47 protein-coding genes and 1 pseudogene (1 of these 48 running past the window's edge) are annotated in these 57,671 nt (G+C 73.4%); 38 read left to right on the top strand and 10 right to left on the bottom strand.

Features of this window, described 5'->3' with window-relative positions:
• Together ACFYMP_RS27095 and ACFYMP_RS27090 are read right to left on the bottom strand one after the other, a co-directional pair.
• Positions 1-983 carry the 5' portion of an amidase gene (locus ACFYMP_RS27095; protein WP_388862406.1) on the bottom strand. Its footprint begins 517 nt before the window's first position, so only the first 983 of its 1,500 coding nucleotides appear in the window; its start codon is at positions 981-983; its stop codon lies beyond the left edge, outside the window.
• A gap of 40 nt (positions 984-1,023) precedes the next feature.
• Positions 1,024-2,358, bottom strand: coding sequence for a purine-cytosine permease family protein (locus ACFYMP_RS27090; protein WP_388862404.1), 1,335 nt, complete (start codon positions 2,356-2,358; stop codon positions 1,024-1,026).
• Between the two features lie 270 nt (positions 2,359-2,628).
• Here ACFYMP_RS27090 and ACFYMP_RS27085 point away from each other — a divergent pair, with 270 nt between their 5' ends.
• The 13 genes from ACFYMP_RS27085 to ACFYMP_RS27025 all read left to right on the top strand — a co-directional run bounded on the left by ACFYMP_RS27085 (position 2,629) and on the right by ACFYMP_RS27025 (position 15,928).
• A complete protein-coding gene (locus ACFYMP_RS27085) occupies positions 2,629-3,327 on the top strand; it encodes a GntR family transcriptional regulator (RefSeq protein WP_388862402.1) in 699 nt (232 codons plus the stop codon).
• A 170-nt stretch (positions 3,328-3,497) separates the two neighbouring features.
• Positions 3,498-3,965 carry an RrF2 family transcriptional regulator gene (locus ACFYMP_RS27080; protein ID WP_388862401.1) on the top strand — a complete coding sequence of 156 codons (468 nt, stop codon included), beginning with the start codon at positions 3,498-3,500 and terminating at the stop codon, positions 3,963-3,965.
• A complete protein-coding gene (locus ACFYMP_RS27075; RefSeq protein ID WP_388862399.1) occupies positions 3,962-4,939 on the top strand; it encodes a DsbA family protein in 978 nt (325 codons plus the stop codon). The genes ACFYMP_RS27080 and ACFYMP_RS27075 overlap by 4 nt, the downstream gene beginning before the upstream one ends.
• A gap of 561 nt (positions 4,940-5,500) precedes the next feature.
• Entirely contained in the window at positions 5,501-7,051 is a 1,551-nt protein-coding gene (locus ACFYMP_RS27070; RefSeq protein WP_388862398.1) for an ABC transporter substrate-binding protein, read from the top strand.
• On the top strand, positions 7,048-8,121 hold the full coding sequence (locus ACFYMP_RS27065; protein WP_388862396.1) for an ABC transporter permease: 1,074 nt from the start codon (positions 7,048-7,050) through the stop codon (positions 8,119-8,121). The genes ACFYMP_RS27070 and ACFYMP_RS27065 overlap by 4 nt, the downstream gene beginning before the upstream one ends.
• A complete protein-coding gene (locus tag ACFYMP_RS27060; RefSeq protein ID WP_388862394.1) occupies positions 8,118-9,200 on the top strand; it encodes an ABC transporter permease in 1,083 nt (360 codons plus the stop codon). The genes ACFYMP_RS27065 and ACFYMP_RS27060 overlap by 4 nt, the downstream gene beginning before the upstream one ends.
• Positions 9,187-10,314 (top strand): ABC transporter ATP-binding protein, encoded by a 1,128-nt coding sequence (locus ACFYMP_RS27055; RefSeq protein ID WP_388862392.1) that lies wholly within the window; start codon positions 9,187-9,189, stop codon positions 10,312-10,314. Before ACFYMP_RS27060 ends, ACFYMP_RS27055 begins: the two co-directional genes overlap by 14 nt.
• Positions 10,311-11,402 carry an ABC transporter ATP-binding protein gene (locus tag ACFYMP_RS27050; protein WP_388862390.1) on the top strand — a complete coding sequence of 364 codons (1,092 nt, stop codon included), beginning with the start codon at positions 10,311-10,313 and terminating at the stop codon, positions 11,400-11,402. Before ACFYMP_RS27055 ends, ACFYMP_RS27050 begins: the two co-directional genes overlap by 4 nt.
• Positions 11,403-11,445: 43 nt before the next feature.
• Positions 11,446-12,654, top strand: a complete 1,209-nt coding sequence (locus ACFYMP_RS27045; RefSeq protein ID WP_388862388.1) for an acyl-CoA dehydrogenase family protein — start codon at positions 11,446-11,448, stop codon at positions 12,652-12,654.
• Between the two features lie 66 nt (positions 12,655-12,720).
• Positions 12,721-13,884, top strand: coding sequence for an LLM class flavin-dependent oxidoreductase (locus tag ACFYMP_RS27040; RefSeq protein WP_388862386.1), 1,164 nt, complete (start codon positions 12,721-12,723; stop codon positions 13,882-13,884).
• Positions 13,881-14,615, top strand: a complete 735-nt coding sequence (locus ACFYMP_RS27035) for an alpha/beta hydrolase (RefSeq protein ID WP_388862384.1) — start codon at positions 13,881-13,883, stop codon at positions 14,613-14,615. The genes ACFYMP_RS27040 and ACFYMP_RS27035 overlap by 4 nt, the downstream gene beginning before the upstream one ends.
• Before the next feature lie 36 nt (positions 14,616-14,651).
• Positions 14,652-15,230 (top strand): flavin reductase family protein, encoded by a 579-nt coding sequence (locus ACFYMP_RS27030; protein WP_388862382.1) that lies wholly within the window; start codon positions 14,652-14,654, stop codon positions 15,228-15,230.
• Between the two features lie 323 nt (positions 15,231-15,553).
• Entirely contained in the window at positions 15,554-15,928 is a 375-nt protein-coding gene (locus tag ACFYMP_RS27025; protein WP_388862491.1) for a VOC family protein, read from the top strand.
• Between the two features lie 21 nt (positions 15,929-15,949).
• Here ACFYMP_RS27025 and ACFYMP_RS27020 read toward each other — a convergent pair whose 3' ends face one another.
• The 3 genes from ACFYMP_RS27020 to ACFYMP_RS27010 form a co-directional block, all read right to left on the bottom strand.
• A complete protein-coding gene (locus ACFYMP_RS27020) occupies positions 15,950-17,293 on the bottom strand; it encodes a hypothetical protein (protein ID WP_388862380.1) in 1,344 nt (447 codons plus the stop codon).
• Positions 17,294-17,555: 262 nt separating this feature from the next.
• Positions 17,556-19,001 (bottom strand): glyceraldehyde-3-phosphate dehydrogenase, encoded by a 1,446-nt coding sequence (locus ACFYMP_RS27015; RefSeq protein ID WP_388862378.1) that lies wholly within the window; start codon positions 18,999-19,001, stop codon positions 17,556-17,558.
• A 166-nt stretch (positions 19,002-19,167) separates the two neighbouring features.
• On the bottom strand, positions 19,168-20,412 hold the full coding sequence (locus tag ACFYMP_RS27010) for an MFS transporter (RefSeq protein ID WP_388862376.1): 1,245 nt from the start codon (positions 20,410-20,412) through the stop codon (positions 19,168-19,170).
• Between the two features lie 169 nt (positions 20,413-20,581).
• On the opposite strand from ACFYMP_RS27010, the gene ACFYMP_RS27005 reads away from it, so the two are divergent.
• The 9 genes from ACFYMP_RS27005 (at position 20,582) to ACFYMP_RS26965 (ending at position 32,005) form a co-directional block, all read left to right on the top strand.
• On the top strand, positions 20,582-24,016 hold the full coding sequence (locus tag ACFYMP_RS27005) for a BTAD domain-containing putative transcriptional regulator (RefSeq protein ID WP_388862374.1): 3,435 nt from the start codon (positions 20,582-20,584) through the stop codon (positions 24,014-24,016).
• Positions 24,017-24,125: 109 nt separating this feature from the next.
• Positions 24,126-24,266, top strand: a complete 141-nt coding sequence (locus ACFYMP_RS27000; RefSeq protein ID WP_388862372.1) for a hypothetical protein — start codon at positions 24,126-24,128, stop codon at positions 24,264-24,266.
• Between the two features lie 307 nt (positions 24,267-24,573).
• Positions 24,574-25,560: an amino acid ABC transporter permease gene (locus ACFYMP_RS26995; RefSeq protein WP_388862370.1), complete on the top strand. Its 987-nt coding sequence runs from the start codon at positions 24,574-24,576 to the stop codon at positions 25,558-25,560.
• Complete coding sequence (locus tag ACFYMP_RS26990; protein ID WP_388862368.1) at positions 25,557-26,330, top strand: amino acid ABC transporter ATP-binding protein; 774 nt, start codon at positions 25,557-25,559, stop codon at positions 26,328-26,330. Before ACFYMP_RS26995 ends, ACFYMP_RS26990 begins: the two co-directional genes overlap by 4 nt.
• Before the next feature lie 60 nt (positions 26,331-26,390).
• Positions 26,391-27,425 (top strand): ABC transporter substrate-binding protein, encoded by a 1,035-nt coding sequence (locus ACFYMP_RS26985; RefSeq protein ID WP_388862366.1) that lies wholly within the window; start codon positions 26,391-26,393, stop codon positions 27,423-27,425.
• Between the two features lie 67 nt (positions 27,426-27,492).
• Positions 27,493-28,227, top strand: a complete 735-nt coding sequence (locus ACFYMP_RS26980) for a GNAT family N-acetyltransferase (RefSeq protein WP_388862364.1) — start codon at positions 27,493-27,495, stop codon at positions 28,225-28,227.
• Between the two features lie 64 nt (positions 28,228-28,291).
• Entirely contained in the window at positions 28,292-29,494 is a 1,203-nt protein-coding gene (locus ACFYMP_RS26975; protein WP_388862362.1) for an LLM class flavin-dependent oxidoreductase, read from the top strand.
• A 16-nt stretch (positions 29,495-29,510) separates the two neighbouring features.
• Positions 29,511-30,869, top strand: a complete 1,359-nt coding sequence (locus ACFYMP_RS26970) for an NtaA/DmoA family FMN-dependent monooxygenase (protein WP_388862360.1) — start codon at positions 29,511-29,513, stop codon at positions 30,867-30,869.
• 11 nt (positions 30,870-30,880) lie between these two features.
• The gene (locus tag ACFYMP_RS26965; protein ID WP_388862358.1) at positions 30,881-32,005 is read left to right on the top strand and encodes an LLM class flavin-dependent oxidoreductase; all 1,125 of its coding nucleotides are present in this window, start codon (positions 30,881-30,883) and stop codon (positions 32,003-32,005) included.
• A 92-nt stretch (positions 32,006-32,097) separates the two neighbouring features.
• Here ACFYMP_RS26965 and ACFYMP_RS26960 read toward each other — a convergent pair whose 3' ends face one another.
• Positions 32,098-33,441 (bottom strand): MFS transporter, encoded by a 1,344-nt coding sequence (locus ACFYMP_RS26960; protein WP_388862356.1) that lies wholly within the window; start codon positions 33,439-33,441, stop codon positions 32,098-32,100.
• 179 nt (positions 33,442-33,620) lie between these two features.
• Between ACFYMP_RS26960 and ACFYMP_RS26955 the strand changes: the two genes are divergently transcribed.
• Positions 33,621-35,075 (top strand): aromatic amino acid ammonia-lyase, encoded by a 1,455-nt coding sequence (locus ACFYMP_RS26955; RefSeq protein ID WP_388862354.1) that lies wholly within the window; start codon positions 33,621-33,623, stop codon positions 35,073-35,075.
• Between the two features lie 153 nt (positions 35,076-35,228).
• Entirely contained in the window at positions 35,229-37,400 is a 2,172-nt protein-coding gene (locus tag ACFYMP_RS26950) for a discoidin domain-containing protein (RefSeq protein WP_388862352.1), read from the top strand.
• 147 nt (positions 37,401-37,547) lie between these two features.
• Here ACFYMP_RS26950 and ACFYMP_RS26945 read toward each other — a convergent pair whose 3' ends face one another.
• Together ACFYMP_RS26945 and ACFYMP_RS26940 are read right to left on the bottom strand one after the other, a co-directional pair.
• Entirely contained in the window at positions 37,548-38,630 is a 1,083-nt protein-coding gene (locus ACFYMP_RS26945) for a MerR family transcriptional regulator (protein WP_388862350.1), read from the bottom strand.
• 149 nt (positions 38,631-38,779) lie between these two features.
• Complete coding sequence (locus ACFYMP_RS26940; RefSeq protein ID WP_388862348.1) at positions 38,780-39,145, bottom strand: YybH family protein; 366 nt, start codon at positions 39,143-39,145, stop codon at positions 38,780-38,782.
• A gap of 119 nt (positions 39,146-39,264) precedes the next feature.
• Here ACFYMP_RS26940 and ACFYMP_RS26935 point away from each other — a divergent pair, with 119 nt between their 5' ends.
• The 10 genes from ACFYMP_RS26935 (at position 39,265) to panD (ending at position 50,728) form a co-directional block, all read left to right on the top strand.
• Positions 39,265-40,188 (top strand): LysR family transcriptional regulator, encoded by a 924-nt coding sequence (locus ACFYMP_RS26935; RefSeq protein WP_388862346.1) that lies wholly within the window; start codon positions 39,265-39,267, stop codon positions 40,186-40,188.
• A 138-nt stretch (positions 40,189-40,326) separates the two neighbouring features.
• Entirely contained in the window at positions 40,327-40,743 is a 417-nt protein-coding gene (locus ACFYMP_RS26930) for a hypothetical protein (protein WP_388862344.1), read from the top strand.
• 149 nt (positions 40,744-40,892) lie between these two features.
• Complete coding sequence (locus ACFYMP_RS26925; protein WP_388862342.1) at positions 40,893-41,687, top strand: TIGR03084 family metal-binding protein; 795 nt, start codon at positions 40,893-40,895, stop codon at positions 41,685-41,687.
• Positions 41,684-43,522 (top strand): acyclic terpene utilization AtuA family protein, encoded by a 1,839-nt coding sequence (locus tag ACFYMP_RS26920; protein WP_388862340.1) that lies wholly within the window; start codon positions 41,684-41,686, stop codon positions 43,520-43,522. The genes ACFYMP_RS26925 and ACFYMP_RS26920 overlap by 4 nt, the downstream gene beginning before the upstream one ends.
• Positions 43,519-45,117: an acyl-CoA carboxylase subunit beta gene (locus ACFYMP_RS26915; RefSeq protein WP_388862338.1), complete on the top strand. Its 1,599-nt coding sequence runs from the start codon at positions 43,519-43,521 to the stop codon at positions 45,115-45,117. The genes ACFYMP_RS26920 and ACFYMP_RS26915 overlap by 4 nt, the downstream gene beginning before the upstream one ends.
• A gap of 8 nt (positions 45,118-45,125) precedes the next feature.
• A complete protein-coding gene (locus tag ACFYMP_RS26910; protein WP_388862489.1) occupies positions 45,126-47,123 on the top strand; it encodes an acetyl/propionyl/methylcrotonyl-CoA carboxylase subunit alpha in 1,998 nt (665 codons plus the stop codon).
• A 61-nt stretch (positions 47,124-47,184) separates the two neighbouring features.
• Positions 47,185-48,345, top strand: a complete 1,161-nt coding sequence (locus ACFYMP_RS26905) for an acyl-CoA dehydrogenase family protein (protein ID WP_388862336.1) — start codon at positions 47,185-47,187, stop codon at positions 48,343-48,345.
• 170 nt (positions 48,346-48,515) lie between these two features.
• Entirely contained in the window at positions 48,516-49,274 is a 759-nt protein-coding gene (locus ACFYMP_RS26900; protein ID WP_388862334.1) for an enoyl-CoA hydratase family protein, read from the top strand.
• Complete coding sequence (locus ACFYMP_RS26895; protein ID WP_388862332.1) at positions 49,262-49,849, top strand: TetR/AcrR family transcriptional regulator; 588 nt, start codon at positions 49,262-49,264, stop codon at positions 49,847-49,849. Before ACFYMP_RS26900 ends, ACFYMP_RS26895 begins: the two co-directional genes overlap by 13 nt.
• 453 nt (positions 49,850-50,302) lie before the next feature.
• On the top strand, positions 50,303-50,728 hold the full coding sequence (gene panD, locus ACFYMP_RS26890; RefSeq protein WP_388862330.1) for an aspartate 1-decarboxylase: 426 nt from the start codon (positions 50,303-50,305) through the stop codon (positions 50,726-50,728).
• Between the two features lie 49 nt (positions 50,729-50,777).
• On the opposite strand, the gene ACFYMP_RS26885 is transcribed toward panD, so the two are convergent.
• A complete protein-coding gene (locus ACFYMP_RS26885) occupies positions 50,778-51,233 on the bottom strand; it encodes a hypothetical protein (protein ID WP_388862328.1) in 456 nt (151 codons plus the stop codon).
• 104 nt (positions 51,234-51,337) lie between these two features.
• Positions 51,338-53,077, bottom strand: a complete 1,740-nt coding sequence (locus tag ACFYMP_RS26880; protein ID WP_388862326.1) for a beta-galactosidase family protein — start codon at positions 53,075-53,077, stop codon at positions 51,338-51,340.
• Between the two features lie 345 nt (positions 53,078-53,422).
• On the opposite strand from ACFYMP_RS26880, the gene ACFYMP_RS26875 reads away from it, so the two are divergent.
• The 4 genes and pseudogenes from ACFYMP_RS26875 (at position 53,423) to ACFYMP_RS26860 (ending at position 57,508) form a co-directional block, all read left to right on the top strand.
• A complete protein-coding gene (locus ACFYMP_RS26875; protein WP_388862324.1) occupies positions 53,423-54,640 on the top strand; it encodes a sialidase family protein in 1,218 nt (405 codons plus the stop codon).
• 223 nt (positions 54,641-54,863) lie between these two features.
• Entirely contained in the window at positions 54,864-56,426 is a 1,563-nt protein-coding gene (locus tag ACFYMP_RS26870) for a hypothetical protein (RefSeq protein ID WP_388862322.1), read from the top strand.
• A 21-nt stretch (positions 56,427-56,447) separates the two neighbouring features.
• A pseudogene (locus tag ACFYMP_RS26865) lies at positions 56,448-56,753 on the top strand (NPCBM/NEW2 domain-containing protein); the annotation flags it as partial.
• 146 nt (positions 56,754-56,899) lie between these two features.
• A complete protein-coding gene (locus tag ACFYMP_RS26860) occupies positions 56,900-57,508 on the top strand; it encodes a DUF998 domain-containing protein (RefSeq protein WP_388862320.1) in 609 nt (202 codons plus the stop codon).
• Positions 57,509-57,671: the final 163 nt, after the last annotated feature.

The raw sequence follows: 57,671 nt of genomic DNA, 5'->3' as shown, positions 1-57,671 counted from the left end.
TCCTCCCAGCCGGGGTCGGTCTCCTCCACCTCGCAGCCCAGCTCCCGCGCGAAGACCGCCGCGGCACGGGCCGCCACGCGGCGCACCTCCGGGTCCACGGCGAGGTACCCGAGATCGGCGCTGAAGGCGACACGCAGCCCCGCCACCCCGGTGTCCGCCCCCGCGCGCGCCGCGGCGCGCCAGTCGACGTCGGAGCAGGGGATGGAGTGCCGGTCACGCGGGTCGGGACCGGCCAGGACCGACAGGGCGAGGGCCGCGTCCTCCACGGTGCGGCTGAGCGGGCCGATGTGCTCCAGCGTCTCCCAGCCCGAAACCCCCGGCAGGCGCTCGTCCCGGCACCCCGGGTAGACCGGGACCCTGCCCATCGACGCCTTGAACCCGACGAGTCCGCACAGCGCGGCGGGCACCCGTACGGAACCGCCCCCGTCACTGCCCAGGGCCAGCGGCCCCACGCCCGCGGCCACCGCGGCGGCGCTGCCGGCGCTCGAACCCCCGGGCGTCAGCGCCGGGTTCCAGGGGTTGCGGGTGGTGGGGAAGAGCGGGTTGTGTCCCGTCGCGCTGTAGCCGAACTCGCTCGCGTTGGTCTTGCCGAGCACGATGGCGTCCGCCGCCCGCATCCGCTCGACGACGATGTCGTCCTCCTCGGGGACGAAGTCCCGGTAGACGACCGAGCCCGAGGTGGTGCGCAGTCCGCGCGTCGAGATCAGGTCCTTCACCCCGAAGGGCACCCCGGCGAGCGGCCCCGGGCGGTGCCCCCGCGCGATGCGGCCGGCCAGCTCGCGGGCCGTCGCCACCGCCTGTTCGGCGTCGGGGGTGCAGAAGGCGTGCAGGACCGGATCGGTCCCGGCCATCCGCTCGACCACCGCCTCCACCACCTCGACCGGGGACAGCTCGCGCGCCCCCACCTTGCGGCCCACCTCGGCCGCGGGCAGGGCGCACAGGGCGTCTCGGTCCTCACTGTTCACGTCGTCTCCAGTCGTCATCGGGACAGCGCGCTCCCGGCCGGTCCGGGGCGCTCGGGGCTCAGGCGAGCGGGGCGCCCGCCGAAGCCCGCGCCACACCCGCCTCACGGACGGGCGCCGGGCGGCGGTCGACCGTCACGAGGACCGCCGCCGCCACGATGATGCCCACGACGGCGTCGACCGCGCCCGGGAGCAGGTAGTGGGCGAGCCCCGCCGCCGTCGCCCCGGCCGCCCAGGCCACGAACGCCGAAGTACGGAAACCGGTGGGCACCGCCCGCGCGGACCGCCTGCGGCGTATCTGGTCCACGACGAGGACCGCCCCGATCGGCGGCACGAACACGCCCAGCAGGTTCAGCCAGTCGAGGAAGGCGTCCCACACCCCGGTGAGCGCGGCGAGCAGCCCGAGCAGACCGAGGACGACGGCGAGCGGACGCATCCGGACCCGGGTCAGGGAGGACCACCCCACCGCCGCGTTGTACAGGCAGTGGGTCGCGACCGAGCCGAGGTTGGCGAGGACGAACAGGACCGCGACGCCCGTCAGGAGCGGACCGTGGCCCGTCAGCAGCCCGAGGAACCCGCCGCCGTCCACCGCGGGGTTCACCGCACCGCCGACGGCCACGACGAGACCGCCCACGCCGAAGGCGATGCCGTTGGCGAACGGGAAGGCGCACACCGTCGCGAAGACCGCCGACCTGCCGTCCTTGGCCCAGCGTGTGAAGTCCGCCGTCATCGTGCCCGAGTCGGCGAAGCCCGCGACGACGATGCTCACCGCCGCGCCGAAGGACAGGGCGTGCCCCCCACCCGAGTACGCCAGGGCGGAGCCCACGGAGGTGTCCCCGTCACGCAGGCCGAAGCCGAGCGCGACGACCGCGAGCACCACGAACAGGGGCGCCGCGACCAGGCCGAGCAGGGACAGCGCGCGGATGCCCACGACCGTGACGGCCGTGTACAGCACCCCGCCCACCAGGGCCCCGACCCACGGCGACCAGCCGAGCGTCTGTTGGAGAGTCGTGCCCGTCAGCCCGATCTGGAAGGAGAACCAGCCGATGACCACGGTGGACAGGAAGGCGGCGGCGGGCACCCGGCCGCGCGCGCCGAAGGCCCCGGCCGCCTGAAGGGAGAAGTTCTCCCCGGTGCGGGCGGCCGCGTGACTGAGCACCCCCACATAGGCGAGCAGGACCAGATTGCCCACCAGGATCGCGCCCAGCCCGCGCGGCAGCCCCAGGTTGTAGACGATGACCCCGCCGAACACCGCGTTCCCCAGGTTCATGGGGAAGCCGAACCAGACGGCCGACACCGACAGCAGTCCGCGCCGTGCGACGGCCGGGACCGGAGTGTCCTCGTACTCCTCGGACCGCGCCTGTTCCTTAGCCGGCCCATCGGCGCTCGCTGCCATGCCGCGTCCTCCTTGCTAGGTATACCAAGACGGAAATGGACCGTAGGTTCCCTGTGTTTCGCAGGAAGGCGCCCAGGGTTACGCATGCGATACGCGGCTGTGGCGGGGACTCGCGCGGGAACCCCCCGGCCCGGCTCGCCCCGACGGTGCGGTGGGCGTCCTGCGGTATACCGGACATCGCGCACGGGGGAGCGGGTGGCTCCGGCGGAGCACGTATCCTCGCCGCATACGCAGGGGTGGGCGCCCGAGCCTCCCCGTACGAGGGCAGAAATGGGTGGTGGGGGAGTGGGCGGGACACCCGACGCGTCGCTCGCCGGCCGGGCGCGCGAGGAACTGCGCCGGCGGGTGGTCGACCGGCGTTATCCGCCGGGCACCCGGCTCGTGGAACGCGAGGTCGCCGCGGAACTGCGGATGTCCCGGGTCCCCGTGCGGGAGGCGCTGCGCTCCCTGGCCGCCGACGGCCTCCTCGACACGCTGCCGCGCGGCGGCACCCGGGTGCGCAGTCTCGGCCGCGCCGACATCGTGCACCTCTACGAGGTGTGGGAGCCGCTCGCCGTCCAGGTGTCGCGGCTCGCCGCCCGCAACGTGCGGCGGGACCCGGAGGAATGCGCCTCCGGGCTGGCCTTCCTCACCCGCGCCCTCGACGAGGCGGAGGCGGCGGCCGCGGCCGGCGACGGAGGGAGCGAGGTCGCGGCCAACACGCGCTTCCACGACGGCGTCGTCGCCCTCGCGGGCAACCCGCTGCTCAGCCGCACCATGGAACAGCTGGGCTGGCAACTGCAGTTCGTCTTCGGGCGGCTGCACGATCCGGCCCACATGCGGGCCCAGCACGCCGTGATGTACCGGCACGTCGCGGAGGGCGACGAGACGGCCGCCGCCGCGGCGACCCTCCTCCACGTCCGCGACAGCCGCGGCGCGGCTCTGCGCTCCCTGTTCCCGGCGGCCGCACCGACCCGGCCGGGCGCTTGATCCGGCACGCGGCCGCAGGCCACCGGGTCGGCCCGGCGCCGCGGCGCGCCACCGGGCCGACCCGTGCGGAACCGGTGGGGACGGGCGGCGTGGAGAAGCGGCGGCAATGGATGTCAAGATGTATCCATTCGCGCCGCCGCGAGGCCGGCACCGGGGAGAGGACGGCTTCCATGCAGATCTCGGCCAAGGCGGACTACGCCGTCAGGGCACTGGTGGAGCTCGCCGCCGACGCGGGCAGGCCGATGAACTGCGAGGCCGTCGCCGACGCGCAGGACATCCCCTTCCGGTTCCTCAAGTCCGTCTTCCGCGAACTGCGCCAGGCCGGTCTCGTGCGCAGCCAGCGCGGCTGCGAAGGTGGCTACTGGATCGGGCGCGACCCCGCGGACATCACCGTGGTGGAGGTCATGGCCGCGGTGGACGGGGAGTTCTTCAGCGTGCGCGGTCAGCCGCCGGGCCCGGCCGGCGGCTCCGGTGCCCCCTCCCCGGTAGGGGAGTTGTGGGAGGCGGTCGAGTCCGCGGCACGGGCGGTCGCGGCCCGCACCACCATCGGCGCCCTCGCCGCCGCGGCCGCCCGTGCCCCGCGGGTGCCGGACGCGGCCCGTGCCGGGAGGGCCGCCGCCCCGGTCGTCCCGGCATGAGCGCCCCGCGGCCGGACCCGGAGCCCGGTGCCCGCGAACGAGCGACGGTGCGGGTGACGGAGTTCACCGATCCCGCCTGCCCGTGGGCCTGGGGCACCGAGCCGTCCTGCCGCCTCCTGCGTCAGACGCTCGGCGCGCGCTGCCACTGGCGCCAGGTCTTCGGCATCCTCTTCGACGAGGACGACGACCCGGCGCCCGACCCCGACGCCGAGGCGCGGTGGTACGAGGGCTTCATCCGCGAGGTCACCGTCCACACCGGCGCCCCTCGTCCGCACCGCCTGCACCGGCTCACGCGCTCCAGCTGGCCCGCCTCCCTGGCCGCCAAGGCGGCCTTGAGCCAAGGGGATCGGGTGGCCGGACGGGTCCTGCGGCGGCTGCGCGAGAGCACCTTCGTACTCGGCGCGCCCGCCGACTCGCCCGGTGGCGTGCTCCGTACCGTGAGCGGGGTGCCGGGCCTGGACCCCGAACGGCTCCTGCGCGACCTCGCGTCCCCCGCCGCCCGTGAGGCGGTACGGGCCGACTGGGCGGAGACCCGGGCGCCCCTGCCGGAGGTGCTCGGACTGGAAGGCCCCGGGCCGCACCCGGGGCGGGCCAAGGAGCTGGAGACGGGCCGTCGTTACGCCCTGCCCACCCTGCTCTTCGAGGGGCCGGGCGGCCGGGTCTGTGTACCCGGCTGGCGGCCCCCGGAGGTCTACCTCGACGCCGCGGCGCGGGCCGCGGGCGGGCCCCTCCCGCAACCCGTCACGCTGGCACCCGACGCCGCGCTGGAGCGCTGGCGCACCCTGACGGTGCCCGAACTGCGGCTGCTCACCGGTGCCGTGGCGCCGCCGCCCTCGGGCGTCCGCGTCGACACCGGCAACGGACCGCTGTGGGCCCACCCGGAGGAGGCGCGGCACTGCCTCAGGGACCTGGCCGTCCCCTTCGGCGCCGAACTGGACGACGAATCCGCAGGTGAACGAGGTCTCGGCCAATGAGACACCATAAGGTGTCCATTGACAGGCTCGCGTGCGGCGGTGAGGATACGGGCATGCATTCGATGCACCCCGGCGTGGTCTGCCGCTACGTGGATTTCCTGCGCACCTCCAGCGCGCTCTGTCGCTGACCCGCCGCCGGCGTGACCCCGCGTCGGCCCCCGGCCGCTGGCCCGCCCGGCTCCCCGGCCGGGGGAACGTGGGCCCCGCCCCCGCGCCCTCGCGTTCCGTGACGCCGCGTGGCACCCCCTCTCCCGGCCGGCGCCGTTCGCCCTCCAGCGACACCTGACCGTCCCGACCGGGTGAGCGCCGCGAGGTCCACCGGCCGCCGCATCACCCCGCACCCGCACCCGGCCCCGCCCCGCCGTCGTGGCCGGGCCGGACAGCGCGGGCCGCACCCGACTCCGGTCCGCGCGAACGGCTTTCGCCGGTCCCCGGCCGGGGCGAGCCTCCTCCCCTCCTCTTTGTCCCTCCCCTCTCCGCTTCGCCCGTTCGCCCGGATGCCGTCCCGCAGGGGCGTGCGCGTCCGCGCGCTCCGGCACGGCCGAGAAAGGTGGCGCTTCCATGTCGCTCCTCCGCACCCCCTCCCCACCCGGCGCCCCCGGGCGGCGGGCCTTCCTCGGGCTCTCCCTCGGGGCCGGCGCCGCGCTCGGACTGTCGGCCTGCGGCGGCCAGGCCACCACCGCGCCCGGCGCCGCCGCCACCGCCCTCAAATGGGGCTGGCAACTGCCCACTTCCTGGGACCCGGTCACCTCCTCGGCGGGCTGGGACGTCCACGTCCTCTCCCTCGTCTACGCCGGACTCACCAAGCTGGACGAGAAGGGCGACCCGCGCCCGGCCCTCGCCACCGCCTGGACGTACTCGGCCGACGGAAGAACCGTCACCTTCACGCTCCGGCCGGGGCAGAGGTTCAGCGACGGCACCGCGCTGGACGCGCGGGCGGTGAAGAAGAGCATCGAACGCGGCAGGGACCACCCGAAGTCGCTCGTCGCCTCCCAGCTCACCGGCGTCGAGGACGTCGTCGCCGTGGACACGCACACCCTGCGGCTCCACCTCGCCGCCCCCGACTTCCAGATCCCCGCACTGCTGGCCGGCAAGACGGGGATGATCGTCAACCCGAGGGCCTTCGAGGCCGACGCGGGCGCGCTCGCCACCCGGCCCGCCGGAGCGGGCCCCTACCGGCTCCTGTCCTACGTGCAGAACTCGAAGGCGGTCCTGCGGCGCAACCCCCTCTACTGGGACCGGGCGCACATCCGGGTGCGCGACTTCGAGGTGTACCCGCTGCCCGAACCCTCCACCGTCGTCGCCGCCCTCACCTCCGGGCAGTACAACGTGGCCCAGATCCCCGGCAGTCAGGTCGAGGCGGCCGAGGCGGCCGGACTGAAGGTCCAGGTCATCCCGTCCATGGTGGTCGCCGTGCTCGACGTCCATACCGGCCGGGAACCGTTCACCGATCCGGACGTGGCACTCGCCCTCAAGTACGCCGTCGACCGCGAGGCACTGCTGCGGACCGCCTCCTTCGGGCACGGGGCGGCCACCCGGCAGTTCTTCCCCAAGGGATACGTCGGCCACGACGAAGCGCTGGAGGACCTCTTCCCGCACGACCCCGCGAAGGCCCGCGCCCTCCTGCGGACATCGGGTCACTCGGGCGAGATACGACTGAAACTCAGCACCGCCACACCGCAAGGGGTGCCCGAGGTCCTCCAGGCGCAGTTGGCGAAGGCCGGTTTCCGGGCCACCATCGACACGATCCCCCAGGCCCGCGCCACCGAACTCGTCTACGTCCAGCGCAGCAAAGCGCTCTACGTCGACCAGTTCGCCGGCCGGGACTCCGCCACCCAGGCGTTCCAGGTGCTCTTCGGCGAGCAGGGACTGATGAACCCCGGCCGCACCAGCCCTCCCGAACTCGCCGCCGCACTGCGGGCCGTCAGCCGTACCCCGCTCGACTCGCCCGACTACCCGGCCGTACTGAAGAAGGCGACCGGGGTCGCCGTGCGGACCATGCCGAACGTCTTCCTCTACACCGTGCCGCGCATCCTCGCCCGCAACGCGCAGGTCTCCGAGATCCCCTCGTACACCGTCGTCCAGCGCTTCGAAGGGGTCACCGTCTCATGACCGCCCCCGCCGCCCTGACCCGGACCGTCGTCCCGGACGCTCCACCCCGTACCCGGTCCGTACGCCGACGGCTCGCCGGCGCGCCCGGCTCGCTCGGCCGCCTCCTCGCCGTCAGCGTCACCGTGTTCCTGCTGGCCTCGCTGCTCACCTTCGCGCTCGGCGCGCTGTCCGGGGCGAACCCGGCCGCGGCCGTCCTCGGCGACCAGGCGACGCCTGCCGACATCGCCCGCATGCAGCACCAGTTCGGCCTCGACCGCCCGCTGTACGCCCAGTTCGGCAGCTGGCTCGGCAACGCGCTCACCGGCGACCTCGGGGTCTCCTGGTTCACCGGGATGCCCGTCACCGACAGCGTCAGGCTGGCGCTGCCCGTCGACCTGTCCATCGCCTCCCTCGCGCTGCTGCTCGCCGTCCTGCTCGGCGGCGGGGCCGGCCTCCTCGCCGCCCTGCACAGCGGAAGCCGCCTGGACCGTGCGGTGACCCTCGTCTGCTCGGTCCTGGCCACCCTGCCGCCCTTCCTCATCGGAATCGTGCTGATCGTCGTCTTCGCGGTGAAGTTCGGAGCGCTGCCGACCGGCGGGTACGTGCCCCTGGACCAGAGCCCGGGGGAGTGGCTGCGCTACGCGCTGCTGCCCGCCTTCGCGCTCAGCCTGGACGCCGCCTCGTCCATCGCCCGCCAACTGCGCACCTCCGTCGTCGGGGCGCTGCGCGAGAACTACGTGACCGGTGCCGAGATGCGCGGGTTCACCGCCCGCCGGGTGCTGTTCGGGCACGTCCTGCGCAACGCGGCGGGCCCCGCGCTGTCCGTCCTCGGGCTGAGCGTGCCCGTCGTCCTGGGCGGCGCCGTCGTCACGGAGAAGATCTTCAACCTGCCCGGCATCGCCCAGCTCTCGCTCCAGGGCGCCGAACAGCACGACATCCCCGTCATCCAGGGCACGCTCCTGGTCACCGTCGCCGTCGTGCTCCTCGCCAACATCGCCGTCAACGCCGCGCTCGCCGCCCTCAACCCCGCGGCCCGTCGCCGTCGGGCGGGGCGCGCACCGGCCGCCGAACCCGCGGGAGACGCGTCATGAAGACCCTTCGCGGCACATGGAGCCGGCCGTCCGCGCGCCTGGCCCTCGCCGTCCTCGCGGCGATCGCCCTGCTGGCCGTGGCCGGGACGGCCCTCGCCCCGCACGATCCCCTGGCCCAGCGCCCCGAGGACCTGCTCCAGGGGCCGGGAGCCGGGCACCTCCTCGGCACGGACTACCTGGGCCGGGACGTGCTGAGCAGACTGCTCGCGGGCACCGGCAGGTCGGTCGTGGGCGCCCTGGAGGCCGTCGGCACGGCGATCCTGCTCGGCGTCCTGCCCGGCCTCGCCTCCGTGTGGTTCGGCCGGACCGTCGAGTGGACCGCGCAGCGCGCCGCGGACACCCTCATGACGATGCCGTTCACGGTCTTCGCCATCGCCGTGGTCGGCGCGCTCGGCAACGGCATGCACCAGGCGATGCTCGCTCTCGGCCTGCTCTTCGCGCCCCTGTACTTCCGTGTCACCCGGGCCGCGGCCCTCGGTCTCAAGCAGGCGCAGTACGTCGAGGCGGCCGAACTGATGGGCGCCTCCCGCCGGTGGATTCTGCGCACCCACGTCTGGAGCAAGATCCTGCCCACGCTCGCGGTCACGACGGCCCAGGCCGTGGGCCAGGCCCTCCTCGTCGTCGCCTCCCTCACGTTCCTCGGCCTCGGTGTCCAGCCACCCGCGCCCACCTGGGGCGGCATGCTCGCCGCGGACCTCGGCTACCTCGCGCAACAGCCGTGGGCGCCCCTGCTCCCCGGCGCCGCCATCATGCTCACCGTCGGCGCGCTCAACCTCCTCGCGGACGCGGTCCGGGACGGCGGCACCGCCGACCACCGCGCCCTCGAACGCGGCACCTCACCCTGGCGAAGGGCCCGCCGGACCCCCGCGGCCCCCGGCACCGCCGCCCGGCGGGCGGGGGTGGAGGAACGGGTCCGGCTCGCCGGGCCCGACGGAGCCCGAGCCGCGACCGGGGCCGAGACCACGGCCGGGACCGAGACCACGGCCGGGACCGCAGCCCGCGGAGCCGCTCGGTCCGGAGAGGCCCACGCCTCCCGCCACACGTCCGACAAGGAGGCCGAGCAGCGTGCCACCGCATGACACCACCACCGCCGTCGCCCCACCGCCCACCGACACGGTGCTGACCGTGGACGGCCTCGGCGTCACCGTCTCCGGCGGTCTGCCCGCCGTACGGGACGTGTCCCTCACCGTACGCCGCGGCGAATCCCTCGGGCTGGTCGGCGAGTCCGGCAGCGGAAAGAGCCTGACCTGCCGCTCCGTGCTCGGAGTGCTGCCCGCGGGGTGCGAGGTCGCACGGGGCCGCATCACCCTCGGCGGCCGGCGCCCAAGTCCGGACGAGGAGGGCGCGGACAGCCGGGAGCGGCCCGAGGCCGAACTCACCGCCTTGAGCCGCAAACAGTGGAACGCGGTCCGCGGCAGCCGCATCGGAGCCGTGTTCCAGGACCCCGCCTCCTACCTCAACCCCTCACTCACCGTGGGCCGTCAGCTGGCCGAGCAACTCCGCGTCACACAAGGGCTGTCCAGGAGCGCCGCCCGCGCCCGTTCGGTCGCCCTGTTCGCCGAGGTGGGGCTGCACCGGCCGCACGAGGTGTTCGACCAGTACCCGCACGAGCTCTCCGGTGGAATGCTCCAGCGCGTCCTCATCGCCGTCGCCGTCTCCTGCGCGCCCGAACTGCTCATCGCCGACGAGGCCACCACCGCCCTCGACGTCGTCGTCCAGGCCGAGATCCTGGAACTCCTGCAGCGGCTGCGTTCCGAACACGGCCTCGCCCTGCTGCACGTCACCCACGACCTCGCCATCGTCGCCGAGAGCTGCGACCGGGTGCTGGTCATGTACGCGGGGGAGATCGTCGAGGAGGGCCCCACCCAAGAGGTGCTCGGCGCCCCCGCCCACCCCTACACCGAGGCGCTGCTGCGCGTCGCCTCCCTCGGCACGTGGGGGCGGCGCCAACTGGACGTCATCCCCGGCAGGCCCCCCGAGGCCGGCGCGGAACTGCCCGGCTGCCGCTTCGCCGAACGGTGCCCGGTCGCCGCGCCCCAGTGCTCCGCGGCACCCGTGGCGCTGTTCCCCGCCGGCGAGGGACGCCGGGCCCGCTGCCTGCGCGCCGCCGGCCTGATCGACGACCCCCGCGCGAGCCTCCCGCGGACCGCGGACGAGACCCCGCACGCGACGGAAGGAGCGGACCACGCATGACCACCACAGAAACCGCCCAGACGAGCACCTCCGAGCCGCTGCTGGACATCAGCGACCTGTCGGTCTCCTTCGGCCACCGCGCCACCGCCCTGCGCCGGGCCGGACACACCCGCGTCCTGAGCGGCGTCCGGCTCGCCGTCCGGCCCGGCGAGATCGTCGGCGTCATCGGCGAGACCGGTTCGGGCAAGACCACCCTGGCCCGGACCGCGGTCGGGCTCGTACGCCCCGGGGCCGGCAGCCGCATCGGCTTCGAGGGCCGCGAGCTGACCGCGCTGCGCGGCAGGGAGCTGCGCGACTTCCGGCGCACCGGCCGCGTGCAGTACATGTTCCAGGACCCCATGCGCTCCCAGGACCCGGACCTGACCGTCCGCGGGATCGTGGCCGAACCGCTCGCCGCCGTCGGCGCGCTCACCCGGCAGGAGCGGGCCGACCGCGCCGACGAGGCGCTGACCCTCGTCGGCCTCGACGCGGCGACGCTCGGGCAGCGGACCCCGGGCCGGCTCTCCGGCGGTCAGCGCCAGCGCGTCTCCCTGGCCCGCGCGCTCGTCACCCGGCCGCGTCTGCTCATCAGCGACGAACCGGCCAGCGCGCTCGACGCCTCCAACCGCAACCTCGTCCTCGGCCTGCTCGACCGGCTGCGCCGCGAACTGGGTCTCGCCGTCCTCGTGATCTCCCACGACCTTGGTTCCCTCGCGGGCATCGCCGACCGGATCGCCGTCCTCTACCGAGGCCGCCTCGTCGAACAGGGACCCGCCGCCGAGGTGCTGGACCGGCCGCGTCACCCCTACACCGCCCTGCTCACCGCGTCCGCCCCCAGCGTGGTACGCGAACACCGCCTGCCCCTGGCGCGGTTGCGGCCCGCTCCGGGCGGCGCCCCCTGGCCCGAGGGCCTCGGCTGCGTCTTCGCGCCACGCTGCCGCTTCGCCTCGGCCGAGTGCCGTCGTGAGCCGGCGGCACAGCAGGTCACCGGCCGGCCGGCGGACGCCCCGGCCCCGCTTGTGGCCGGCCCCACCGCCGGCACCGTTGACCGCGGCGGCCACACCGTGGCCTGCCACCACGCCGAGGTGTGGCGCGCCCGCCTCGACTGAGACCCGCCGCCCGCGCACCCTGCCCCGATCGTCCGGAGAGCCAGTGACCCGCACCGCACCCACCGAGGACAGCGCGACCGGCGCCGCCCCGCCCCTGCCCGCCCTCGACCTGGACCGGCTCCCGGCCGTCACCGAGGCGCTCGCCGCCCGTGCCGACGAGCACGACCGCGACGCCTCCTTCCCCACCGAGGGCTTCGCCCTCGCGTGGGAGACGGGTCTGCTGACCGCCACCGTCGCCGCCCGGCACGGCGGACCGGAAGCCGGACTGGCCACCACCACGGGCATCCTGCGCGCCCTGGGCGCCGGAGACCCGGCCGTCGCCCTCGTCACCGCGATGACGCTCTTCACGCACGCCGCCGAGGCGCGTACCCCCGGCTGGCCGCCCGCCGCCTACGCGGCTCTCCTCGACGAGTCCGCCACCGCCCCCGCCCTCGTCAACTCCCTGCGCGTGGAGCCGGAACTGGGCAGTCCGGTGCGGGGCGGCCTGCCCGCCACCACGGCGCGGCGGTCAGGCGGCGACTGGCTCCTGAGCGGCCGGAAGATCTACTCCACGGGAGCCGTGGGGCTGAGCCGCATGCTCGTCTTCGCCCGCACCGAGGAGGACCCCGCGCGCGTCGGCTCGTTCGTCGTACGAGCGGGCAGCCCGGGGCTGAGCATCGAGCCGACCTGGGACCACGTGGGCCTGCGCGCGAGCCGCAGCGACGACGTGGTCCTCGACTCCGTACGCGTCCCACTCGCCGATGTCCTCGGCCTGACCGAGGCCGGCGAGACCCCGGGCGCCCGCCCCGACGCCACCACCGGAGCGTGGAACGCTCTCGGGCTCACCGCCCTGTACCTCGGTGTCGCCGGCGCGGCCCGCGACTGGCTCGCCGGTTTCCTCCACGAACGCGTGCCCACCGCGCTCGGCGCCCCGCTGGCCACCCTGCCCCGCTTCCAGAGCGCGGTCGGGGAGATCGAGTCCGCCCTGCTCGGCGCGAACGCCCTCGTCGACACCTTCGCCGCCCGCGTCGACGCCGGGGACGAGGCGGCCGCACGACAGGCCGGAGCCGTCAAGGTACTCGGCACCCGCGCCGCCACCACCGCCGTCGAACAGGCGCTCTCCCTCACCGGCAACCACGGCCTGACCCGGGCCAACCCGCTCCAGCGCCACTACCGCGACGTCCTGTGCGCCCGGGTGCACACCCCGCAGGACGACTCCGTGCTCCTCACCACCGGCCGGGCGGCCCTCGACAGGGCCCGGCCGCGCCCCTGAGGCCGAGAGCCACCGCGCTCTCCCCCCGTCCCCGGGGAACCACCAGCAGCGAAAGGACACCGCCCCATGAGCGCACCCACCACCGAGGCGACCCAGGCACCCGCCTCCGTCGAGTTCGTCGGCATGATCGCCACTAGCGACGGTTCCGAGACCCGGGCCGCCCAGGGACCGGTCATCGATCCCGGGTTCACCGAACGGTTCGCCCGCGCCCACGAGGACGCCGGCTTCGACCGCATCCTCATCGGCTACGCCGCGGGCCACCCCGACGGCCTCCAGGTCGCCGCACACGTCGCCGCGCGCACCGAACGCATCGGCCTGCTCATCGCCCACCGGCCCGGCGTCATCGCCCCCACGCTCGCCGCCCGCAGCTTCGCGACCCTCGACCAGTTCACCGGCGGACGGGTCGCCCTGCACACCATCACGGGAGGCAACGACACCGAGCAGCGCAGGGACGGCGACTACCTCGAAAAGGACGAACGCTACGAGCGCACCGACGAGTACCTGTCGATCCTGCGCCGCGCCTGGGCCTCCTCCGAGCGCTTCAGCCACGAGGGCCGCCACTACCGCTTCGAGGACTACGGGACGCAGGTGCTGCCCTTCCGGGACAGCGGCATCCCGCTCTACTTCGGGGGCTCCTCGCCGGCCGCCTACCGGGTCGGCGGCAAGCACGCCGACACCTTCGCCCTGTGGGGCGAGCCGCTCGCCGAGACCGCCGAGCAGATCGCCTCGGTACGGGCCGCCGCCGAGGCCGCGGGGCGTGCCACCCCGCCCGGCATCAGCGTGTCGTTCCGGCCGATCCTCGCGCCCACCGAGGAACTGGCCTGGGAACGCGCGCACCGCGTCCTCGCCACCATCAAGTCCGGTGCCGGGCGGCCCTTCCTCGACCAGCACCGGCGCAGGCACGGAGACGGCGGGCCGCAGAACACCGGCTCCCAGCGGCTCTTGGCCGCGGCCGCCAAGGGCGATCTGCACGACCGCGCGCTGTGGACCCCCACCGCGACCGCCAGCGGAGCCGGAGGCAACACCACCGCGCTGGTCGGCACCCCGGAAACCGTCGCCCAGGCCCTCCTCGACTACGTCGACATCGGCGTCACCACCCTCCTCATCCGCGGCTACGACCCGCTGGACGACGCCATCGACTACGGACGCCACCTCATCCCCCTGGTCCGCCAGGAACTCGCCCACCGCGCGTCCACCGCCACGCCGCTCGCCGCGGGGAGCACCCGATGACCGAGGTCCCCACCTGGCGGCCTCCGGCCGGTATCGCCCCGCGCGGAACGCTGATCGTCCTCCCCGGGCGTGGTGAACACCCTCTCGTCTACGAACGGTTCGGCCGTCGTCTGGCCCAGGACGGATACGTGGTGCACGCGCTCGGCACCACCCCGCAGGACACGGCGGACCACGTGCGGCACGCCGCCTCGCGCGCCGCCGGAGAGCGGGCCACCGCCCCCGTCGTCCTGGTCGGCAGCGACACCGGCGCGCTCCACGCGCTGCACGCCGCCGCGCCGCACGCGGGCCCCTTCGCCGTGCACGGCGTCGTCCTCGCGGGCGCCGCACCGGTCAACGGCCCCGGAACGGCCGGAACCGACGACTGGGACGCCGAACTCGACGCGCGGACCGCGTGCCCGACCCACCGGGCACGGCTGAGTGAGGACGCCGGCTTCCGCCGCGGACAGCTCGCCGCACCGGTCCCGGACCACCTCCTGACCGAGGACCCGCGCCTCGGGGTGCCCGCCCTCGTCCTGCACGGCGAGGACGATCCGGTCACGCCGGTCAAGGAAGCACGTGAACGCGCCGCCCTGCTTCCCGGAGCCACTCTCGCCGTGGTGCGCGGCGGCGTCCACGACGTCCTCAACGACGCCTCCCACCGGACCGCGGCGGCGGCCCTGGTCCTGTGGCTCGAAGGTGTCCGGGCCGACCCGGACACGGCGCGCCCGCTCCTGACCCTCATCGAAGCCTGAGCCCGCCGCAGGCAACCGCACCCGAAGGGACGCGACATGACCGTTTCCACCCAGCACTCCGCGCACGCGCGGGCCGTATCGCCCCAGCACCCCGCCCCCGCGCGGGCCGTGCCACCGGACGCCGAGGAACCGGGCGCGGGCGAGATACTGCGCCGCACGCTGCGCCGGCACGCGGCCGGGGTCACCGTGATCACGGTGCCCGGACCGGCCGGGTTCACCGCGACCTCGTTCACGTCGGTCTCGCTCGCCCCGGCCCTCGTCTCCTTCTACCTCGGGGCCACGGCCTCCACCTTCGCCGCCGTCGAGCGGGCGGACCGGTTCGCCGTCCACGTTCTCGGCGCCCAGGACGCGGCCCTGGCCGCCGGGTTCGCCCGCAGCGGCGCCGACAGGTTCGCGGGCGTGCCATGGACCCCGGACAGCGGCGGACTCCCGATCCTCGACGGCGTGCCCGCGTGGCTCACCGCGCGCGTGACGCTGCGCCGGCGCATCGGCGACCACGTGCTGGTCGTGGGGGAGGTCGAGTCGGGCGGCGGCCACCACACGGGCACGGCCCTCGTCCACCACGACGGCGCGTTCGCGACCCCGGTGGGCCTCGCGGCACCCGCACAGGGATGACGCGCGGGGTGCGGGGCCGCGTACACGGACCCGCACCCCGCGACCGGTGCCCGCCTCGCGGGGAAGGGGGCACGCCGCACCGCGCATGTCAACCAACCACCTTTACCAGCGCCGGTGTTGCGACAGGCCGCCGCACCGCGTACGGTCACCTCCCGTGCACACCGGACCGGCGCCACGACGCCACACACGGATCGGCGATCCGGTGGAGAGCTGATCGCACGGAGGGGGCGCGGAAGCCACCCCCTTCCTCCGGCACGCGGACCTCCACGGACTCAGGTCATTACGAGTCCTTTCCCATGCCGGAACACAGCGAGGTCAGCCAGATGACAGTCACCTTCAACCACACCATCATCGCGTCCAAGGACCGCGAGGAGTCGGCCCGGTTCTTCCGCGAGCTGCTGGAACTCCCGGCGGCGCCGTCCTGGGGACCGTTCGTCAACATCCAGCTGGAGGACGGCGTACTGCTCCAGTTCGCCGAACCCCCGGTCGACATCCAGATGCAGCACTACGCGTTCCTGATCGACGAGGAGCTGTTCGACCGGGCGTACGGGCGGCTGCGCGAGCGCGGCATCGAGCACTGGGCCGATCCGCAGATGCGCCGCTCCGGCGAGGTCAACAGCGAACACGGCGGCCGGGGCGTCTACTTCAAGGATCCCGCGGGTCACGCGATCGAGCTGATCACGCGCCCGTACCTGTAGCCGCTCGCCCGGCCCCACGCTTCAGAGGCTGCCGCCGAAGGCCCGTACCGCCGCGCCCCGCCACGCCTCGGCCTCCGGGCCGAGAGCGAGGTGGGGCGCGGCGCTCAGCACCGGGTGGCCGAACTGCAGCAACAGCAGTTCGTCCCCCGGCTCGACGGGGCCGGACACGGTCTGCGGCCACCACAGCGCCTCGTCGGCGCCCAGCTCGGGCAGGGTGGGCGGCGGACCGGGCAGCGGGCCGTGAGCGGAGCCGTCCGGGGCGAGCCGGTAGCGTCCCGGGGCCGGCAACCGGGGCAGGTGGGCCCGTCGCCCCGCGCGCACGACGAACTGACTCAGTCCCGGTACGGGGGCCAGGCTGACGGACCCCCCGGGCAGGGCGGGCAGCAGGCAGGCCAGGATGTGCAGACCCAGGGCGGGCAGCAGACCGGCCGCGTGTTCCGCCGCCTGCGACAGGGCGGAGGCCGCCCGGAAGCGCGGGCTGATCCCGACACCGACCACCTCGGTCCCGTCCGCCAGCAGGTCCACCCCGAACACGCCGCGGTAGCCGCGCTCGCGCAACACCTCCCCGACGCGCAGCGCCGCGCCACGGGCGCGCTCGTACACCCCCGGCGCGAGTGCGTCCGGGCCGAGCAGTTGATCGCCCTCGGGCGCGCCCCGGTCCGCCGCAGGACCGGTCGGACCCGGCAGGTGGTGCGAGACGGCCGAGACGACCGTGCGGTCGCCGGCCGCGCACGCGCTCACCACGAGCGGACGGCCCGGCAGGACGCGGCTGAGCTTGAGCGCCCGGCCCGGCCAGGCGGCCATCGCCCTCTCCAGCGCCTCGGGGCCGCTCACCGGCACCGTGCCCCGCCGCGGCGGGCCGCTCTCGCGGCGTTCGAGAACCGCCTGCTGCCACTGTCCGTCCCAGTAGGCCGAAACGCTTCTGCGGCGGTGGGCGGGGACGACGACGTGATCGGCGACGGGGACCCCGGCGATCCGGAACAGCTCCAGAGAGTCGATCGTGTCGGCCGCCCGCGCGGCGATCGCCGCGTCGGCGGCCAGCAGCCGGTGCCCGTGCGCACGGGCCCAGCGCGTCGCGGTGCCGCCGTACTCGGGGGCCGGGGCCACCGCGAAGGCACGGGGCGCGGGCTGCCTGGGCGGTTCGACCGAGCGGGGCGCGGGCACCGTACGCAGCGGCGGCGGCGCCTCGTGCCGCAGCCACGGGACGCGGTGCCCGAAGGAGGTGGAGAGGAAGGCCGAGCGGTCCAGCCACACGACGTCCTCGACCCGCTCCGCGAGCAGTGCCAGCCCCTCGTCGGCCGGCACGCCCTCCAGAACCTCCTGCCCCCGCCCCGCCCGACGGACCGGCCCGTACGGCGATGCCATCGCGTTCCTCCTCGCTTCCGTCGCGCGTCTCGCGCGTACTGCGGTTACGGGAGGTTAGACACGCTGGTCCCGGGTGTTCGCCGCCCGCGCGGCGAGGGACGGGGCAAACCCCCTGATACGGGGGAGTTTCACCGCACGCCGGACCTACAGGAGGACAGGTATTCGTCACCGGCTTCCCACCAGACGTCCCCCGTCGCACGCGGTCGCGGCCCCGCCTCCCCGCGAGAACCGGGGCGAGGGGGCCGGCCGGGCCCCGCCGTGGTCAGGCCGCCGGGGCCGGATAGGTGGGGTACTCGACGCCGGACACGTGCTGGACCACCCGCACGACCTGGCAGGAGTAGCCGAACTCGTTGTCGTACCAGAGGTAGAGGATCGCGTTGTCACCCTCGACCTTGGTGGCCCCGGCGTCGACGATCGAGGCGTGGCGCGAGCCGATGAAGTCGCTGGAGACCGCGTCGGGGGTGCTGACGAAGTCGATCTGACGCTTGAGCGGCGAGGTGAGCGACACCTCGCGGAGGTGGTCGAGGACCTCCGCGCGCGTGGCCTCGCGGGCGAGGCGCAGATTGAGGATCGCGATCGACACGTCCGGCACGGGGACGCGGATCGAGCTGCCGGTGATCTTCGCGTCGAGGTCCGGGAGGGCCTTCGCGACCGCGGAGGCGGCGCCGGTCTCCGTGATGACCATGTTGAGCGGCGCGGACCGCCCCCGCCGGTCCGAGCCGTGGTAGTTGTCCAGCAGGTTCTGGTCGTTGGTGAAGGAGTGCACCGTCTCGACGTGGCCGCGCAGGACGCCGTACTCGTCCGCCATCGCCTTGAGCGGCGGGACGATCGCGTTGGTCGTGCAGGAGGCGCAGGACAGGATCCGCTCGTCGGGCTTGATCGTCTCGTGGTTGACGCCGTGCACGATGTTGGGGATGTCCCCCTTGCCGGGCGCGGTCAGCACCACCTTGGCGATGCCGGGACGCAGGTGCTTCGACAGCCCCTCGCGGTCCCGCCAGCGGCCGGTGTTGTCGATGAGGACCGCGTCCCTGATCCCGTACTCGGTGTAGTCCACCGTCGTCGGGTCGTCGCAGTAGATCACCTGGATCTCGTGGCCGTTGGCGAGGATCCGCTCGCGCGCCTCGTCCACCGTGATGGTGCCCTGGAACGGCCCGTGGATCGAGTCCCTGCGCAGCAGCGAGGCGCGCTTGACGATGTCCTGGCCAGAGCCCCTGCGCACGACGACGGCGCGCAGCCGCAGGCCGTTGCCGGAGCCGGCCTTCTCGATGAGCAGACGGGCCACGAGACGGCCGATGCGGCCGAAGCCGTAGAGGACGACATCCCTCGGCGCGCCGCGCTCGATCTTGCGCTCACCGGTCGCCCCGGCGACGGCCTCGGCGGTGAACTCCGCCACGCTCAGGCCCCGGTCGTCTGCCCGGTACGTCGTGGCGAGCATGCCGATGTCGATCTGGGAGGGCCCGAGGTCGAGAGCGGTCAGTGCCTCCAGGAACGGCAACGTCTCGGTGACCGACAGCTCCGCGCCCGCTATCTGCCGGGCGAAGCGGTGGGTCTTCAGGAGACCGACCACCGACTTGTTCACCAAGGAGCGGCTGTGGAGCAGGACGGTCACGTCCCGGTCCCGTTGCAGCTTCCCGATGATCGGGATCATCGACTCCGCGATCCGCTCGCGGGTCTTCCATTGAGTGAACGAGTCGTCATTGACAGTCACAGATTTAACTTTCGAGCTAGGCGACGCTCATATGATAACCCGGTGGTCGGTGGGCTTTCGGGCGGGCCCACGACCGGTGCGGGACATCCACGACCAGCCCTCGTCGGGCGCGCGGTGTCCCGCCCGGGTCGCGGGCGCGAGCTTGGACGGGGCAGTCCGCGGTCCGCTACGCCGCGTTCCGTCTGCCGGGGAAACCGTGCCCGCGCGCGGCGACGACCACCACGAGCACCGGCACGAGCAGCAGCAGGACCGCCCACGGGAAGGAGCCGCTGCCGTAGACGTCGAGGAGGACACCGCCGAGGACGCCACCTGCGGCCATCGCGAGGTTCCACAAGGTCACCAGCATCGCCTGTGCCCCGTCCGCCTGTTCACCACCGGCGTCGCCGGCCGCCGTCTGCAGCAGCGTGGGCACCCCGCCCCAGCCCAGGCCCCACAGCGCCGAGGCGGCGTACACCGCCGCCTCGTCCCGCGCGTACAGCGCGAGCAGCGTCGCCGCCACGGCCACCAGCAGCGTGCTGAGCACCGTCAGGGAGCGCAGCCGACGGTGGATCAGCGCCCCCACCGCCCAGACGCCCAGCAGCGAGGCGAGACCGAAGCAGAGCAGCACGAGGTCCGTGCTGCCGCCCAGGCCCACGTCGTCGAGGAACGGGGCGATGTACGCGTACAGGACCGTATGGGCCAGGACGAAGAAGAGCGTCACGCTCAGCACCGCCGGCACGCCCGGCACCCGCGCGGCCCGCAGGAGCCCCGGGCCCCTGCCGGGTTCGTGCCCCGGGTGGTCCGGCACGATCGCCGTGATCCACACCAGCAGCAGGACCGTGAGACCCGTCATCGACAAGAACGCCACCCGCCAGCCCGCCGTCGAGCCGAGGAAGGTCCCGGCGGGCACACCCAGCGACAGGGCGACCGGGATGCCCGCCATGGCCACGGCGATCGCCCTGCCCTGGAGCGCCACGGGAGCCAGCCGCCGCGCGTACCCGGCGAGCAGCGCCCACGCGAGACCCGCGGCCGTGCCGGCGAGGAAACGCGCCACCGCCGTCAGCGCGTAGTCCGAGGACACCGCCGTGACGGTGTTGGCCACGGCGAAACCCGCCATCGCCGTCAGGAGCAGCCGCTTGCGCGGCCACCCGGAAGTGGCCGCGGTCAGCGGGATCGCGGTCACGGCGGTACCGATCGCGTAGATCGTGACGGTCTGGCCGGCCGCGGACTCGCTCACGCCGAGGTCCGCGCTCATCGCCGGCAGCAACCCCGCCGGCAGCGTCTCGGTGAGACTGGTGAGGAAGACGGCGGTCGCGAGAGCGAGGAGGGCGAACAGCGGAAGACGCTGCCGCTCCCCACCCCCCGCCCGCGCGCCGGCCGGTGAGGAGCGGGCCGCCGAGGACTCGGCCGTGGTGTCGGGGGTGGTGCTCATGCGTACCTCTCCGGACGGTTCGGCTCGCCGGACGGCCGTCCGGCGAGCGGTGTTCTGTGCGGGCGCACCCGACACTGCGCCCTGGCGCTTCGGGAATCCTTCGGGAAAGCTGACGGCCCACCGGCGGCCGGACAGGGAGCCCACCGGCGGCCCCTGTACCGTGACCGGCATGCGGTTCGGTGTACTGGGGCCACTCGTGGTGTGGGACGACGCGGGAGAGCCGGTCACCGTCCCCGAGGCCAAGGTGCGTGCCCTCCTCGCGGACCTGCTCGTACACGAAGGCGCCCCGGTCCCCACCGACCGCCTCGTACAGGACCTGTGGGGCGACGCGCCGCCCGGCAACCCGGCCGGCGCCCTCCAGGCCAAGGTCTCCCAACTGCGGCGCGTGCTCGGCAAGGACCGCGTGCAGCGCCGGCCGCCCGGCTACCGCCTCGTACTCGACGGTCCGGGCCCCGAGGTGGACGCGGGCCGGTTCCGCGCCCTGGTCACCGAGGCCCGCACCGCCGCCGATCCGCACACCCGGGCGGCGCTGCTCACCCAGGCCCTCGGCCTGTGGCGGGGCGCCGCCTACGCGGACTTCGCCGACGAGGAGTTCGTCCGGGCGGCGGCTCAGCGCCTCGGCGAGCAGCGGCTCTCGGCCCTGGAGGAGCAGGCCGAGGCACGGCTCCTCACCGGCGACCACCTCCTGCTCGGGGAACTTGCCGGCCTCGTCGTCGCACACCCCCTGCGGGAGCGGCTGCGCGCCCTCCAGATGCGCGCTCTGTACCGAGCGGGCCGTCAGAGCGAGGCACTGGCGGCCTACGAGGACCTGCGCGCACGCCTCGCCGCGGATCTCGGGATCGACCCGGCCCCCGAACTCGCGCGCCTGCACCGGGCCGTTCTGCGCCAGGACCCCGCCCTGGCCGAGGCCCTCCCCGCCGCTGTCCCCCTCCCGCCCCCCTCCACGACCGCGCCGCGGACGCCTCCGTCCCTTACCGCGTACGTTGGTGCCCCGGAGCCCGCCGCCGGGGCCCTGCCGCTCGCGCTGACCCCTCTCGTCGGACGGGAACGCGAACTCGCGAGGCTCGGCCGCCTCCTGACCGAGGCGCGGCTGGTGACGCTCACCGGCGCGGGCGGGGTCGGCAAGACGAGCCTGGCGCTGGCCGCCGCGCGAGCGCAGGAGGACCCTCCGGCGGGAGCCGAACCCCCGCCGGACGTCCGCCTCGTGGAGCTGTCCGGCCTCCGCGGCCCGGCCGGCGAACTCGCTCGGGCGGTCGGCGCCGCGCTGGGTCTGCGAGACGACGTCCCGGCGTCCGCGGGAGCACGCGGGGGCGCCGCCGCGTCCCCCGCCCAACGGCTCGCGCTCGCCCTCCGCGGGCGCCGTACCCTGCTCGTCCTCGACAACTGCGAGCACGTCGTGGAGGCGGCGGCGGAACTCGCCGGGCTGCTGCTGCGCTCCACCCCCGGCCTGCGGGTGCTCGCCACCAGCCAGGACCCGCTGGGGCTGGCCGGCGAGGTCCTTCTCCCCGTCGAGCCGCTGGCGCCCGAGGACGCCGTCCTGCTGTTCACGGAGCGTGCCGCCGACAGCGACCCGCGCTTCCCCCGTGACCCGCGCGAGGCCGATCCCGGCGACCGGGAGGCCGTGGCCGAGATCTGCCGCCGTCTCGACGGCATCCCGCTCGCCCTCGAACTCGCCGCGACCCGCGTACGCGCCCTGGGGGTCCGGGAACTGGCCCTGAGGCTCGGTGACCGGTTCACGCTGCTCACCTCCCACCGGCGCGACGTACCGGCCCGGCAGCGGACACTGCGTGCCGTACTCGACTGGAGCTGGGAACTGCTGAGCGGTCCCGAGCGCGTCGTGCTGCGCCGACTGGCGGCGCACAGCGACGGCTGCGCCCTCGACGCCGCCGAGGACACCTGCTCCGGTGACGGGGTGGACCGTCGGGAGGTGCTCCCCCTCCTGGTCCGGCTCGTCGACCGCTCCCTCGTGGTCGTCTCGGAAGCCCGCTGGGGACGGCGCTACCGGCTGCCGGAGTCCGTCGCCGCGTACGCGGGCGAACACCTCAACGCGGCGGCCGAGTCGGCCGCCGTTCGCGAGCGCCACCTGCGTCACTACCGCGCACTCGCCGAACGCGCCGAGCCCCACCTGTGCGCGGCCGGCCGGAGGGAATGGCTCGGCCGCCTGGACGCCGAGGCGGGAAACCTGCGCGGGGCGCTTGAGGAGGCGGTCCGCCGGGCCCGGAGCGGCGCCACCGAGGACCGGGCCGACGCGGTCCGGCTGGCCACCTCCCTGACGTGGTGGTGGCTGCTGCGCGGACGGCTCACCGAGGCACGCCGCGCCCTCACCGCCGTGCGCGCCACCTACGGGCGGCCCGGCGGAGACCGGGCCGAGGCGGGCCCCGCCCCCCTCGAACTCGTCCTGCTGGAGCACGCCTTCGCGCTCCTGACCGGCGACCGCACCGGCGCGGACACGATCGTCCCCGCCGTCCCCGACGCCGCCCCCGCGGCCGGCCGAGGCCGCACCGCCCGCGCCCTGTGGCTGTGCGCCCACGGCCTGTACAGCGCGGGCGCCGTCGCGGGCGCCGAGGAGCTGAACGACCGCGCCCACGCCGCCTTCGCCGAGACGGACGACCGCTGGGGCAACGCCGCCGCGCTCGGCCTGCGCGCCACCCTGGCCCTGGCGCGCGGCGACCTCGCGGCGGTCGCTCGCGACGGACTGCTCAGCGCCCGCATCTTCCGTGAACTGGGCGATATATGGGGCCAGTTGCAGACGGTTCTGCCACTCGCCGTGCTCGCCGAGATCAAGGGGGAGTACGACGAGGCGGCCCGCCGTCAGCGCGAAGGGCTCGACCTGGCCCGTGAGGGGGACCTGCCCGCCGAGGTGTCCCTCCGGCTCTCCGGGCTCGGCCGGCTGGCCCTGCTGGCCCGCGACTGGGACCGCGCCGAGGACCTGCACGAGCAGGCCCGCCGCCTCGCCGTCGCCCAGGGCTTCGCGTACGGGGAGATCCACGCCGAGATGGGTCTGGCGCTCGGGGCGCGCCGCCGGGGCGACCTGGACACCGCCGAAAGGCACCTGCTGCACCTGCGCGACAGCCATGCCGAGGCGTCCTCACCGGCGGGGGACCACCTCCTGTGCGCCGAACTCGGCTTCCTCGCCGAACTCCGGGAAGACGCGCGGGGCGCGAGCCTCCACCACCTGCGCGGCTGGGAGGTGGCCCGCGCCCTCGACGAACCGCGTGCCCTCGCGCTCTCCCTGGAGGGCCTGGCGGGCGCGGCGGCCCTGTCCGGCGACACGCCCGGCGCCGCGCGGGCCGCGCTGCTGCTCGGAGCCGCGGACGCGGCGCGCCGGGGCGCCGGGGCCCCGCTCCCGCCCGCCGAGCGAGCGGACGTGGACCGTGTCACGGCGGCCGCACGCGGAGCCCTGGGGCCCGCCGCGTTCGATGCGGCCTTCGCCCGGGGGGCCGAACTCGCGCCCAGGGAAGCGGTGTTCACCCCGCCGCCGCACTGCGGCACCACGGCGCGACACGTCCCCGCCGAAGCGCCCCGCACCGCCCTGCCGGGACCCTCGGCGCCGCCCGCGAGAGGTACGGAGAACAGGCCGGACAGACCGCTGAGCTGTCCATGATGCGGGTGCCCCGTTGACAGCGGATCGAGGAACTGTCTAGGTTACGCCGCAGATCGGTCGGGAGTGACCGTGTCGAGCCCGGCCGGGCGGAAGGGTGACGGTGGCAGCGATGACGAAGTCCGCGGCGCTCACCGTCTCCCGGCACCGCGGCCGAGTCGCGCCCTTCCTGAACCGCCCCGTCGATCTCCTGCGCGTCAACAGCGCCCTGTGTCCGCGTGTTGTGGGCACCACCGCCCGCCGCCAGGACTGACCCACCGCACCCGGTGACCGCCGCTTCGGCTGCGGACCGGCGCAGGGACCGCCCACCGTTCCGGATCAACCGGGGCGAGACCGCGGTCGCCGGGCAGCCCCAACGGCACCGGCCCTCCTGAGTACGCCCTCCCGGGCGATCGCCCCCGCGGCCCGCCCGCACAGTCACCCGCCCTGCCGCCGTACACCACGGCACAGCAGTCCTCTCCCACCGTCCCTCGTGCGTCGCCGCCTTGTCGACGTACGGCCCCTCCGTGCGCGTCCCGTCCCGGGGTGCCCGCCGGTGCCCACTCCGCAGGAGCCCACCCATGAGTGAACCGCCAGGTTCCGCCGTCTCTCCCGTCCGGCCCTCACCGGCCCCGGCGCCCGAGGCCGCCGGGCCGCTGTCGGCTCAGCGGGTCCAGCCCCTGCGCCGCCCCGGCCGCTGGATACTGACCGCCGTCGTACTGGTGCTGGCCGCCCAGATCGCGCACGGCCTCGTCACCAACCCCTTCTACCAGTGGGACCGTTTCGCCTACTGGTTCCTGCGGCCCTCCCTCCTCGACGGCCTGCTCATCACCCTTGAGGTCACCGCCCTCTCGGCGGTGCTCGGTCTGCTCGGCGGGGTACTGCTCGCCCTGGCCCGGCTGTCCCGCAGCCCCGTCCTGCGCGGGGTGAGCTGGACCTACATCTGGCTGTTCCGCTCGGTCCCGCTCATCGTGGTCCTGCTGTTCCTCTACAACTTCAGCGCCCTGTACCAGACGCTGAGCATCGGAGTGCCCTTCGGGCCCGCCTTCTTCCGCTTCGACGAATCGCGGCTGGCCACCGACCTCGTCGTCGCCGTCGTCGGACTGAGCCTCAACGAGGCCGCCTATGCCGCCGAGGTGGTGCGCGCCGGGCTGCTCTCCGTCGACCAGGGCCAGCACGAGGCGGCCTCCGCCCTCGGACTGCCGCGCCGCTACCAGTTCCTGCGCATCGTCCTCCCGCAGGCCCTGCGTGCGATCACCCCTGCCTACGTCAACCAGCTCATCGGACTCGTCAAGAGCACCTCCCTCGTGTTCTACGTCTCGCTCCTCGACCTGTTCGGCACCGTGCAGAGCATGGGCAGCACCTACCCGGGCGACATCGTGCCCCTCCTCCTCGTCGCCACCGTCTGGTACGTGATCCTCACGAGCCTCGTCTCCGTCGTGCAGTTCTACGTCGAGCGCCGCTCCTCCCGCGGGGCCCTGCGCACCCTGCCACCGACCCCGCTGCAACGGCTGCGCTCCGCCGTCCGCGAACTGAGGGCCCGCGCCCGCAAGGAGGCCGCGATATGAGCACGGCACCGGCCGCCGCCGTCGAGATCCACGACGTCCACAAGTGGTACGGCGCCCACCGGGTCCTCGACGGGGTGAACCTGACGGTGCGACCGGGTGAGGTCACCGTCGTCCTCGGCCCCTCCGGCTCCGGGAAGTCGACCCTCCTCAGGGTCGTCAACCACCTGGAGAAACCCGAGATCGGCCACGTCAGCCTCGGCGGGGAACTGATCGGGGTACGCCGGCACAAAGGACGGCTCAAGGAACTCAACGAACGCGCCATCCTCGCCCAGCGCAGCCGCATCGGCTTCGTCTTCCAGAACTTCAACCTCTTCCCGCACCTCACCGCCCTCGACAACGTGGCCGCCGCACCCGTCGCCACCGGCCGGGCCACGAAGGAGGAGGCCGCGGAGCTCGCGCGGACACTACTCGACCGGGTCGGGCTCGGCGAGCGCGCCGGCGCCTACCCCCGCCAGCTCTCCGGCGGACAGCAGCAACGCGTCGCCATCGCCCGCGCCCTGGCACTGCGCCCCGAAGTGGTCCTCTTCGACGAACCCACCTCCGCGCTCGACCCGGAACTCGTCGGTGAGGTGCTCGACGTCATCAAGGACCTCGCCACGAGCGGCACGACCCTCGTCGTGGTGACCCACGAGATCGGCTTCGCCCGCGAGGTGGCCGACCGGGTCGTCTTCCTCGACGGCGGCCGCGTACTGGAACAGGGGCCGCCCTCCGAGGTCCTCGACCGGCCCGCGCACCCCCGCACCCGGGACTTCCTGCTCAGAGTCCTGTGAACACCCGGCCTCCCCCCTCCTCCCCGGCCACCACATCCTCACCGACAAGGAACCGCACCCATGCCCACCAGCCGCACCCACCACAGAGCCGCGCGCCGCTCCCTGACCGCCGCCCTGGCCCTCACCACCCTCGCCCTCGCCCTCACCGCGTGCGGCGGTGACGAGGAGAACAGCGCCTCGGTGGCCGCCCCCGGCACGAAGCCCGGTCAGGTCACGATCGGCGCGCTGGCGAACGGGGCGGCCGAGAAGACCACCCTGCGGGTCCCCAAGGTGGCCTCCCTGCACGCCAAGCTCCCCCAAGCGCTACGCGACAAGGGGGAGTTGGTCATCGGCGTGGGCGCGCTACCCGCGGGCTCCCCGCCGCTGGACTTCGTCGGCAGCGACCAGAAGACCCTCACCGGCTCCGAGAGCGACCTCGGCCGGCTCGTCGCCTCCGTCCTCGGCCTCAAGCCGGTGGTGCGCAACTCCACGTGGGAGAACCTGTTCGTCGGCATCGACAGTGGCAAGGTCGACGCCGCCTTCTCCAACGTCACCGACACCGAGGAGCGCAAGCGCAAGTACGAGTTCGCCTCCTACCGCCAGGACAACCTGGCCTTCGAGACGAACAAGACGAGCGACTGGACCTTCAAGGGCGACTACAAGGTGCTCGCCGGCCAGACCGTCGCCGTCGGCTCGGGCACCAACCAGGAACGCATCCTGCTCGCCTGGCAGAAGAAGCTCAAGGACGAGGGCAAGAAGCTCACCGTCAAGCACTACCCCGACAACAACGGCGTCTACCTGGCCCTGCGCGGGAAGAAGATCGACGCCTACTTCGGCCCCAACCCGGCGGTCGCCTACCACGTCCACAAGAGCGCCGGCTCCCCTCAGCCGACACGCAGCGCCGGCACCTTCTCCGGGGCGGGCGCCGAACTCCAGGGACTCATCGCCGCCACCGCCAAGAAGGGCAGCGGACTCGCGGAGCCCCTGGCCGCCGCCATCAACCACCTCATCAAGAACGGCCAGTACGCCACCTGGCTCAAGACCTGGAACCTCTCCGACGAGGCCGTGAGCCGCTCCCTGGTCAACCCGCCGGGGCTCCCGCTCAGCGACTCCTGACCCGACCCGGACTCAGGGCGGCGCCCCGCGCCGCCGTCACCACCCCGAACCAGGAGAACCCCGCACCATGGCGACCAGCGTCCAGCCGGCCCAGCAGCCGCCCGCCCCCTCCACCCCCCATCCGCTCGACAACCCCGCCTGGGCCGCGCTGAGCGGACCGCACTCCTCCTTCGCCGAACGGGTGGGCCTCGCCGCGCGCTACCCGAGCGACGTCGCCACGTTCACGGCGCTCGCCGACCCCGCGGACCCCGCCGCCTGGGCCGACCTCGCGACCCTGCTGGGCCCCGGCGTCGAGGCCGTCGTCACCGGGGCGAGCAGCCAAGCGCCGCCCGGCTGGCAGACCGTGGAGCGAGTCGCCGGCGTCCAGTTCGTCGACACCGCGCTACGCGCCGCACCCGATCCGCAGGCCGTACGGCTCACCCAGGCCGACGCCGACGAGATCCTCGACCTCGTGGCCCGCACCCGCCCAGGGCCCTTCAAACAGCGCACCGTCACCCTCGGCACGTACCTGGGCATCCGGCACGAGGGCCGCCTCGTCGCGCTGGCGGGGGAGCGCCTGCACCCGCCGGGCTGGACCGAGATCAGCGCCGTGTGCACCGACCCCGCACACCGCGGCCGGGGACTCGCCACCCGGCTCGTGCGCGCGGTGGCCGCCGGGATCAGGGAACGCGGGGAGACCCCCTTCCTGCACACCGCGGCGAGCAACACCACGGCCATCCGGCTGTACGAGTCACTCGGCTTCACGCTCCGCAAGCAGACGACATTCCTCGCCGTACGCACCCCGGACACCGTCACCCGCTGACACCACCGCCCGGAGCAGGCCCGCCGCCGCCCGCACGGCCCCGCCCACCAGAAAGGCCCCTCCCGTGTCCCAGACACCGCCCCTGCACCTGGCCGTCGCCCTCGACGGAGCCGGCTGGCACCCCGCCGCCTGGCGCGAACCCGGGGCCAGGCCGAAGGACCTCCTCACCGCCCGCTACTGGGGCGATCTGGTGCGCGAGGCGGAGGCGGGCCTGCTCGACTTCGTGACCTTCGAGGACTCCCTCGCCCTCCAGTCCGACCACCTCGACCGGGTCGACGACCGCACCGACCGGGTACGCGGACGGCTGGACGCGGTACTCCTCGCGGCCCGTGTCGCCCCCCTCACCCGCCACATCGGCCTCGTGCCCACCGCCGTGGTCACCCACACCGAGCCCTTCCACCTGTCCAAGGCCGTCGCGACCCTCGACCACGTCAGCGAGGGCCGCGCCGGACTACGCGTCCAGATCTCCGCACGCCCCTACGAGAGCGCTCACTTCGGCCGGCGCACCCTTCCGCGCCTCACGCTCAAGGAGCTCAACGAACCGGCCGGACAGGCGCTCGTCGAGGAGTTCTTCGACGAGGCGGCCGACTACGTGGAGGTCGTGCGCCGCCTGTGGGACAGCTGGGAGGACGACGCGGAGATCCGCGACGCCGCCACCGGCCGCTTCATCGACCGCGACAAACTCCATTACATCGACTTCAGCGGCCCACACTTCAGCGTCAAGGGGCCCTCCATCACTCCCCGGCCCCCGCAGGGCCAGCCCCTGGTCACCGCCCTCGCCCACCAGACCATCCCCTACCGGCTGGTGGCCCGTTCCACCGACCTCGGCTACGTCACCCCGCACAGCGCCGAGGACGCGCGGGCCGTCGTCCACGAGATCCGCGAGGAGCAGCAGGCCGCCGGACGGGAGGGCGAACCCCTGCACGTGTTCGGTGAACTGGTGGTCCTGCTCGATAAGGAACCCGGACGCGCCGCCGAACGCCTCGCCCACCTCGACGACCTCGCCGGTGGCACCTACACGAGCGACGCCGAGATATTCACCGGCACCCCCGCCGAACTCGCCGACCTCCTCCTCGACTGGCGGGGCGCCGGCCTGACCGGATACCGGCTGCGCCCCGCCGTCCTCGACCACGACCTGACCGGCATCACCCGCGCGCTGGTGCCCGAACTGCGCAGGCGCGGGGCCTTCCGCGACAGCTACACCGCCGACACCCTGCGCGGACTGCTGGGCCTGGACCGCCCCGCCAACCGCTACGCCACCACCTGACCCGGAGGAACCCACCATGAGCACACCGCTCAAGCAGATCCATCTGGCGGCGCACTTCCCCGGGGTCAACAACACCACGGTGTGGAGCGACCCGAGGTCCGGAAGTCACATCGACTTCCGCTCCTTCACCCACTTCGCGAAGACCGCAGAACGCGCCAAGTTCGACTTCCTGTTCCTCGCCGAGGGGCTGCGGCTGCGCGAACAGGGCGGGAAGATCTACGAACTCGACGTGGTGGGCCGGCCCGACACCTTCACGGTGCTCGCCGCCCTCGCCGCCGTCACCGAACGCCTCGGCCTGACCGGGACCATCAACTCGACCTTCAACGAGCCCTACGAGGTCGCCCGGCAGTTCGCGAGCCTCGACCACCTCTCCGAGGGACGTGCCGCCTGGAACGTCGTCACCTCCTGGGACGCCTTCACCGGGGAGAACTTCCGGCGCGGCGGCTTCCTCCCCCAGGACCAGCGGTACGCGCGCGCCACGGAGTTCCTGTCCACCGCGCACGAACTCTTCGACTCCTGGACGGGGCAGGAGATCGTCGCCGACCAGGAGTCCGGGACCTTCCTGCGGGACGCGCGCGCCGGGGCCTTCGCCCACCACGGCGAGCAGTTCGACATCGAGGGCCGCTTCAACGTGCCGCGCAGCCCCCAGGGACGGCCGGTCGTCTTCCAGGCCGGCGACTCCGAGGAGGGCCGCGAGTTCGCCGCCGCCCAGGCCGACGCCATCTTCAGCCGGCACGACACGCTGGAGGCAGGCCGGCAGTTCTACCGCGACGTCAAGGGCCGCCTCGCCCGCCACGGCCGCCGCCCCGAACAGCTGTTGATCCTTCCCGCCGCCACCTTCGCGCTCGCCGACACCGACGCCGAGGCTCTCGAACTCGCCCACGAGGTGCGACTCCAGCAGGTCAGCGGACAGACCGCGCTGCGCCACCTGGAACACGTCTGGAACCGCGACCTGTCCGGCTACGACCCGGACGGGCCGCTGCCCGACATCGACCCGGACCCCGGCGAGCACACCGTCGCGCGCGGCCGCGCCAGTGTGCGGCAGCACCGCGACCCGCTGGCTCTCGCGCGGGAGTGGCGCGAACGCGCCGAGGCGAAGAACCTCTCCATCCGGGAACTCGTCATCGACGTCACCGGGCGCCAGACCTTCATCGGCTCGCCCGCCACCGTCGCGGCCACCATCAACGATCTGGTGCAGGCCGACGCCGCCGACGGGTTCATCCTCGTCCCGCACCTCACCCCGGGCGGGCTCGACGCCTTCGCCGACACCGTCGTCCCGCTGCTCCAGGAACGCGGCGTCTTCCGGCACGACTACACGGGAAAGACCCTGCGCGACCACCTCGGTCTCGCGCTGCCCGAAGCCGCCGAGCACTGAGGAGCACGGTCATGCCCGCCCTTCCCCTCGGGGTCCTCGATCTCGTCCCCGTCTCCTCCGGCGAGAGCCCCGCCCAGGCGATCCGCCACTCGGTCGACCTGGCCCAGCACGCCGAACGTCTCGGATACGCCCGGTACTGGTTCGCCGAACACCACCTCAACCCGGGCGTGGCCGGAACCTCCCCGGCCGTGCTGCTGGCCCTGACCGCCCAGGCCACCGCGAGCATCCGGCTCGGCTCGGGGGCCGTCCAGCTCGGCCACCGCACCGCCCTGTCCACGGTGGAGGAGTTCGGCCTCCTCGACGCTCTGTACCCCGGCCGCCTCGATCTCGGCCTCGGCCGCTCGGGCGGCGCCCCGCCCGACAAGGCGGGCCCACCGCCCGCCCGTACCCCGGTCGTCGACGGCCGTGCCCCGAACGGGCTGCGGATACCCGAGCGCTTCTCCTTCGCCCACCTGCTCGGCTCCCCGCGCGTCGCCCTCCAGCAGAGACTCCTGCGCCAGCCGGGCGCCAGGCCGCAGGAGTACGGCGAGCAGATCGACGAACTCCTCGCGCTGCTGCACGGCACCTACCGCTCACCGGAGGGCATCGAGGCCCACGTCGTACCCGGTGAGGGCGCCGAGCTACAGGTGTGGATACTCGGCTCCAGCGGCGGCGTCAGCGCCCAGGCGGCCGGCCGGCTGGGACTGCGCTTCGCCGCGAACTACCACGTCAGCCCCGCGACCGTACTCGAAGCGGTCGAGGGCTACCGGGCCGCCTTCACCCCCTCCGAGGAACTGGCCGCACCCCACGTCAGCGTCTCGGCCGACGTGGTCGTCGCCGAGGACGAGGACCAGGCCCGCGAGCTCGCCGCGGGCTACGGGCCCTGGGTGCGCTCCATCCGCACCGCCGAGGGGGCGATCCCCTTCCCGACCCCCGAGGAGGCCCGCGCCCACCCCTGGACCGAGGCCGACCGGGCACTCGTGGCCGACCGCGTCGAGACCCAGTTCGTCGGGACCCCGCGGGGCGTGGCCGACCAGCTCGAACAACTCGCCCAGGCCACCGGCGCGGACGAACTGCTCGTCACCACCATCACCCACGACCACGCCGACCGGGTGCGCTCCTACGAGTTGCTCGCGAAGGAGTGGCACGCCAGGTGACCTCCGGCACAGCCGCGCGGAAGGGAGAGACGCCGGACCCCCGCGTACGTGAGCCCGTCACGTACGCGGGGGTCCGGCGCCGTCCCCGTGCCTCAGTCCAGGGTGGCCCCGGACGTCTCGGGTGCCCAGACGAAGGAGAACACCGCGCCCAGTACGAGAAAGGCGCTGAGAATCGCCATGGAGGGGGAGAAACCGAGATGGTCGATGCTCATGGGCAGCAGGAAGGTACCCGCCGCCGAGCCGACCCGGCTCAGTCCGTTGAGGAGGCCCACCCCGGAACTGCGCAGTGAGGTGGAGAACAACTCGGGCGGATAGACCTGATCCAGGTTGGAGGAGGCCGACATCGTGAAGGTGAAGACCAGGAACAGCACGAACAGCAGAAGCTTCGGGGCGCCCGGCCACACCCCCATCGGGCCGAGGGCGACGGCCATCACCAGGAACGATCCGATCACGAATCCACGCCGGGAGAAGCGGGCGACGAACCAGAGGCCGCCGATGCTCCCCAGGAACAGGAAGACGTTGAGCAGCCCGTCTCCGAGGAATCCGTTCTCGAAACCGAACTTGGCCATGACGATGGGCAGGAACGTGTAGATGGCGAAGTACGGAATGACCTGGCAGTTGTAGTAGAGGATGCCGAAGGCCGTCTTGCGCCACTGCTCGGGGGCGAAGAGCCCGCGGTAGGAGGAGGCGGCTTTCGCGGAGATGTCCGAGTCGACCACGATGGACTCGAAGTCGACGTGCGGGCCGATGTACTCGCGCACCACCGCCCGAGCCTCCTCGACCCGCCCCTTGCCGATCAGCCAGCGGGGCGACTCGGGGGTGCCCATCCGCATGACCAGGACCACGACGGCGGGCAGCGCGCTGGTGGCCAGCAGCCACCTCCAGGAGTCTCCCCCCATGTCGATGAGGTAGTTCCCGAAGAAGTAGGAACAGATGTAGCCGACCGTCCACATGGCCGTCAGCGAGGCCAGCAGGAATCCGCGGTGCTTGCGCGGACAGAATTCCGCGACGAGGGTCGGGCCGATGGCGTAGTCGGCGCCGATCCCGATGCCTATCAGAATGCGCAGGACGAAGAGTTCGATCGGTCCGTTGACCCAGAACTGCGCGACCGAGGCCACCGTGATCAGCGCGAAATTCAGCATGTAGAGCCGCTGCCGGCCGATACGGTCGGCGAGCCAGCCGAGTGTGATACTGCCCAGGAAGATACCGATCAGGGCGGAGGCGCCGATCAGCCCCTCCCAGACGGAGCCGAATTTCATCTGCGGCTGAATGAGGGTCAGCGCGATACCGATGACGCCGAGGTGATAGCCGTCGGAGAAGTTCGCGCCGAAGGTGAGCGCGGTTATCTTTATGTGGAACCGGTTGAGGGGTGCGTCGTCGAAGGAGACACGGCCCGAATCCGTCGCCGGGGCAGGAGCTAGTTGTTTTTCAGGCATCGTTACGCAGAAGGTCCTATCCGTACAGAAGTGCCGTCTTGCGACGGCACCGCCCAGGCGCGGTCCGTTTCGAGGTGGGCGGGTGCGCTCGTATCTCCTGCCGGTCACTCCCTTGCCATCGTCGTGAATAAGAAGTTTCATGTAGGTTCATTGACGAATAGAAACCTGTCAAGGGGTGAGTGACGATCGACAGCATCCGTCTCCGTATTGAGGGGTCCCGACTGCGGTGCGCCGACGTGGTGAGCGTGGCCCGTCGCCGGGCCGACCTGGAGCTCGACCACAAGGCGCTGGAGCGGGCCGGCCACGCCTACGAGGTGGCTCGCGACAGCGAGACGAAGCGCGCTGTCTATGGTCGCACTACCGGCGTGGGGGCCAACCGGCACGAGGTCGTCGACCCGCACACCGCCGACCAGCACGGCCTGCGCCTGCTGCGCAGCCACGCGGGCACCACGGGGGAGATCTCCGACGAGGACCTCGTGCGCGCCACCCTCGTCATCCGCCTCAACCAGCTCGCCGCGGCCGGCAGCGGGGTGCACCCACGACTGCTGACCGCCCTGGCCACGGCGCTGCGGGTGGGCGCCGTACCCGTCACGCACACGCGCGGCTCCATCGGCACCGGCGACCTGGGCCAGCTCGCCGAGATCGCGCTGACCCTGGCCGGTGAGCGACCGTGGGGCTCGGGCCGGGTCGCCCCCATCCCCATCAGCCCCGGCGACGCCCTCGCCTTCATCTCCAGCAACGCCGCCACCCTCGCGCGCTCCGTCCTGGCCTGGAGCGACCTGCGGACGCTGCTGCACGCCAGCCACGTCGTCACCGCGCTGTCGTACTGCGCGCTCGGCGGCTCGCCCGAGGCGTTCGCCGCCCGCGTGCACGCGCAGCGCCCGCACCCCGGCTCGGTGCGCTGCGCCTCCGAGATGCGCCGGCTGCTGTGGGGTGAGGAGCGGCCCGCGCCCGGCCGCCGCCTCCAGGACCCCTTCGGACTCCGGGCCTTTCCGCAGGTCCAGGGCCCCGCCCTGGAAGCGGCCGACACCCTGGAGACGGCGCTGGAGGTGGACATCAACGCGGCGGCGGAGAACCCCTTCATCGACGTCGAGACGGGTGAGGTGTATCACCACGGCCACTTCGCCACCTCCCACCTCGCCCTCGACCTCGACCATCTGCGGGCCGCCGTCCACCACGTGGCCGAACTCTCCACGGCCCGCCTGAGCGATCTCGTCGAGCCGGACCTGAGCGGGCTCCCGCCCTTCCTGGCCGACGGCCCGGCCGGCAGCTCCGGCATCATGATCCTGGAGTACACGGCGCACGACGCGCTCAGCCAGATGCGGCACGCGGCGGCGCCGGTGACCCTCGGGACGGCCGTCATCTCGCGGGGGCTGGAGGACCACGCCAGCTTCTCGACCCAGGCGGCCCACGCCACGACCGCCGCGATCGCCTCGTACCGCACGGTCCTCGCCTGCGAGCTGATCGGTGCCGTCCGCGCCCTGACGATGAGCGGCGTGGAGCTGCCGGCGGCACCCGTGCGCGAGGCGCTGCTGCTGGCCCAGCGGACCCTGCCCATGATCCGGGAGGACCACCCGCTCACCGACGAGATCACCGTCGCCGAAGGTCTCCTCGCGGCGCTGGCGGAACTCTAGGGGCTGCCGTTCGGCGTGCGGCGGGGGCACGCGCACATACTGCCTGTGTCCGGCGCGTTGACAGCCGATTGCGTACACGTCACTCTCCTGGGAGAGCGCTCTCTCATCCAGTCGCGGGACCGTGAGTCCCACCTCTTTCTCCCAGGAGAGAATGTGCACAGACCCAGTGCGGCCCTGCCTGTCCCCGCACGGACGGGCACGTTGCTGATCACCCTTCTCGCGCTGGTCGCGGCATCGCTCGTGATGCTGACCGCCACCTCCGCACACGCCGCGGAGACCCTGCTCTCCCAAGGCAAGACCGCCACCGCCTCCTCCCGCGAGGGCGACGGCTTCCCCGCCTCCGCCGCGGTGGACGGCAACCTGACCGGCACCCGGTGGGCCAGCGAATGGCGCGACCCGCAGTGGATCCAGGTCGACCTGGGCAAGACCTCGCAACTGAGCCGGATCGTGCTGACCTGGGAGTCCGCCTACGGAAAGGCGTACGAGATCCAGGCCTCCGACAACGGCACGGACTGGCGCACCCTCAAGAGTGTGACCGACGGCGACGGCGGCACCGACGAGCTCGCGGTGTCGGGCTCGGGCCGGTACGTCCGGATGTACGGCACCGCGCGCGCCGGCGGCTACGGGTACTCGCTGTGGGAGTTCCAGGTGTACGGGACGGGCGACGCGACGCCCCCGGCCACCGGCGGCGCGGTGCGGGTCACCGGCTCGCAGGGAAACTGGCAGCTGACCGTGGACGGGAAGCCGTATCAGGTCAAGGGCCTCACCTGGGGACCGGCCGTCTCGGACGCCGCCCGCTACCTGCCCGACCTGAAGTCGATGGGCGTCAACACCATCAGGACCTGGGGCACGGACGGTTCCAGCAAGCCCCTGCTGGACGAGGCGGCGGCCAACGGCATCCGCGTGGTCAGCGGTTTCTGGCTGCAACCGGGTGGCGGTCCCGGCAGCGGTGGCTGCGTCAACTACGTCACGGACAGCGCGTACAAGTCCTCCTCGCTCACCGAGTTCGCCAAGTGGGTGGACACCTACAAGAAGCACCCGGGTGTCCTGATGTGGAACGTCGGCAACGAGTCGGTGCTCGGCCTGCAGAACTGCTACAGCGGTGCCGAACTGGAGCGGCAGCGCGACGCCTACACCTCCTTCGTCAACGACGTGGCGAAGAGGATCCACTCCATCGACCCCGACCACCCGGTCACCTCCACCGACGCCTGGACCGGTGCCTGGCCCTACTACAAGCGCAACGCACCCGATCTCGACCTGTACTCGATGAACTCCTACGGGGACATCTGCTCGGTACGCGGCGCCTGGGAGGCCGGCGGCTACACCAAGCCGTACATCATCACGGAGGGCGGCCCGGCAGGGGAGTGGGAGGTCCCCAACGACGCCAACGGCGTCCCCGACGAGCCCACCGACGTCCAGAAGGCCGACGGCTACACCAAGGCGTGGAACTGCGTCACCGGGCACCAGGGCGTGGCCCTGGGAGCGACCTTCTTCCACTACGGCACCGAGCACGACTTCGGCGGGGTGTGGTTCAACCTCGTGCCGGACGGCAAGAAGCGGCTGTCGTACTACGCGGTGAAGAAGGCGTACGCCGGCTCCACCGCCGGGGACAACACCCCGCCGGTCATCAGCAACATGGCCGTCCAGGGGGCGAACGCGGCGCCCGCGGGACGGGAGTTCACCGTCTCCGCCAATGTCCGCGAGCCCGACAACGACGCGATCACGTACAAGATCTACCTCAGCGGCAACTACGCCACCGGTGACAAGGCCCTGGTGGAGGCCAAGTGGCGGGCCACCGGCAACGGCACCTTCGCCGTGACGGCGCCCGAGCGGCTTGGGGTGTGGAAGGTATACATCCAGGCCGAGGACGGCCACGGCAACGCGGGCATCGAGACCAAGTCCGTGAAGGTCGTCGCCCCGCCCGTGAGCGGCACCAACCTGGCGCTGAACCGGCCGACGACGGCCACCTCGGCCCAGGCCGGCAGCAGCGGCTGCCCCTGCACGGCGGCGATGGCCACCGACGGCAAGCCGGACACCCGTTGGGCCAGCGACTGGAGCGACCCGCAGTCGATCCAGGTGGACCTCGGGGAGCGCAAGTCCTTCCGCCAGCTCCAGCTCGTGTGGGACCCGGCGTTCGCGAAGTCCTACGAGGTCCAGGTCTCGGACAACGGCAGCGACTGGCGCACGGTGTACGCCACCACTTCGGGCAACGGTGACGTCGACAGCCTCGACGTCGCCGCGACCGCGCGCTACGTCAAGCTGAACCTCACCCAGCGAGGCACCGCCTGGGGCTACTCGCTCTACGAGTTCGGGGTCTACAGCTGAGTCCGCCGGCAGCGTGAGACCGCACCACCACCGTGCCGGGCCGGTTCGCCCTCGGCACGGTGGTGGTGCCCTCGGCGCGGCCGGGGCGGCCGGCCCCGGTCGCTCACCGCTGGGGGACGGGACACCGGCCGTGTGCGCCCGGACCGGTCAGGTGTCCAGCCTTACCGGCATCAGGAGCGAGAAGGCGTCCTCCTCGTCGGGGCGGCGGACCGCGACGGGCGCGGTGGGCGCGCCGAACTCCAGGATCAGCCGGTCCCGGGCCCCCGCGCTGAGCGCGTCCAGGAGGAAGGCACGGTTGAGGGCCACGTCGTCCGGCTCGTCGTCCCCCTCCTCGCAGAGGGCCACCGTGTCCTCGTCCACGGCGCGCAGCACGCTGAGGACGCAGGGCTCGGTGCCCGGCTCCGTCCCCTCACTCGCGCGTACGGGTCCGCTCCGCAGCGCCTCCCGGAAGGCGGGCACCTCGACGAGGACCCGGCGCCCGGACGGCACCTGGACGAGCCGGCGGTAGTCGGGGAACTCGTGGCCGAGGCAGCGGCCGGCCGCCTGGCGGTCCCCGGCCTCCAGCGTGAGCCCGTCCCCTTCCACGGTGAGCCGGACGGTCTCCTTTGAACCGGTCAGCGCGCGTACGGCGTCGGCGAGCGGACTCGGCACGATCACCTGCGTACGCGCCCCGCTGTGGCCCGTCACCGCAATCCGCGCGACGGCCAGCCGGTACCGGTCGGTGGCCACGAGCCGCAGCCCGTCACCCTCCACGTCGAACAGGACCCCTCTCAGCATGGGCAGTTCGGGGTCGGTGCCGGCGGCGAAGCGGACCGCGTCCAGCGCGGCGGCCAGCCCGGTCGCTGACACCGACAGTCGCACAGCGGCAGTGGGGACGGACGTCATCGGGTTCTCCCTGGTGTCGAGTAGTGCCAAGAGCGTGGAGAACTCGGCCCGAGCCCGGGACAGCCCCGCCTCCAGACGGCGAAGATGGGCCGTCAGCAAGCGCCGCACCAGATCCGGGTCCGCCCCGGACCAGCCGGCCAGCACGAGACGGATGTCCGCCACGGGCATCCCGGCCCCACGCAGCCGGGTCAGCAGCCGGGCCTCCTCCAACTGCCCGTCGCCGTACCAGCGATAGCCGCTCGCCGGGTCCACCCAGGCCGGGACGAGGACCCCGGCACGGTCGTAGAACCGCAGGGCGCTCACCCCCAGCCCGCTGTCCCGTGCCACCTCACCAATGCTGCGCATCTCGTTCTCCACACGTACGACCCTGGCCCCTGCATCAGGTCGAGGGTCAACCGCGCCGCCGACCGGCGCTCCCTCGCCACCTCCCCGACGGCTGTGCGCACGACGGGACGTGCCCGCGTCCCTCGCTGAGGGGCACGGGCACCGAGAAGTCAGCTGGTGGGGGAGCGGAACTCCGGCTGGTCGATGACGCGCTGCCAGCTGCCGTCGGGCTGCCGCCGCACCACCTGGGCGCGGGCGCCGGAACCGTCCTTCGGCGGTGTGGCGGTCAGGGCGATGTCGCCGCAGACCAGGGTGGGGAGGGGCTCCTCCGCCTCGAAGTGCGGCCCGTTCGCGAGCACCTTCTCCCACAGCCGGCGAATGGCCTGTCGGCCCACCGTGGTGCCGCCGGGCGGGTAGGCCATCACCGCCTCCTCCTCGTACAGCGCCGCGAGACCGGCGGCGTCACCGGCGTTCGCGCGTTCCACGAACAGGCGGGTGAGATCCTCCGGCCGCAGGGCCTTCTCGTTCTCGGGCACGACGTTCCTCCTCGGGTGCGGACCCGGGAAACCGGTGGACTCCCGGGGTTCCTCCATGGTCCGACCCGACGTGAGATCAGTCCAATCAATGGTTTTGATCGGATCTATCATCACGGGTTATGGAGTTCAGGCAGTTGACGTACTTCCTCGCGGTGGCCGAGGAATCCAGTTTCACGCGGGCGGCCGAACGTGTGCACGTGAGCCAGCCCGGGATCAGCGCCCAGATCCGTCAGCTGGAGAACGAACTCGGCACGACGCTCCTCGACCGGTCCGGCCGCGGGGCCAGGCTGACGACGGCGGGGGAGGTGGTCTCCGGTCACGCACGCGCCGTGCTGTCCGCCGTGGAGGCCCTGCGGCAGGCGGTGGACGAGATGAACGGGCTGATCCGCGGCCGGCTGGTCGTCGGCATGGTCACGGCGTGCACCGTCGCCCCGCTGTTCGAAGCGCTGTCGGCCTTCCACCTGGCCCATCCCGGCGTCGAGATCAGCCTTGTCGAGGACGACTCCGCGCGACTGGTCGAGTACGTCCGCGGCGGCAGCGTGGACCTCGCGCTGATCGGCGCGGCCGGCCGGGCGCCGGAGGGCCTGGACAGCCGGCAGCTGGTCAGTGAGGCGATCGTGGCGGCGGTGCCTCCGGGGCATCCGCTCACCGCGCGGGGTGCTGTCACGCTGGCCGAACTGAGCGCCTATCCCGTCATCTGCCTCCCCCGGGGCACCGGCATCCGGGCGGTGCTGGACCGGGCCTCGGCCGCCCGGGGCCTCACGTTGACCGTGGCCCTCCAGGCGAGTGCGCCGGGGACGGTCGTGCGGCTCGCCGAGCGTGGGCTGGGGGTCGCGGTGCTGTCCGCCTCGATGCTCGACCAGGAGTCGCCACTGCGGACCGTGCCCCTCACGGACGCCGACATCCCCGCGGTCCTGGCCCTGGTCAGCGCGCCCACCAAGAGCCCCGCCCTGCGAGAACTGCTCGGGTACTGCCAAGAGGCGTTCGGGGACACGGTCGCGCAGGCCCTGGCGCCGGCTGGTGAGGACGCCGCCGAACGCTGAGATCCGGGCCCCGCGAGCGCCGTCGAGAAAGGGCGCGCCCCGGACGCGGGGCGGGCGCGACCGGCCGGAACCCCGTGCCGTCGGTCCACCGTTTCCCACTCCTCGCCGGATACGCTGCCGACGAAAGGGGGCATGACGATGCGTATGCTCACAAAGTCCTGGCCTGTGGCCGCACTTGGCGCGATGCTGTTCCTCGCCACGACGGCGCCCGCCGGTGCCGCGCCCGTCTCGGCGCGGGCCTACGTCCAGCGCTGTACCCATCTGGGCAACGGTGATCTCTGTATCGACGTCAACGGCCGGGTCGGTACCCGGGGCGTCATCGGCGTCGGCTACTGGAAGCGTGCGGGCTCCTCCGTGCACGTACGCCTCGGCTGGCAGAACACCACCGGCGGCGGCGCCCACTTCAGCCGCACCGTCCACGGTCCGCTGGTCCCGGGGACCGACACGGGGACCGAGACGTGGCCGACGTACCTGGCGGCCGGGTGCGTCTACCCGCTGATCGAGGTCGTCGGGCAGGGGACCCTCAAGGGCAAGGAGGTCTGCGTGCCCTCCTGACCCGGGGCGTGTGGGGGGTCGGCTGGAGTGAGGCCCGGGTGCGAGACCCGGGTGGAGATCTGGGCAGAAAATAATGCAAGCGCGCTTGCTTGTTTTCTTGTCCGCTGCCATGCTCCTGGACACGCCGCCACGCCCGAGGGGAGCGCACCGTGTCCGACGCCGCAGCCGTGATCGACGACTTGGGCGAGGAGAGCGAGGAACTCGACTCCCTGGTAGCCGGGTTGCAACACGATCAGTGGGCCGCGCCGACCCCCGCGGCCGGCTGGAGTATCGCCCACCAGATCGCCCACCTGGCCTGGACGGACGAGGTCGCGCTGCTCGCCGCCACCGATCCCGACGCCTTCGCGACGGAGGTGTCCAAGGCAGTGGAGGCGCCCGCGTCCTTCGTGGACGAATCCGCCGGGCCGGGCGCCGTGACACCACCCCCGGAACTCCTGCGGCGCTGGCGCGAGGGGCGCGAGCGACTTCGGGCCGCGCTGCGGGCGGCGCCCGCCGGGACCCGTATCCCCTGGTACGGTCCCGCGATGAGCGTGCCGTCCATGGCGACCGCCCGTCTCATGGAGACCTGGGCGCACGGTCAGGACGTGGCCGACGCACTCGGCGTCAGCCGCACCCCCACCGCGCGGCTGCGACATGTGGCGCGGATCGGGGTACGGGCCCGCGACTACGCCTACCTCGTGCGCGGGATCGAGGCGCCCCAGGAGGAGTTCCGGATCGAACTCGTCACGCCCGGCGGCTCGTTGCTCGCCTACGGGCCCGAGGGCGCCGCCCAGCGGGTCGGCGGGCCCCTGCTCGACTTCTGTCTGCTCGTCACCCAGCGCGCTCATCGTGCGGACCTGGCCGTCACCGCCGTCGGGTCCGAGGCGGACCGGTGGCTGGACATCGCCCAGGCCTTCGCCGGCCCCGCCGGACCGGGGCGTGCCGCGCGGGGTGGTGACCGGTGAGGAGACCTCTGCGCGTCGGCAACGCCTCCGGCTTCTACGGTGACCGCTTCGACGCCGTGCGCGAGATGCTCACGGGAGGTCCCCTCGACGTACTGACCGGCGACTACCTCGCCGAACTCACCCTGCTCATCCTCGGCCGCAGCCGCCTGAAGGACCCCGCGCGCGGATACGCCACCACCTTCCTCCAGCAGATGGAGGAGTGCCTCGGACTCGCCCACGCGCGCGGAGTGAAGATCGTCACCAACGCCGGTGGACTCCATCCGGCGGGGCTCGCCGACGCGCTGAGGGAGTTGGTGGAGCGGACGGGTGTACCGACGCGGGTCGCCCATGTGGAGGGCGACGGCCTGCCCGTGCCGGAGGGATACCTCACCGCCAACGCCTACCTCGGTGGTGCCGGGATCACGAGCTGCCTGAACGCCGGGGCCGACATCGTCGTCACCGGGCGGGTCACCGACGCCGCGCTCGTGACCGGTCCGGCCGCCGCCCACTTCGGCTGGGGGCCCGAGGACCGGGACGCGCTCGCCGGGGCCGTCGTCGCCGGGCACCTGCTGGAGTGCGGAACGCAGGTCAGTGGTGGCAACTACTCCTTCTTCCGGGGCCACGACCTGCGGCGCCCCGGCTTCCCGCTCGCCGAGATCCACGCCGACGGCAGCTGTGTCGTCACCAAGCACGAGGGCACCGGCGGCTTCGTCGACCGCGGCACCGTCACCGCCCAACTGCTGTACGAGACCGCTGGGGCCCGGTACGCGGGACCCGACGTCACCGCCCGGCTCGACACCGTGACGCTGACCCAGGACGGCCCGGACCGCGTCAGGGTCCGCGGTGTACGCGGTGAGGCGCCGCCGCCCACCCTGAAGGCCGGGTTCACCCGGCTCGGCGGCTGGCGCAACGAGGTCGTCCTCGTCCTCACCGGTCTCGACATCGAAGCCAAGGCAGCGCTGGTGCGCGGCCAGGTCGAGGACGCGTTCACCCGTGCCGGGCGGCGCCCCGAGCACGTCCGGTGGGAACTCGTCCGCACCGACCGGGCCGACGCGGACAGCGAGGAGACCGCCAGTGCCCTGCTCCGGCTCGTCGTCCGCGACCGGGACCCGGAGGCGGTCGGCCGCGCGGTCTCCGGTGCCGCGATCGAACTGGCCCTCGGCTCCTACCCGGGTTTCCACGTCACCGCCCCGCCCGGAAAAGGGGCACCGTACGGGGTCTTCGAGGCCCGGTACATACCGGCGAGCGAGGCCGAACACCTCGCCGTGCTGCCCGACGGACGCCGGGAGATACAGCAACCTCCTCCACACACAGCGGTGTTGCACGAGGTGCCGGAGCCGCCGCTGCCCGTGCCGCTGCCCGCCGGTCCCACCCGCCCCGCACCGCTGGGCCGGATCGCCGGAGCGCGCAGCGGGGACAAGGGAGGAGACGCCAACGTCGGGGTGTGGGTCGACGGGGACGCCGCCTGGCGGTGGCTGGCCCACGAGCTGACGGTAGAGCGGTTCAGGGAACTGCTGCCGGAGACCGCCCGACTCACTGTCGTACGCCATGTCCTGCCCGGTCTGCGCGCCCTCAACTTCGTCGTCCACGGTCTCCTCGGTGAGGGCGTCGCCGCGCAGGCCCGCTTCGACCCCCAGGCGAAGGCGCTGGGGGAGTGGCTGCGTTCGCGCCGGCTCGCCGTCCCCGCCGTCCTGCTGGACGAGGCCCGTGACAGCGGGGCCCACGACAGCGAAGAAGACCGCGACGTCGAGGACCGGGACAGCGCCCAAGCCCCCCACGGCCGTGCTGACCGCGCTGACCGCGCTGACCGCGCTGACCGCGCTGACCGCGCCGACCGAACGGAGGGGACCGCATGACCGTCCTGACCACCGCGCTCGACACCGGCGGACCTGAGTACACCGCGAACCGCGCGGCCATGCTCACCAAGCTCACCGAACTCGACGCCGCCCACGCCGAGGCGCTGGCCGGAGGCGGCGCGAAGTACGTCGAGCGACACCGCGCGCGCGGCAAACTACTGCCCCGCGAGCGGATCGAGCTGCTGATCGACGAGGACACCCCGTTCCTCGAACTCTCCCCCCTCGCCGCCTGGGGCAGTGACTACGCCGTGGGCGCCTCACTCGTCACCGGGATCGGGGTGGTGGCGGGCGTCGAATGCCTGATCACCGCCAACGACCCGACCGTACGCGGCGGCGCCTCCAACCCCTGGACGCTCAAGAAGGCCCTGCGCGCCAACGAGATCGCCTTCGCCAACCGGCTGCCCTGCGTCAGTCTCGTCGAGTCGGGCGGCGCCGACCTGCCCTCCCAGAAGGAGATCTTCATCCCGGGCGGGGCCCTGTTCCGCGACCTCACCCGGCTCTCCGCCGCCGGCGTCCCCACCGTGGCCGTCGTGTTCGGGAACTCCACCGCCGGAGGAGCGTACGTCCCCGGTATGTCCGACCACACCGTCATGATCGAGGAGCGGTCCAAGGTCTTCCTCGGTGGACCTCCGCTGGTCAGGATGGCCACCGGTGAGGAGAGCGACGACGAGTCACTCGGCGGCGCCGCGATGCACGCCCGCACCTCCGGTCTCGCCGACCACTTCGCCGTGGACGAGCAGGACGCGCTGCGCCAGGCCCGGCGGATCGTCTCCCGGCTCAACTGGCGCAAGGCACACCCCGATCCGGGGCCCGCCGAGGAGCCGAAGTACGACCAGGACGAACTGATCGGCATCGTCCCCGGCGACCTCAAGGTGCCCTTCGACCCGCGCGAGGTCATCGCCCGACTGGTCGACGGCTCAGAGTTCGACACGTTCAAACCGCTCTACGGCACCAGCCTGGTCACCGGCTGGGCGCGCCTGCACGGCTACCCCGTGGGCATCCTCGCCAACGCGCGGGGCGTGCTGTTCAGCGCGGAGTCGCAGAAGGCCGCCCAGTTCATCCAGCTCGCCAACCAGCGCGACATCCCCCTCCTCTTCCTGCACAACACCACCGGCTACATGGTCGGCAAGGAGTACGAGCAGGGCGGCATCATCAAGCACGGCGCGATGATGATCAACGCGGTGGCGAACTCGAAGGTCCCGCACCTGTCGGTCCTGATGGGCGCGTCCTACGGGGCCGGGCACTACGGCATGTGCGGCCGCGCCTACGATCCCCGCTTCCTCTTCGCGTGGCCCGGCAGCAAGGCCGCCGTCATGGGGCCGCAGCAACTGGCCGGGGTGCTCTCCCTCGTCGCCCGCGCCTCCGCCGCCGCCAAGGGCCGCCCCTACGACGACGAGGCGGACGCCGCGCTGCGCGCCGTGGTCGAGCAGCAGATCGAGTCCGAGTCGCTGCCGATGTTCCTGTCCGGACGGCTCTACGACGACGGCGTCATCGACCCGCGCGACACCAGGACCGTCCTCGGGATGTGCCTGTCCGCGATCCACACCGCACCGGTCGAGGGCGCCCGGGGCGGCTTCGGCATCTTCCGGATGTGAGGACGACTGTGATCAGCACCCTGCTCGTCGCCAACCGGGCCGAGATCGCCTGCCGCATCTTCCGCACCTGCCGCGCCCTCGGCATCGCCACCGTCGCCGTGTACTCCGACGCGGACGCCGGCGCACTGCACGTCAGAGAGGCGGACACCGCCGTACGACTGCCGGGTGCCGCGCCCGCCGACACGTATCTGCGCGGCGATCTCCTGGTACGGGCCGCGCTCTCGGCGGGCGCCGACGCCGTGCACCCCGGCTACGGCTTCCTCTCCGAGAACGCCGGTTTCGCGCGGGCCGTGCAGGACGCCGGTCTTCTCTGGGTCGGCCCCCCGGCCAAGGCCGTCGAGCTGATGGCGTCCAAAACCCGTGCCAAGCAGCTGATGGCCGCCGCCGGCGTGCCGCTGCTCGCCCCCGTGGACCCGGCGCGGGCACGCGCCGAAGACCTGCCGCTCCTGCTGAAGGCGGCGGCCGGAGGAGGCGGCCGCGGCATGCGGATCGTACGCGAGATGGGCGAACTGGGAAGGGAGCTGACGGCCGCCGCCGCGGAGGCGGCCGCCGCGTTCGGGGACGGCGAGGTCTTCGCCGAGCCGTATGTGGAGCGCGCCCGGCACGTCGAGGTGCAGATCATGGCCGACGCCCACGGGGGTGTCTGGGCGCTCGGCACCCGGGACTGCTCCCTCCAGCGCCGCCACCAGAAGGTCATCGAGGAGGCACCCGCCCCGGGCCTGGACGAGGAGGTGCGCACACGGCTGCGCGAGGCCGCCCTCGACGCCGCCCGCGCCGTCGGCTACCGGGGGGCGGGCACCGTCGAATTCCTGGTCACCGCCGACCAACGCGCCTACTTCCTGGAGATGAACACCCGCCTCCAGGTCGAACACCCGGTCACCGAAGCCGTGTACGGTCTCGACCTCGTCGCGTACCAGCTACGGATCGCCGAGGGGGAGCCGCTGCCCGCCGCCGGGCCTCCACCGCCCCGTGGCCACGCCGTCGAGGCCCGGCTCTACGCCGAGGACCCGGCCCGCGACTGGCAGCCGCACACCGGGGAACTGCTCGCGCTCGACCTCCCCGAGGAGCCGGGGTTGCGCCTGGACACCGGCTACAGCGGCGGCGACGCGATCGGCGTGCACTACGACCCGATGCTCGCCAAGGTCATCGCCCACGCCCCCACCCGCACCGAGGCGGTCCGCCTCCTCGCGCGCGCCCTGGAACGCGCCCGCGTCCACGGCCCCGTCACCAACCGGGACCTGCTCGTCCGGTCCCTGCGCCACCCCGACTTCCTCGCCGCCCGTCCCGACACCGGTTTCTACGACCGCCACCTCGACACGCTCACCGCCCCGGACACCGACCCGGCCCCCGCCCGTCGCGCGGCCCTGGCGGCCGCGCTCGCCGACGCGGCCGCGCGCCAGGGCGCCCCGGAACACGACCGCGCCACCGGCCCCGCCGGTCACCGGACCCGCCTTCTTCCCGCCCGCCTGGGGGCCTGGCGCAACGTCCCCTCGCAGCCGCGCACCAAGCGCTACCGCGAGGAGCCCGGCGGCACCGAACACACGATCGCCTACCGCACCACCCGGGACGGCCTGGTCCCCGAGACCGGCGAACGGGTCCTCGCCGCCCGCCCCGGTCAGGTCCTGCTCGAAGCCGATGGGGTCACCCGCCGCTACGAGGTCGCCGCGTACCGGGACCGCGTCCACGTGGACGGCCCCACGGGCGCCTACACCTTCACCGCCCTGCCCCGCTTCACCGACCCCACCGAACAGGCCGCCCCCGGCTCCCTGCTGGCCCCCATGCCCGGCACCGTCGTCCGCCTCGCGGACGGGCTCGCGGCCGGGGACGAGGTGGAGACCGGACAGCCCCTGATCTGGCTGGAGGCGATGAAGATGGAACACCGCGTCCTCGCCCCCGCCCGCGGCACCCTCACCGCGCTGCACGCCGCCCCCGGACTCCAGGTCGAGGTCGGCGCCCTGCTCGCCGTCGTCACACAGACCCGGGAAGCGGGCGAGGACAGGTCCTGAACCCGCCCGGCACCACCATCCCCGACCGTCGTTCCCACCCCCGCACCGGAGGAGAACACGCGTGAGCACCGTCCTCGAAACCGAAGAACAGCAAGCCCTGCGCGCGGCCGTCGCCGCCCTCGGGAAGCGGTACGGCCGCGACTACATGACCTCGGTCGTCCGCGCCGGGGAACAGCCGCGTGAGCTGTGGACCGAGGCCGCCGGACTCGGCTACCTCGGGGTGAACCTCCCGGTCGAGCACGGCGGTGGCGGCAGCGGCATGGCCGAACTCTCGATCGTGCTGGAGGAGCTGGGAGCGGCCGGCAGCCCGCTGCTGATGATGATCGTCTCCCCGGCCATCTGCGGCACCGTCATCGCCCGCTTCGGCACCGAGGCGCAGAAGCGGCGCTGGCTGCCCGGTCTCGCCGACGGCAGCCTCACCATGGCCTTCGGCATCACCGAACCCGACGCCGGCTCCAACTCCCACCGCATCACCACCACCGCCCGCCGGGACGGCGACGACTGGGTGCTCAGCGGACGCAAGGTGTTCGTCTCCGGCGTCGACATCGCGGACGCCACCCTCGTCGTCGGCCGCACCGCGGACGCCCGGTCCGGTCGGCTGAAGCCCTGCCTGTTCATCGTGCCGCGCGAGGCCCCCGGTTTCGGGCGTTCCCGCATCGACATGGAGATCCAGGCGCCGGAGAAACAGTTCGAACTCGTCCTCGACGAGGTCCGGCTGCCCGCCGACGCCCTGGTCGGCGACGAGGACGCCGGACTGCTCCAGCTCTTCGCGGGGCTCAACCCCGAACGCATCATGACCGCGGCCTTCGGTATCGGCATGGGCCGGTACGCCGTGCGCCGCGCCGTCGAGTACGCGCGCACCCGGCAGGTCTGGAAGCAGCCCATCGGCGCGCACCAGGCCGTCGCCCACCCCCTGGCCCAGGCGCACATCGAACTCGAACTGGCCCGGCTGATGATGCAGAAGGCGGCCCGGTTGTACGACGAGGGCGACGACACCGGGGCGGGCGAGGCCGCCAACATGGCGAAGTACGCGGCCGGAGAGGCGTGCGTGAGGGCCGTCGACCAGGCGGTGCACACCCTCGGCGGCAACGGCCTCACGCGGGAGTACGGCCTCGCCTCCCTCGTCACGGCGGCCCGCGTCGCGCGGATCGCACCGGTCAGCCGGGAAATGATCCTGAACTACGTGTCGCACCAGTCCCTGGGCCTTCCCAAGTCCTACTGAGCGAGACCACCGGTCCGCCTGACCGAGACCACCGGTTCGCGCCCCGGCACGACGACCCGGCGGGCCCGCCCGCTCCTGTCCGCCGTACCGCGCGCCGGGTCCGCGAGAACCTCCGGCGCGCGTCGCGCGCGGCCGCCGGGCGCGTGCGCCAGGAAGAAGGAGCAGTACCCATGACCCCTGCCGCCCCCGGCACCTCGCCCCTCGCCGCCCCCGTCCACGAGCGCGGCGTCACCACACTCACGCTCGACTCCCCGGCGCGGCGCAACGCGCTCTCCGCCGCCCTCGTCACGGACCTCGCCGAGGCCCTGGCGACGTGCGCGGCCGAGGACACCGTTCGAGCCGTGATCCTCACCCACACCGGGAACACCTTCTGCGCGGGCGCCGACCTCACCGCCCCGCCCGAACCGTCCGCGCTGGTGGCGCTCATGCGGCAGATCCTCGAACTGCCCAAACCGGTGGTCGCCCGGGTCACCGGTCACGTCCGGGCGGGCGGCCTCGGCCTGCTCGGGGCCTGTGACATCTCGGTGGCGGGCCCCGACGCCTCGTTCGCCCTGACCGAATCCCGGCTCGGCCTCGCCCCCGCCGTGATCTCCCTGCCCCTGCTGCCCCGCGTCGACCCCTGCGCGGCCGCCCGCTACTTCCTCACCGGTGAACGCTTCGACGCCACCGAGGCGGCCCGCATCTCGCTGGTCACACAGGCGGCCGCGGACGTGGACAGCGCACTGGCTCCCGTGCTCGACGGCCTGCGCCGGGCCTCTCCCCAGGGGCTGGCGGCGTCGAAGCGACTGGTCACGACTACTGTGCTGCACAGTTTCGACCAGTACGCCGAAGACGTCATCGCCCGCTCGGCAGCGCTCTTCTCCTCCGCCGAGGCACGGGAGGGGATGACGGCCTTCCTCGAACGACGGGACCCCGCATGGGTGTTGTGACACCGCCCAAGACCCCCAAGCAGGACCGGAGCCGGGCCACCCGCAGACGGCTCCTCGAAGCCGCGGTCGCCTGCCTCGCCGCGCACGGCTGGGCCGGCTCCACCGTCTCGGTCGTCGCCGAGCGCGCCGGCGTCTCGCGCGGCGCCGCCCAGCATCACTTCCCGACCCGCGAGGACCTGTTCACGGCCGCCGTCGAGTACGTCGCCGAAGAACGCTCCGCCGCTCTGCGCGCCCTCCCCGTCCAGGGCCGTGCCGCGGTCGTCGCCGCCCTTGTGGACCTCTACACGGGCCCGCTCTTCCGCGCCGCCCTCCAGCTGTGGGTCGCCGCGTCCAACGAGGAGCAACTGCGCCCCCGCGTCACCGAACTCGAAGCCCGCGTGGGCCGCGAGACCCACCGCATCGCCGTCGAACTCCTGCGCGCCGACGAGTCCCGCCCCGGCGTCCGTGAAACCGTCCAGGGCCTCCTCGACATGGCCCGCGGCCTGGGCCTGGCCAACGTCCTCACGGACGACGCGGCCCGCAGGGAGAGGGTGGTGAGGCAGTGGGCGACACTGATGGAGACGGCGCTGGGCTGAGTCCGTCCGGTTCCCGGCGCGGGACGCGCTGTCCGCCTCCTCACCCAGCGCGTACCGGCCCTGGCCCGGGGCGGCGGACACGGAGAGCGTCTCGCACGGCGGTCGCCGGTCGTCCCGCTGCCGGCGCCCGGACAGACATCTGGACGGCTGCCCGTCCGCTGCGAGACGGAGCTGACCGAGGCCGTGCGCGAACGCGCCGGGAGCAGACCGGTGGCTCCCAGAACGCCACCGGCTTGTTCTGTCCGCGCCCGCCCGCAGACACCGCCTCCCGCAAGCGGGTGGAACCGTCCCCGCGCTCATCCCGCGCCGCGCGAAGAGGCCGGGCGAGCGGCTGGCCGGCCCGAAGCCGGGGCGCCGGGGAGTGCTGCCCCGGCACGCGAGGCGTTGTAAGGTAGGTAACCGCACTTGACCTGCAAGAACGCAGGCGGGGAGCCTAGTTCCAGGAGTATCTCGATGCTGCGCACCATGTTCAAGTCGAAGATTCACCGGGCCACCGTCACGGAAGCCGACCTGCACTATGTCGGTTCGGTCACCGTCGACGCCGATCTGCTCGACGCCGCCGACCTGCTTCCCGGCGAGCTGGTCCACATCGTCGACATCACCAACGGCGCCCGGCTGGAGACGTACACCATCCCGGGGGAGCGCGGCTCCGGCGTGATCGGGATCAACGGGGCCGCCGCCCACCTCGTGCACCCCGGCGACCTCGTCATCCTCATGTCGTACGCGCAGGTCGACGACGCCGAGGCCCGCACGCTGACCCCGCGCGTCGTGCACGTCGACGCGGACAACCGCGTCGTGGCCCTCGGCAGCGACCCCTCCGAGCCCGTCCCCGGCACCGAGGCCCGGCGCAGCCCGCACGCCCTGCCCGCCGGAGCCTGAACCGCGGGGCGAACGTGACGGCGGGGGCCGCCCGGGGCGGCCCCCGCCGTCAGCCGCCCAGATGCTCGATGCCCGCCTCCAGGGTCGGGTGGCGGCCGTCGACCGGGCCCGAGTTCCGGTTGAACCACACCGCGTCGAGGGCCGGCTCGAAGGACGCGTGCCCGGCCGGGCAGCGCAGCCACACGTTGTCCTGGCGCAGCAGGACCAGCCAGTCGCGGTAGCCGCCGCAGTCCCGGCAGGCACGGACCGCCCCGTCCAGGACGAGGGGGCCCGCGTAGCGCATCAGCAGCCCGTCCACCTCGTCCCGCGAGGGCACCCGCAGCTCCTCCGGCGGGAAGTCCCCCTCCGCGGGGGCCACCGAGACCTCGCGCACCGGCCCCGGGCCGGGCCGCGCGGGGCGTGCGGGCCCGGACGGCCGCTCCCCGCGCGCCCACGCGCGCGACCGTTCGCGCTGCTCCTGGCGCGCACGCCGTTGCGCGCGGCGGTCACGCTCGGACCCTGCCATGTGCGTCGTCCCTTCCCTCTTCACCTGCCGGCCGCATCCTCGCGGCAGCGCTACGACGATGGTGCCCTACGTCCCCGGGACGATCCGGCCGGCCCGGCGGTACCTCAGCTCAGCAGCGCCTCCGGTGCGCCCGAACCCTCCAGTTCCAGCACCCACACCTCGTTCTCGCCCTCGCGCAGGACCGGACCCGGTACGTAGAGCGACTTCTGCGGGCCCACCGACCAGTACCGGCCGAGGCAGAACCCGTTGACCCACACGAAGCCGCGCCCCCACCCCGGCACCTCCAGGGACGCGTCCCCGGGGCCGGACACCACGCACCGGCCCCGGAACAGGCCCCTTTCCCCCGGCTCGACAGCGCCCCGGGACAGGCGTCCCACGGCCCGCGCGTCGTCGAAGGCGTCGAGCCGCAGACCACTCGCGCGCACCCCGTGGACGTACTGCCGCTCGTGCAGCAGGCCCCCGGTCAGGCCCTTCGGCTCGCCCGTCAGCGGGCCGTAGTTGACCCGGCCGAGCGATTCGGCCCACACCTCCACCTCGGCGGGCCCCGCGACCTGCGCGCCCACCGCGACCCGCTTCCCGTCCACGTACAGCCGTACGACATCCCGCGCCCCCGGGAGGGTGAGCGCCAGGGGCGGACGCGGGCCCGGTATCCGTGCCCGGTAGCGCACGAGTCCCCGGTCGACGTCCAGGTCCTCGAAGCTCGGGGCCGCTCCCGACTCCCGCTCGCCCCCGCCCAGGACGTCCACCACCTCGTCCAGGGAGGACCAGATGTCCAGGCGAACCCGCACCGGGGCGGACAGCGCCGGGGGAGCGGGCGGCGGATCGACCGGGGGCCGGTGCGTATACGGTGCCAGGACCTCGCGCATACGCCAGTACTTCTCGGTCGGCCGGCCGCGCTCGTCGATCGGCGCGTCGTAGTCGTACGAGGTCACGGTCGGCTCCAGCTCCCCGTCGTGCAGGGGCCCCGACCGGTTGGCCCCGGCCCAGCCACCGAAACTCGTCCCGCCGTGCGCCATGTACAGATTCACCGAGGCCCCGCACTCCAGGATCTCCCGCAGGGCCCGTGCCGCGTCCTCGGCGTCCCGCCGCACCGGCTCGGCGCCCCAGTGGTCGAACCAGCCGCACCAGAACTCCATGCACATCAGCGGCCCCTCCGGTCGCAGCGCGCGCAGCGAGCCGAACGCGTCGGCGGCGCAGGAGCCGAAGTTGACGGTCGCGAGCACCCCGGGGACGCTTCCCCCGGTCAGCATGTGGTCCTCGGGGCCGTCCGAGGTGCACAGCACGCAGTCGATCCCGGCCTCCCTCAGCAGGGACGTCAGCTCGGCGAGATACACGTGGTCCGAGCCGTAGGAGCCGTACTCGTTCTCGACCTGCACCATGATCACCGGGCCGCCGGCGGTGGCCAGACGCTCCACCACCTGGGGGAGCAACGCGCCGAACCAGCGCCTCACATGACCGAGATAGGCGGCGTCCCTGGTGCGGACGCGCCGGCCGAGCGCACCCGTCAGCCAGTGCGGCAGCCCGCCGTTCTCCCATTCCGCGCAGATGTACGGTCCGGGGCGGACGATCGCCCACAGGCCCGCCTCCGCCACGGCGTCCAGGAACCTGCCGAGCGCCCCCACGTCCCGGAACTCACCGGGACGCGGCTCGTGCAGATTCCACGGCACATACGTCTCGACGCAGTTCAGGCCGAGGGCCCGCAGCATGCCCAGCCGGTGCGGCCAGTGCTCCTCGTGCACCCGGAAGTAGTGCAGCGCCCCCGAGAGGACGCGCACCGGCCGGCCGTCCACCTCGAAGTCCCGTTCGCCCACCGTGAAGCCGGCACCGGCCTGCTGATCCGTCACGTGTGCCCCGCCTTTTCCTTCAGGTCCCCGTCATGGAAGTGCAGCCACCACTCTCGCCTCTCAAGTCGCCGCACGTCACCCCCTTCCGCGGCCCGGATCAGGTGGTCCTCGCCCGGCCGGCGTCACGAACAGCGGGGCGCCGCCTCTCCGGACGGGCCCCGCGGCCGGTTGCCGCACGGGTGTTTACATCGATGTAACGACCCTTCTACTCTGGCGGACACGCGGCGCTCCGGCGCTCGCGCCCACCACACGAAGCCGCGCGTCCGTCGCCCACCGCCCCTTGCCGCATGCGGAGTTGGCGGTGACACGCGTACGGACCCCGCCCCCCACCATCCGGGAGCCGCCATGAACCTCACGTCCGCGCACCCGTCGTCCCCTCCGCCCCCGGCACCGTCCCGGCCGGGGGTGCGGAGAAGCGCCCTCCTCGCGACGCTGTTCACCCTCGTCGCGGGCCTCCTCGCCCTGTGCGTGCCGCCCGCGGGCGCGGCGAGCGGTACCCCGCTGCGCGAGGAGACCGGCCTCTACCCGCGCGTCGTGCGCCTGGAGCACAACGGACCGGCCAACGGACAGGTCCTGGCCTCCGTCGTCGGTTTCGACGGAGACAACGGACTCGGCGAGATCTACCGCTCCACGGACGACGGCGCGAGCTTCCAGCACGCCGGCACCGTGCGTGACCCGGAGGCCGCGGGCGGCCAGGGGCTGTGCTGCGGCACGCTGTACGAACTCCCGCGGGCCGTCGGCGACCTGCCCGCGGGCACCCTGCTGTGGTCCGCCTCGGTGGGCCAGGACGAGACGAACCGGCGCATGGGCCTGCGGGTCTTCGCGAGCCACGACCTCGGCGCCACTTGGTCCTACCTGTCGACGGTCGCCACCGCGACTGACGAAGGCGGCTTGTGGGAACCGGAGTTCTCCATCGACGCGCAGGGGAATCTGGTGTGTCACTACTCGGACGAGACGGACGGCGCACACAGCCAGAAGCTCGTCGCCGCCCGTACCAGTGACGGCGTCACCTGGACCGGCCACCACGACACCGTCGCGAGCACCCTGAACAGCGACCGTCCCGGGATGGCGGTGGTCCGCGAGCTCCCGGACGGCACCTACTTCATGACGTACGAGATCTGCGCCGCCGCCGGCCAGTTCCAGTGCGTCGTGCACTACCGCACCTCGGCGGACGGCTGGGACTGGGGCGACCCCACGTGGCTCGGCATCCGCCCCGAGACCGCCGACGGCAAGTACTTCAAGCACGCGCCGACCGTGGCCTGGGCGCCGCAGGCCGGGAACCCGCAGGGCAAGCTGCTGCTCGTCGGGCAGGTCATGTACAACGCCGACGGTTCGGTCGCCTCCGGCAGCGGGCGCACGGTGTGGTCCAACAGCGCCGGGGGCGAGGGCGCCTGGCAGGAGGCCGCCGCGCCCGTCGCGGTGGACTCCACCACGGTCGACTACTGCCCGAACTACAGCTCGGCGCTGCTGCCCTCGGCCGACGGCAGCCGGCTCCTGGAGATCGCCACCGACTACGACGGGACGGTCTGCAAGCCCTACTTCGCCACCGGCGACCTCGGCTGAGCCCGCTTCGGACGGCTGGTCCTGCGCCGGTCCCGCCGCCCCCGCTCCTCCGGCCCGACGACCGGGGGAGCGGGGGCGGCGGTCCCGGAAAGGGCCGCAGAGCAGGCGGGCGGCTCTGTCACAACCGCCTCCCGGCGCATTGACAACCCCGCCGGGCACCCGGAAGCATCGCGCCCCGCCACGAACGGTGACAACGATGTCGAGAAGATCTCAGGAGGATTCCATGAGTTCTGCCGAACAGCGTCGCGACCTGATGAGCCGACGCGGTGTGCTGCGGGCCGGCGCGATCGCCGGGCTCGCCGCCTCGGGGACCGCGCTCGGCGCGTCCGCCTACGGCGCGGCGCCGGCCGGCGGGGGCGACGGCCGGCCCGAGATCCGGTTCGGCGGCGTACACGACGCGCTGCTGGGCGGCGCCTACGCGGCCGCTGTGAAGAACCTGCTGGACATCAACACCGTCCCCTACGACCCCGACACGTACAACCAGACCGGCCTGATGACCGATCCGCCCGGAGTCTTCGTCCGGGCGGGCGGCGGCTACGAGCAGCCGTGGACCCGGGACGCCTCGGTCAACGCCTGGAACGCCGCGAGCCTGCTCGCCCCGGACGCGGCCCGCAACACCCTGTGGGCGGTGTGCCGCCGCCAGGACGACGGCACGCTCGTCGTACAGCAGGACAACCAGTGGTGGGACCAGATCATCTGGGCGGTCGCCGCCCACCACCACTATCTGGTGACCGGTGACCGCGCCTTCCTGCACGAGGCCCACGAGGCCGCGGCCAACACGCTGCGGATCAACCGCGACCACCACTTCAACAGCGAGTACGGGCTGTTCGAGGGCCCGGCGTTCATGCAGGACGGTATCGCCGGCTACCCCTCGCCGCCCGCCGACCCGAGGAACGGCTCCTCGTTCGTACTCGACCATCCGGGCACCGACAAGATCATGGCGCTGTCCACCAACTGCCTTTACCACGCCGGGTATCTCGCGCTCGCCGCCATGGCCGACGCCCTCGGGGACCGAGCGGCGGCCGGACGGCGGCGGGCGGCCGCCGCAGAGCTGCGCGGGGCCGTCAACACGCGACTGTGGATCGAGAAGGAGAAGGTCTACGGCTACTTCGTCCACGGCAGCGGGGAGCGGGCGGGGCGGCTGGAGCCCTACCAGGAGGGCAACGGGCTCGCCTTCGCCGTGCTCTGCGGGGTCGCGAGCACGGGGCGGACCCGTGCCCTCCTCGCCGCCACGCACCACGAGCCGCACGGTGTGGTCAACGTGTGGCCGCACTTCGCCGAGTTCGACGACGCGCACCCCGGGCGCCACAACGTGACCGTCTGGCCGATGACGCTCGGGATGTGGGGCCACGCGGCGGCGAGAGGCGGGCGCCCCGACCTCCTCGGCCGTACGCTCACGGACCTGGCCGGCCTCTACCGGCAGGACGGTCACTTCTGGGAGCTGTACAACGCGCGGACCGGTGTGCAGGACGGCGGCTGGCAGAACGGTGCTCACTGGGGCTCCGAGGAGGACCAGACCTGGTCGGCTACCGGTTACCTTCGGCTCGTGCACCACGGGCTGTTCGGCATCGTGCACGAGCCCGGCGGGCTCCGGTTCACCCCGAGCCTCCCGGTGGGCTGGGGACCGGTCACCCTCTCCGGACTGCCCTACCGGCGCTCGACCCTGGACCTCAGGCTGTCCGGATCAGGCCGTCGGCTCGTGTCCCTGACGGTGGACGGACGGCGCACCTCGTACGTGCCGGCGAATCTGCGCGGCCGGCACACGGTGCACCTCCAGGTGGCCTGAGAGGGCGCCACCACCTATGCCGAGGGCCTCGGTGCCCACGCGGAACCCACCCTGGAGGTCTGGCTCGGCGTGGCCCGCACCTCGTTCGCGGCCGACACCGGTGCGGGCGACACGAACTGCTCCGGCGCAAGCGTGGCCTTCGAGGTGCCGGCCGACGGGCAGGAGGTGTACAAGCGGTCCCGGGCTGAGCGACGCGGACGAGGCCGTACCGTTCGAGGCCGACGTGAGCGGAGCGGAACGTCTCACCCGCCACGTCCTGGACGACGGCGACGGCTACGCCCTCGACACGCGGACCGGGCCGGGGCCGCCTCGCACTGCCGCACCTGATCCGCTCCTTCCGTGCCGCTCCCCGCCGTGGGGCGGTACGGAAGGAGCGGGGCCGGCGCGAAGGGCCCGCGGCGGCGGGCGGCCGTCCGGGGCACCGCCGAGCGTGGTTCGCGGCCTGCGCCAGAGGTCTCACCTAGGGTGCCGTCATGCGACGTACTCCCTGGTGGGCCCTGCTCCCGGCCGGGTTCGCCCCCGTGCTGCTGATCGGCGCCTGGACGATCGCACAGGTCCTGCAGGGCCCCGGGTACGACCCGGTCAACAAGACCATCAGCGTCCTCGCCTCGTACGGCGCCCCCGGCTACTGGCTGATGACCGCCGCCCTGCTCGTCCTGGGCGCCTGTTATGTGGCGACCGCGCACGGGCTGCGTCCTGCGGCGCTCGCCGGGCGCGCCGCGCTCGCCGGTGGCGGGCTGGCCGCGATGTGCCTGACGCTGGCCCCGGCGCCGCCCCGGGGCGGCGACCTCGGCCACGGCGCCGTGGCCACCGTCGGCTTCGTGCTCCTCGCGGTCTGGCCGGCCCTGGCGGCCGACCGTCGCCGCCCCCGCGCCCCCTGGGGGCTGCGGCCGGGCGTCTCCACGGCGGTGACCGCCCTGATGTCACTGGGCGCCGTCCTGTTCCTGCTCTCCCTGGTACGCGGCTGGGCCCCCGGCGTCATCGAGCGCGTCCTGACCTTCGCCCAGGCCCTGTGGCCTCTGCTCGTCGTCCTGTCCTGCCTCAGCGACCCCGAGGGGCGGACGCCCCGGAGCGTCGCGTGACGACGGACGGCCCGCCCGGGAACACCGGTGGGCGGGGGCCCCCCCCGGGGGGGCCCCCCCCCCCCGGGTTTGTGGGGGGGGGGGGGGGGGGCCCGGGGGGCCCCGGCCGGGGGCCAACAACCAGTACAGGCGGGACGCACTAGCACCCGCCCCGGTTCACCGC

Source organism: Streptomyces sp. NPDC007088 (genome assembly GCF_042869355.1).
Lineage (GTDB): Bacteria > Actinomycetota > Actinomycetes > Streptomycetales > Streptomycetaceae > Streptomyces.
The sequence above is the reverse complement of the archived record's forward strand: the minus strand, read 5'-3'. Positions and strand labels throughout refer to the sequence as shown.

What these genes read in the sequence shown, in the direction of transcription:
- ACFYMP_RS27090 (WP_388862404.1), bottom strand. Translation starts at nt 2,358, where the DNA reads ATGGCAGCGAGCGCCGATGGGCCGGCTAAGGAACAGGCGCGGTCCGAG.
- ACFYMP_RS27085 (WP_388862402.1), top strand. Translation starts at nt 2,629, where the DNA reads ATGGGTGGTGGGGGAGTGGGCGGGACACCCGACGCGTCGCTCGCCGGC.
- ACFYMP_RS27080 (WP_388862401.1), top strand. Translation starts at nt 3,498, where the DNA reads ATGCAGATCTCGGCCAAGGCGGACTACGCCGTCAGGGCACTGGTGGAG.
- ACFYMP_RS27075 (WP_388862399.1), top strand. Translation starts at nt 3,962, where the DNA reads ATGAGCGCCCCGCGGCCGGACCCGGAGCCCGGTGCCCGCGAACGAGCG.
- ACFYMP_RS27070 (WP_388862398.1), top strand. Translation starts at nt 5,501, where the DNA reads ATGTCGCTCCTCCGCACCCCCTCCCCACCCGGCGCCCCCGGGCGGCGG.
- ACFYMP_RS27065 (WP_388862396.1), top strand. Translation starts at nt 7,048, where the DNA reads ATGACCGCCCCCGCCGCCCTGACCCGGACCGTCGTCCCGGACGCTCCA.
- ACFYMP_RS27060 (WP_388862394.1), top strand. Translation starts at nt 8,118, where the DNA reads ATGAAGACCCTTCGCGGCACATGGAGCCGGCCGTCCGCGCGCCTGGCC.
- ACFYMP_RS27050 (WP_388862390.1), top strand. Translation starts at nt 10,311, where the DNA reads ATGACCACCACAGAAACCGCCCAGACGAGCACCTCCGAGCCGCTGCTG.
- ACFYMP_RS27040 (WP_388862386.1), top strand. Translation starts at nt 12,721, where the DNA reads ATGAGCGCACCCACCACCGAGGCGACCCAGGCACCCGCCTCCGTCGAG.
- ACFYMP_RS27035 (WP_388862384.1), top strand. Translation starts at nt 13,881, where the DNA reads ATGACCGAGGTCCCCACCTGGCGGCCTCCGGCCGGTATCGCCCCGCGC.
- ACFYMP_RS27030 (WP_388862382.1), top strand. Translation starts at nt 14,652, where the DNA reads ATGACCGTTTCCACCCAGCACTCCGCGCACGCGCGGGCCGTATCGCCC.
- ACFYMP_RS27025 (WP_388862491.1), top strand. Translation starts at nt 15,554, where the DNA reads ATGACAGTCACCTTCAACCACACCATCATCGCGTCCAAGGACCGCGAG.
- ACFYMP_RS27020 (WP_388862380.1), bottom strand. Translation starts at nt 17,293, where the DNA reads ATGGCATCGCCGTACGGGCCGGTCCGTCGGGCGGGGCGGGGGCAGGAG.
- ACFYMP_RS27010 (WP_388862376.1), bottom strand. Translation starts at nt 20,412, where the DNA reads ATGAGCACCACCCCCGACACCACGGCCGAGTCCTCGGCGGCCCGCTCC.
- ACFYMP_RS27005 (WP_388862374.1), top strand. Translation starts at nt 20,582, where the DNA reads ATGCGGTTCGGTGTACTGGGGCCACTCGTGGTGTGGGACGACGCGGGA.
- ACFYMP_RS27000 (WP_388862372.1), top strand. Translation starts at nt 24,126, where the DNA reads ATGACGAAGTCCGCGGCGCTCACCGTCTCCCGGCACCGCGGCCGAGTC.
- ACFYMP_RS26995 (WP_388862370.1), top strand. Translation starts at nt 24,574, where the DNA reads ATGAGTGAACCGCCAGGTTCCGCCGTCTCTCCCGTCCGGCCCTCACCG.
- ACFYMP_RS26990 (WP_388862368.1), top strand. Translation starts at nt 25,557, where the DNA reads ATGAGCACGGCACCGGCCGCCGCCGTCGAGATCCACGACGTCCACAAG.
- ACFYMP_RS26985 (WP_388862366.1), top strand. Translation starts at nt 26,391, where the DNA reads ATGCCCACCAGCCGCACCCACCACAGAGCCGCGCGCCGCTCCCTGACC.
- ACFYMP_RS26980 (WP_388862364.1), top strand. Translation starts at nt 27,493, where the DNA reads ATGGCGACCAGCGTCCAGCCGGCCCAGCAGCCGCCCGCCCCCTCCACC.
- ACFYMP_RS26970 (WP_388862360.1), top strand. Translation starts at nt 29,511, where the DNA reads ATGAGCACACCGCTCAAGCAGATCCATCTGGCGGCGCACTTCCCCGGG.
- ACFYMP_RS26965 (WP_388862358.1), top strand. Translation starts at nt 30,881, where the DNA reads ATGCCCGCCCTTCCCCTCGGGGTCCTCGATCTCGTCCCCGTCTCCTCC.
- ACFYMP_RS26960 (WP_388862356.1), bottom strand. Translation starts at nt 33,441, where the DNA reads ATGCCTGAAAAACAACTAGCTCCTGCCCCGGCGACGGATTCGGGCCGT.
- ACFYMP_RS26945 (WP_388862350.1), bottom strand. Translation starts at nt 38,630, where the DNA reads ATGCGCAGCATTGGTGAGGTGGCACGGGACAGCGGGCTGGGGGTGAGC.
- ACFYMP_RS26935 (WP_388862346.1), top strand. Translation starts at nt 39,265, where the DNA reads ATGGAGTTCAGGCAGTTGACGTACTTCCTCGCGGTGGCCGAGGAATCC.
- ACFYMP_RS26930 (WP_388862344.1), top strand. Translation starts at nt 40,327, where the DNA reads ATGCGTATGCTCACAAAGTCCTGGCCTGTGGCCGCACTTGGCGCGATG.
- ACFYMP_RS26915 (WP_388862338.1), top strand. Translation starts at nt 43,519, where the DNA reads ATGACCGTCCTGACCACCGCGCTCGACACCGGCGGACCTGAGTACACC.
- ACFYMP_RS26900 (WP_388862334.1), top strand. Translation starts at nt 48,516, where the DNA reads ATGACCCCTGCCGCCCCCGGCACCTCGCCCCTCGCCGCCCCCGTCCAC.
- ACFYMP_RS26895 (WP_388862332.1), top strand. Translation starts at nt 49,262, where the DNA reads ATGGGTGTTGTGACACCGCCCAAGACCCCCAAGCAGGACCGGAGCCGG.
- panD (WP_388862330.1), top strand. Translation starts at nt 50,303, where the DNA reads ATGCTGCGCACCATGTTCAAGTCGAAGATTCACCGGGCCACCGTCACG.
- ACFYMP_RS26885 (WP_388862328.1), bottom strand. Translation starts at nt 51,233, where the DNA reads ATGGCAGGGTCCGAGCGTGACCGCCGCGCGCAACGGCGTGCGCGCCAG.
- ACFYMP_RS26875 (WP_388862324.1), top strand. Translation starts at nt 53,423, where the DNA reads ATGAACCTCACGTCCGCGCACCCGTCGTCCCCTCCGCCCCCGGCACCG.
- ACFYMP_RS26870 (WP_388862322.1), top strand. Translation starts at nt 54,864, where the DNA reads ATGAGTTCTGCCGAACAGCGTCGCGACCTGATGAGCCGACGCGGTGTG.
- ACFYMP_RS26860 (WP_388862320.1), top strand. Translation starts at nt 56,900, where the DNA reads ATGCGACGTACTCCCTGGTGGGCCCTGCTCCCGGCCGGGTTCGCCCCC.